We start from the raw sequence: 57,671 nt of genomic DNA, 5'->3' as shown, positions 1-57,671 counted from the left end.
GGATCGCGGCGGCGGATATGTCGCGTGTGCCGCGATGGGACCGGGCAATGCGGTGCAGGGCTGCCGTTACGGCATTCAGTTGGGCGGCGAAACCATGTTCCAGGATTTCGAGTCGCGCGATGGTTTCCTCGGCGTGAAAATCGGCGGGACGATGGGTCAGATCGTGCCATAACCGGGCGAGACAATCCGCGCCGGCGGCATCATGCTGGACGGCACTGACCTCGTTCATGAAGTCGTACCCGCTGGTGCCATCCACACCCCAATCGGTTGGCAACGCTTCCCCGCTGCCCAGAATTTTCTCGATCACCAAATAGGCTCGGCGATCCGGCGCGAGTTCGTCCAAGCGCCGGCGCAAGTGGCGGCAGTAGCCGGGCGGGTCCGACAGGCCGTCCACGTGATCCACGCGAAAACCGTCGATCAGGCCATCGGCATACAGTCGGAACAGGGTGGCATGGGTCGCCTCGAACACCGCCGAGTCCTCGATCCGCAGGGCAGCGAGGCCGTTGATGTCGAAAAAACGGCGCCAATTTATTTCGTCGCCGGCAACACCCCACCAGGCGAGGCGGTAGTGCTGCCGTTCGAGAAGGCCGTGAAGTCCGTCGGGTCCGTCCAGGGTAGCGGGATCGATCGGGAATTCGCTGTCGAAATAGCGGATGACCGGTTCGCCGTCGTGGTTCTTGGTCAGCCGAATGTCACCGGCGTCGAGGGCTTCACCGTACGGGCGACCCAGGAACGGTGCCAGCACTTTGCCGTGCAAATCCGGATCGTCCGGTTCCCAGTCCACATCGAAGACGTTTGCATAGCGGCTGGACCGTCCATAGCGTAACAAATCGGTCCACCAGGGATTGTCGGCGCCACCCACGGCCATGTGATTTGGCACGATATCGACGATCAGTCCCAGACCCGCTGAACGCGCCGTCGCAACAAGGCCGCGGAAGCCGCGTTCACCGCCCAATTCTGGATTCACCGTGGTGGGATCGACGACATCATAGCCGTGCATCGATCCAGCCCGAGCGGTGAGTATAGGGGAAGAATAGATGTAGCTGATGCCCAGGTCGAGCAGATACGGCACCAGGGCCGCACCATCGGCGAACGTGAATCCCTTATGAAACTGCAACCGCATCGTTGCCCGAGGAGGGGTCACTGGCGCGGTCTTTCCGCGGCGACGAAATCGATTCGGCGGGCGACGGCTTCGTCCTCCAGCACGGCACCGGCCGCAACCGGCAGACGGCGGCGCCAGTTGGGATGTTCGGTCGTGGTTCCAGGCAGGTTCGGCTGTTCGACCTGGCCAAGCAGGTCTTCCAACGGGATCAGCGACAACGGCAGATCCGTCTTGGCGATGAAACGAACGGCGGCGTCCACCACACGGCCGGTTTCTTCCGTATCCGGCACGGGACCTTCCGCGATGTGTTCCCGCACAAAGGCCTCCCACAGTTTCGGCCGATCTTGCTCGCGTTCCGCACGTTCGGCGTCTTCCCCGCGGCGCAGATCGATGTCCCGGCCTTTCCACCAGCCGGCGACCGTCGGTAAATCATGCGTCGAGGTCATTGCCACGCCGCTGCCATTCCAGCCCCGGGATGGCGAGAAGCCGGTTTGCCGGTCGCGTTCGAACCACAAGACCCGCATGCCGTGGATACCCGTCTGTTCCAGCGTGTTATTGAATCCCTCGGGCAGGGTTCCCAGATCCTCTCCAATCACGACGACGTTGTGACGCACCGATTCCAGTGCCATAAACCGCAACAAATCGGCGACCGGGAAGTTCAGATAGGCGCCGTCCGCCGGCGATGCGCCTTCCGGTATCAGCCAAAGCCGAGCGAGACCCATTACGTGATCAATACGGATGCCGCCGACGTGGCGCATCGCCGCACGCAATGTCGCGAGGAAGGAGGTGAATCCGTTCGCCTCCATGGTTCGGGGCGAAAATCCGGTCAGGCCCCAGTTCTGGCCATCCGGGTTGAGCAAGTCCGGCGGTGCCCCGATCGTCAGACCCAGTAGAATGTCGTCCTGGCGGCTCCACGCGTGGCTGCCCGCGGGGTCCATGCCTACGGCCAGGTCGCCGATCAGGCCAATCCGCATGCCGGCCTGTCGCGTCACGTCCTGCGCGGCGGCGACGGAGCGATCGGAAAGCCATTGCAGGAATTGATGAAACAGAATCTCATCCGGCTGCGTATCGGCGAAGAAGCGGACCGCGACGCCACGCGGGTCGCGCAGGTCCGTCGGCCAGTCACGCCATGTCCGTTGCGGCATGCGTTCGGCCTGCAATGCCTCGAAGCACGCGTGATCACGCAACAGTTCCCCGCCATTCGCCCGGTATTGCCCGAAATCGGCCCCCAACGGCCCATTCCAGTCATCCCCGTACCGGAATGCATCGAACCTTAATCGCAACGATGCATATTTTGCGGCCGACGCGACCGGCCAATCGATCAGGCCGTTGGACAGTGGCGCCCCTCGGTCGACGGCGGGGCCGAACACCAGTTCGGGTGCAGCGTGCAATGGATTGAGGAACAGCCGGCTGGACGGCGCGTAGGGGCCGAAGCGAGACGGATCCGCGGCGTACAGTGCGTGCATGGGACTCAGGGAGATGGCATCGGCCCCCTTTGCGCCCGCCACCCGAGCCAGATCGGCGACACCGGCCAGATCGCCGATGCCGCCGTCACCGGGGCGGCTCAAGGCATAAAGCTGCGCCGCGAGGCCCCATAATCGCGCATCCGGAACGACATCCTCGATCGAACGGCACCGGCCCGGCGACACCACCAGAACGATCTCCCGCTCTCCGACACGCAGCCGGTGGTAGCCGGTTTCGGCGACGGCCGGGATGCGCAGCCGCCCGCGTGACGGCATCAGCGCGACCGGCCGCGTGTTCCCCGATTCCAGCACCAGTTCCGCCGGCAGCAAATCGTTGCCCCCCAGGTCAAGGCGTGTGGGGCGGCCAGCCACGGCGGTCACCAATGGCGGCAGATCGGCCAGGCTGCTGCGTTTCGTCAGCAATCGGCGGCTCGCGGCCACGTCTCGGCTGGAATCGGCCGGCAACCCCAGAGCAGCCAGCACGCGGCGCAGAACCGGTGGAGCGACGACATGTGGGCGGCCGGCATAGTCCTGCCATTCGACGGCGATGCCGGCCCGACGGGCAAGGTCTGTAAGAATGTCGTCGCTCATGCGGCAATCTCCAGGTACGCGGCGGTCATCGGCGCGGTGTCACCCGTGGTGAACAGCACACGCCCCGCCGGCGTTGCGAACGCCACCGCATCCGCATCAAGATTCACAACAATTGTCAGGCATGCGCCGTCACCCAGGCGCCATCGCGCCAGGACAGCCTTCGGCCCGATCGGTTCCGCACCAAGGGAAGTCGTTCCGGCCAGCCGCGGGACGATTTCTTTCATCCGCAATGCGATCAGCGCGCGATAGAGGGCGAAACGAACGGGGGACGCCGGCCGGGGGACCGATGCGGCGAACGTCTCGGCGGCATTTGGGTCGGGAATGCGCTCGCGCTTGTCCGGATCGGCGAATGCGGCGAAACCGGCAAATTCCTGGCGGCGGCCTTCCCGTACGGCGTCCGCCAGTTCGGCGTGGTGATCGGTAAAGAACAGAAATGGTGTGGCCGATGCGGTTTCCTCACCCATGAACAGCAGGGGAATCTGCGGGCACAGCATTTGCAGTGCGATCGCGGCTTCCAACGCCGCCGGCGCGGTCAGCGTCGTCAGCCGCTCCCCAAAGGCGCGGTTGCCGATCTGGTCATGGTTCTGCAGGAACAGCACGTGGGCGTAAGGCGGCAGGTCCGCGCTGGGTTCCCCGCGGGGCGCCTTCAGATATGCCGATCGCTCACCCTGATAGGCCCAGCCTTCTGCCAGGACACGGGCCAGCCTGGCCGCGGGATCGGCGGCGTAATCGGCGTAGTAGCCGCCGTCTTCATCCGTGAGCAGCACGTGCAGCACGTTGTGGCCGTCATCGTTCCATTGCGCGGCTGCGATTTTGCGTAACAACGACCCGGCGTTGTGATGTTCCAGCACCAGATGGACGTAACGTTCTGGATTGACGGTGGCGCGAACGATCGCCGCCATCTCCACCACCCAATCCTGCTCCTGGATGGCATGCACGGCGTCGAAGCGCAGGCCGTCGAAACGGTATTCGGTCAGCCACATCAGCACGTTGCCGATGAAGTAATCGCGCACCTCCGGCCGGCGGAAGTCGATCGCCGGTCCCCATGGCGTCATCACGTCGTCGCGAAAGAATTGCGGCGCGTAGGCATGCAGATAGTTACCGTCGGGACCGAAATGATTATACACCACGTCCAGGAACATCATCAGTCCCAGGCCATGGGCGGCATCGACCAGTTCCTTCAGTTCGTCCGGCGATCCATAGGTCGAATCCGGTGCATAAGGCAGCACCCCATCGTAACCCCAGTTGCACTTGCCCGGAAAGTCGTTGACCGGCATCAACTCGATCGCGGTGATCCCAAGGTCCTTCAACCGAGGCAGGTCGTTGCGAATTCCGCGAAATCCACCGGCTGAACCGGGATGCACCTCATACAACACCGTTTCGGTCCAGGGCCGGCCATGCCAATCCGGATGCCGCCACGCGAACGGCTGGGTTCGCACGACACTGGCGTCATGCACGTCGTCCGCCTGTTCGACCGAGGCGGGATCGGGTACCATCATGCCGTCCGCCAGCCGGTACCGGTACCGCGTGCCGTCCGGCACACGCGCCGTCGCTTCAAACCAGCCGCCGGCGTCGCGCCGCATCGGCAGCAGGTCGCCGGATTCGATCGCGACGGACACGGTTTCCTGTGCCGGCGCCCACAGCCGAAACCTGACGGCGCCGTCGTCCAGTCGCTTCGCGCCAAAGACGCGGATTGGATCCGAAACGTTTGTCATGGTCAAATTCCTCGCAAAGCCGCGAGACCAACATCGGCCAGCGACCGGCCGGCATCATTGTCAAAGAACAAAATTCGCTACCGAACCCGTTGCTTTCGGGCCACGCCGACACCGAATGCACGCGACCACGCGGGGCGCGTTACGGCTTCCCACAGAGGTGGGGTGTTCAGGGGTCGGGGGAAAGGAAAACCGTCGATAATGGCGGCAATGTGAGAAACAGCGCCTGCGCCTCTCCGTGCATTTGCGTCGGCACAGTGTCGACGCCACCGGCGTTTCCCATGTTCGATCCGCCATACCGGTCCGCATCGGTGTTCAACACCTCCCGCCAATAGCCGGGCCGCGGCACACCGATGCCGTAGCCGACGCGCGGTACCGGGGTCATGTTGCAGACAGCCAAAATCATCCGGCTGTCTTCGTTCCCATGACGAAAGAAAGCGAATACCGAATTCGTTGAATCATCGCCGACCACCCAACGAAAACCACCCGGCAACGAGTCCCTCTGATGTAGCGCGCCTTGCTGACGGTAAAGCGCGTTCAGGTCCCGCACCAGGGTCTGAATGCCGCGATGACGCGGCTGATCCAACAAATCCCAGTCAATCGCCGAATCGTGATTCCATTCCCGCCACTGGGCGATCTCACCGCCCATGAACAGTAGCTTTTTGCCCGGATGCGCCCACATGAAACCGAAATAGGCCCGCAAGTTGGCAAAGCGTTGCCACAAGTCACCGGGCATTTTTTCGATCAGGGAACCTTTGCCGTACACCACTTCGTCGTGGGACAGCGGCAGCACGAAGTTTTCAGAGAACGCGTAGATCAGGCCAAAGGTGAATTCGTTGTGATGGTAATGCCGATAGACTGGGTCGTATTGCATATAGTGCAGCGTGTCGTGCATCCAGCCCATGTTCCACTTGAAGGAAAATCCCAGGCCGCCATCGCGAATCGGGCGGGATACGCCGGGCCAGGCGGTGGACTCCTCGGCTATTGTCATAGCGCCGGGGCAACGTTCGGCCACAACCGCATTGAAGTGGCGCAGGAAACCGATCGCCTCCAGATTTTCGCGCCCGCCATAGATGTTGGGCACCCATTCGCCTTGCTTGCGGCTGTAGTCGCGATACAGCATGGACGCCACGGCATCGACACGCAGGCCATCGACATGGAAATGTTCCAGCCAGTGGACTCCGCTGGCGATCAGGAAGCCCTGCACTTCCCGGCGGCCGAAATTGTAGATGTAGGTGTTCCAGTCCTGGTGGAATCCCTCCTTCGGGTCGGCATGCTCGAACAGCGGCGTACCGTCGAAATGCATCAGCCCGTGGGCATCACCGGGGAAATGCGCCGGCACCCAATCGATGATCACACCGACGCCGGCACGGTGGCAGGCATCGACGAACCGGCAGAAGCCTTCGGGCGGCCCGAAACGACCGGACGGCGCGAACAAACCCAGCGGCTGATAGCCCCACGACCCGCCGAACGGATGTTCCGCGACCGGCATCAACTCCACATGGGAGAACCCGGTCTCTACCACATACGGAACCAGCCGCTCGGTCAGCGCGTCCCAGTCCGGCGTCAAACCCGGACCCGGACGGAACCACGACGCCGCATGCACCTCGTAAACCGAGATCGCCGCATCCGAACCATGCCGGGCCGCTCGGGATTCCATCCAGGCTTCGTCGTGCCAGACGAAAGACTGCGGATCGACAACGATCGATGCCGTCGCCGGCGCCGCTTCGGCGGCCTTGGCCAACGGGTCCGCCTTGTCGGGCAAGCGAATGCCGTCCGGACCCACGATCGCGAACTTGTAGCGGGCGCCCGGACCGACCTTCGGCACGAACAGTTCCCATACCCCGGACGGATAGCGCAGCCGCATTGGGTGCCGGCGATTGTCCCAGGTATCGAAGTCGCCGATCACCGAAACCGCGCGCGCGTTCGGCGCCCAGACGGCAAACCGCGTGCCGCGCACGCCATCCACGGTCATCGGATTGGCGCCAAGCGTGAAGGCGATCTCGAACAACCGGCCTTCGTTGAACAAATGCAGGTCGGTCTCGCTCAGCAACAGGTCGAAACTGTACGGATCGTCGGTCTCCTGCACCGCGTCGGGCCATTGGATACGGAAGCGGTACGGTTCGTCGCCCGGCACCCGCCCCATGAACAATCCGTCGGGCTGGGTTGGCGCCAGCGTTCCCAGCGGCCGGCCGTCGGCGCGAGCAACAACCTCCACACCAAGCGCGCCGGGCAGATAGGCGCGAACGTAGCCGGGCTCAAATGGCCCCAGAACCGCGAATGGATCCTTCAGGCACCCGGCAGACAGTTGCCATGCCCGTTCAGGAGAGATCGATGGCACGACGACGGCATCATTCATGCGACGGCCTCGACGCCAAGCAGTTGACGCGTGCGGTGTGCCAGCCCGTGCAGCGGGACGTCGATCCAGGTCGGTCGGTTGGCTGCTTCATACACAACTTCATAAGCTGCCTTTTCGATCAAGAACAAATCCAGCAACGCCGCAATAGACGCTTGCTGTCCGGTTGATGCAATCGCCTGACGGTAACCGTCCAGGAAGGCTTCGGTTGCCCGTTCGACAAAGCTGTCCAGGAAAACATCAACCTGCTCATCCGGCAAATGCGCGTGACTGGCCTGGCTGCGCCGCCTAACCACCGCGGCCGCATAATCGAACGATCGGATCATCCCCGCGACATCGCGCAACGGATGGTCCTTCGCTCGGCGCATCGCCACCGGCTTGGCCGGTTCGCCCTCGAAATCGATGATGGCGATGTCGCCGCTGCAAACCAGGATCTGGCCCAGATGCAGGTCGCCGTGGATGCGGGTCAGCGTCGCCCCATTCGCCGCATCCGCGAGGGTCGGAATTGCGGCGAACAGCGCCGACCGGGCGCCCTGCATGAAGACGTGGTCCGGTTCCGCGGCAGCATCCCATTGTTGCACCGCATCCAGTGCGCGACAGGCGGCTTCCAGTTGCACGCGGGTCCGTTCGGCAAAGGCCGCCGCCGTCTCGGCCGTCCCTGTCGCAGGGGCGAAGGCCGCATCGGGTGACGGCCGGGCCAGCACCAGATGCATCTCTCCGAGCCGCTGGCCCAGCAATGCGGCGAAGCGGACGTATTCGGCGTGGGCCTCGATCGCTTCTTCGCCGCCGGTGATGTCGGACAGGCCGCGCAGCAGCAGGTCCAGCGTCCAGGTCCAGGCATCGCCCTGGTTGCGGACGAACGCCTGCGCGATGACCAGGGCGTGACGCGTCCCGTCGGCATCGACGCGCACGATCTCACCCAACAGTGCGGGGGTGCTGGCGAAGCCCTGGTCGGTCAGATGCCGGCTCATTTCCGCCTCGGGATGCGGTCCGTCGGTGACGCGGCGGAACATCTTGACGATCGCGACGTCGCCGACGATGACGGAGGAGTTCGACTGTTCGGCGGCGATCCAGTTCATTTCGACATCTGGCGGTACCGTGATGTCGGCGATGCGCGATGTCGGCTCAAACCGGATCACACCCTGGTCGATGACGATGATGTCTTTCTGTGCCAACCCCGACAGCACCGCCAGGGCAAGCGTCGGCAGCGCGAATGCGTCGGTCAGCAGCCCGACTTTCGCCCCACGGCGGACCCGGGCGAGCGCCAGTTGGGTCGGCAGCGGCGGCGCCGAGGTATCGCCCCAGACGATGCCCAGCGGCAACAGCCAGCGGGCGGTGCCGGTATCCGTTTCGGTCTCGATTTCGAGCAGCACCGCATCGTCGGACGGCACCCGGGTCAGCAGTGCGATCCTGATCGAGCGCAGCGTCTGGTCCTTCATGGCGAACCAGCGGCGTTTCGCCAGGTATTGCGGCAGGATGTCGCGTTCGATCACCGGGCGGGCCGCGGCGACGGCATCGGGCAAGGCGTGACGCATGACGATCGTCTGATATTCGGGCATGGGTTCGGGCGCCGGCGTGTGGGATGAAGGCCAGCCCTCGGCTTCCGACAGCAGGAACCAATAGAAGCCGTACGGCGGCAGCGTCAGCAGGTAGGTCAACTGACCGATCGGCGGAAACAGCGAGTGCCCGTCAAGCTCGATTGGCACACGGCCCTGGAATTCCGACAGATCGAGTTCGACCGCCTGCGGCGTGCGGGACAAGTTGGCGACACACAGGATCGTGGTGTCCTCCTGCTCCCGCAGATAGGCCAGGATCTTGCGATTTTTCGGATACAGCAGGCGGTAGCCGCCGCGGCCGAACACGCTGTACTGGCGGCGCACGGCGATGGCGCGCCGCATCCACATCAGCAACGAATGCGGATCGGCGGCCTGCGATTCGACGTTGACGGTCTGGTAGGCATACAGCGGGTCCATCACCATCGGCAGGACCAGCCTCGACGGATCGGCGACGCGAGAGAACCCGCCGTTGCGATCGGGTGACCACTGCATCGGCGTGCGGACGCCGTTGCGGTCGCCCAGGTGGATGTTGTCGCCCATGCCGATTTCGTCACCGTAATATATTACCGGGGTGCCGGGCATCGACAGCAGCAGGTAATTCATCAGTTCGATACGGCGCCGGTCGCGTTCCAGCAGCGGCGCCAACCGGCGGCGGATGCCCAGGTTGAGCCGAGCGCGACGATCGGTGGCGTAGGTTTCCCAGAGGAAATCCCGTTCGGATTCCGTCACCATCTCCAGCGTCAGCTCATCGTGGTTGCGCAGGAAGATGGCCCATTGGCAGTTGGCGGGGATGTCCGGGGTCTGGCGCAGGATATCGGTGATCGGAAACCGGTCCTCGCGCGCGATGGCCATGTACATGCGCGGCATCAGCGGGAAATGGAACGCCATGTGGCATTCGTCGCCGTCGCCGAAATAATCCTTGGTATCCTCCGGCCATTGATTGGCCTCCGCCAGCAGCATTTTGTCTGGATAGCGTTCCGTCAGTTCGGCGCGAATCCGTTTCAGGACCGCGTGGGTTTCCAACAGGTTCTCATTGTTGGTGCCTTCGCGTTCTACCAGATAGGGAACGGCGTCCAACCGCAGGCCGTCGATGCCCAGATCGGCCCAGTAGCGCAGCACGGACAGGACCTCCCGCAGCACCCTCGGGTTGTCGAAATTCAGGTCGGGCTGGTGATGGTAGAACCGGTGCCAGAAATACGCCTTGGCGGTGTCGTCCCAGGTCCAGTTGGATCGTTCCGAATCCACGAAGATGACACGCGTGTCGGCGTATTTCCGGTCATCGTTCGACCAGACGTAGAAATCCCGGTACATCGATCCGGGTTTGGCCAGGCGCGCTCGCTGGAACCAGGGATGCTGGTCGGAGGTGTGATTGATCACCAGTTCGGCGATCACCCTTATGCCGCGTTCATGCGCCGCGGCGATGAAGCGCTTCACATCGGCCAACGAGCCGTAATCTGGATGAACGCCACGATAGTCGGCGATGTCGTAGCCGTCGTCCAGGCGCGGCGACGGATAGAACGGCAGCAGCCAGACTGTATTGACGCCCAGTTCGGCGATGTAATCCAACCGAGACAGCAGGCCCGCGAAATCGCCGACGCCATCGTTGTTGGCATCGAAGAAGGACTTGACGTGGATCTGATAGATGATCGCGTCTTTGTACCACAGCGGATCGGCGGCAGCCGCTTGCGCGATCACCCGAGACCGGGAAACCCCTACATCCATCTTATCGCACCTCAAGCCGCCAGATACGGAACGGCGACTCCGCCGGATCGAGCCGGATGTGCTGGTTCTTGCCGTGCCACATGAAGTTTTCCCCCATCATCAGGTCGGTCACCGAAATCGTGGCGTGGTCCGCCAGGCCAAATTCCCACAGTGGAATTTCGATCGCTGCTTCCTGCACGATGTGGGGATCGAGGCTGACGGCAACCAGCACCATGCTGCCGTCCAACGGATCACGTTTGCCGTATAGAACGATCTGGTCGTTGAATGCGTTGTAGAATGCCAGGCCCCGGTGCGACTGCAACGCCGGATGCTGGCGACGGATGCGGTTCAGGGCGGCGATCTCCGCCACGATATTGCCGGGTGCCGCGTAATCCCGCACCCTGATTTGATATTTTTCCGAGTCCAGGTACTCCTCGCGTCCCGGCAAGGGCGCCGCCTCGCATAGTTCGAATCCGGAGTAAACGCCCCACAGCCCCGACAGCGTCGCCGCCAGCACCATCCTGATCAAAAACCCGGCGCGGCCCGCCGTCTGCAGATAGACGGGGTTGATGTCGGGCGTGTTGACGAAGAAGTTCGGCCGGAAGAAGTCGACCACCGGCGGCGTGGTCAGTTCCGTCAGATACGCGACGATCTCAGCTTTGGTGTTGCGCCAGGTGAAGTAGGTATAGGACTGCGAAAACCCCATTTTTGCCAGCCGGTACATCGGCTTCGGCCGGGTGAACGCCTCCGCCAGGAACAGCACGTCCGGATGCCGGGCCTGAATATCGGCGATCATCCACTGCCAGAACGGTAAAGGTTTCGTGTGGGGATTATCCACCCGGAAGATGCGCACGCCCTGATCGACCCAGAATTGCACCACATCGCGCAGCGCGGTCCACACGGCGGGGAACGACGCTTCACCGTAGAAATCCGGGTTGACGATATCCTCATATTTCTTCGGCGGATTTTCGGCGTAGCGCATGGATCCGTCGGGCCGCCAGCGGAACCAGTCCCTGTGCTGCGTCACCCACGGGTGATCCGGTGCGCATTGGATGGCAAAATCGACGGCGATCTCCAGATCATTCTCCCGCGCCGCATGAACCAGCGCTCGGAAATCATCCAACGTCCCCAACTCGGGATGAACCGCGTCGTGGCCGCCTTCGGTTCCGCCGATCGCATAGGGACTGCCGACCTCGCCCGGAGCCGCGCGCAGGCTATTGTTGCGGCCCTTGCGGTTGATCCGGCCGATCGGATGGATCGGCGGGAAGTACAGCACGTCGAAGCCCATGCCGCGAATGTCCGGCAGGCGCTCGATCACCGACCGGAATGTGCCATGCACCGCCGGATCATGCGTCGCGGAACGCGGAAACAGTTCATACCAACTGGCGAATTCCGCCGCCGGCCGGTCGACACGCACGGTATGGACAGCACTACGCGCGGCGAATGGCCGCTGGTCCGCTCGGTTCATCGCTGCTCTCAGTTCGTCTGACAGCAGTTCGTCCGCGGTCGTTCCCACGGACGCTCGGGGCAAGGCGGCCGTCACCAATTGCCGCCCTTCCTGGATTTCCAGGGTCACATCCTGGCCGGCGGCAACCTTGGCCCGCAGGTCATGGGTGAACGTGCCCCATTGATCCCACCATCCCTCCACCGCGAACCGATACAGTCCCACCCGATCGGGGCGAAACCGAACCTCCCAGCGGTCGTTGTCCAGCTTGCGCATCGGAATGCGTTGCCAATCCCGAGCATCCGCCGGCTGCCAGAGAAGATCGGCCGCCAGGACGTCGTGGCCATCGCCAAACACATCCGCGCTGACCACGAAATCCCGGCCAACCACTGTTTTGGCGGGAAAATCGCCCTCCGGCTCGACCGATTCCACCGCGATCCGGGTGGCCTCGGCCCAGGGACGGGCCAGCGCCAGTTCCCCGCCTGGGATGTCCTGCGCTTGCCGGCATTGCAGGATGCGAATCTCACCTGGCCGCAGCGGCGTGCCGGGATCCCCCGTGGCGGAAAGCCCCGTGCCGGGCAGCGGCGCGAGTGAAAAGCCGACGGATGCCGGCCGGACGATGTCCGGGTTGATCAGGATCAGGGTGTCCGCTCGCAACCATGCCACCACCTTGCCGGCCGGACTGGTGAGCGGCCGCGGCCCGATGGCGGGCGACAACGCAGCGGTCAGGCGAATCGCGGCGGCGACATCGTCGGACAGGTCCGCCGGCTTGTCTCGCTGAACCGCTTCCATATCGGCGGGGCTGGCCCGTGCCGCATCGAACGGACGGCTGGTCGCGTATTCGAAGCCCATCGGCACGAACAGACCCGCACCGGCCGCGGCCGCGACCCCCAACGCCAGGCGATAGGCGTCGGCGATGTCCGCATCCGCCGGTAGATGCCGTGTCAGGCGATCGAGGAATGACGGTTCAGGCGAAACCAAAACCGGCGCCACGTCGCGCAGAGCCGCTTGCTCGTCCAGCAACAATGACATGTGGCCAGCGACCGAACAGGCCAGATCGAATCCTGTTCCGGCGAAATCGCGCGGATTGATGATCTCCGGCGTCCAGGCCAGGAACAGGGCGTCGGGGAAAGGGGCGATTACCCGCCGCCAGAACGCCGGAGGCACCAGATCGAGGGTCAGGCAGCGGAATCCGGCGACACCCGACCGCGTGAGGCGCGTCAGACGTTCGATCCACCAGTCCGAGACCGCATCCGCGACCACGGTCTGGCCAAATCGCGGGACCGCTACGTCGACACGATGTGGCTTGCGCCTGGGGTCGGCGATCTGGCCGCCGCCGGCGGGACCGAACCAGTCGGGGTGGCGCTGCCGCAGGGGCGAATCGACGGCAATCTGACCGGGCGCGATGTCGAGCATCAGCCGCAGGCCGGCGTCGGCGGCCATACCCACCGCTCGTTCTATCCCCTGTTCGGCGGGTCCATCGAACCGCAGGGCAGGGTGAAGGCGGTCGAAGCCGGCATGGATGAAAATGTCGCCACCGGCACCAGGCTCGAATGGCGGCGCCAGGCATACGTGGCTGAACCCCATCGCGCCGATTCGCGCGAATGTGGCTGGCCAAGTCTCCAACGGACCGGCCGCCAACGGGTGCAGATGATATATGTTGATAGGAGCCCGCGCATCATGCGCCGACGATTCAGGGGCTGGGATGCCGGACCGGAGCAGATTCATCACCTGGGACTAACGCCCGAGAAGACACCTGGGTTCCGTTCGACGCGGGATTAGAATGCCGTCAATCCCGCGTTAATGACGCAAAGCTAAATCCGCGCAGCCGTTTTTATTCGGCGGCGACGGCCATCGGAACAAAGTCGGATTCCACGCTCATCAGGCGTTCGCGGTCGATGGCGCGAATTTCGCGATAAATCGAATCGGTAATCTGCCGCGGGGACAGTGCAAACCACGCCTGGTCGTCGTGACGGCCACGCACCCGGGTGTAGGCATCCTGAAAAATCGCGTCGTTCATAATCCCCTCCGTCCCGTTTTTGTCCTTCTGGCGCCGATTTGGTGCTGAATGACATTGACGTTAACCCAATTGCTAATACAACGTGAAAAAAACGTCAAAGCCTCTTTTCGCCAAGGACCGTGACCAATGACCGACCAGAACCGACACCTCTTGGCGCTCTCCGCCCAGATCGTCTCCGCGCACACCGGCCATAATGAGGTCGGGATTGAGGTACTCACAACTGTCATACGTAACGTTTACAATACACTAGCGGACCTTGATGTGCCTCGCTCGCAAGGAGTGGTTGCAGTCCGGCACACGCATGCGGACGAAAGTCCCACAAATCACGACCATGCCGAGCATACGCACAGCCATGCACACAACGTATACGTGCATCCCGTTTATGGGCAGACTGTCTTCGGCGACCATCTGATCTGCATGGAGGACGGCCTGACCATGAAGATGCTCAAGCGCCATCTGTTGACGGTGCATGGCCTGACGCCGGACGAATACCGGGAGAAATGGGGTCTGCCGACGGACTATCCGATGGTCGCCGCCGACTATGCCAAACTGCGCTCCAGCCTCGCGCTGCAAAGCGGCCTTGGGCTGAAACCCGAGGATCGGCCGACGAAAAAGCGCAAGAATCAAAGAGGTTAGGCCGCCTCCAGTCCAGCGATCACGGCCTGGACGACCCTGGCCTAGGCGCCTCTTTCCGGTTGGCGGAACAGGCGGGCCGTCGGATATCAGCGACTGTCGGGCCGCGCCAGCATCCAGCGCCGATCGGGGTTGAACGGCAGCATCAAATGCACCGGCAACCCCAACGCACCCCCCAGGTGAGCGACGGCCGTGTCGATCGTGACGATCACGTTTATTTGAACGGCCAACGCGGCGGTATCGGCGAAATCGTCCAATCGGTGCACGTGCAGGTTGAACGGCGGACGGGCTGGGTTCAGCCAGATCCGGTCGCTTTCGGCGATTTCCTTTTGCAGACAATGGAACTCGAACCCTGGTAGCGCCAGCAGCGGCGCCAGGGTTTCTGCCGGCATCGCCGCCAGCAGCGGCACCAGGTCGGGGTAGGCCTGCACCAGGACCGTCGCCCCCCGCTCCGCCAGCAGCGGCGCATAGCGGATGCATTGCAGCATGTCGCCGCGGCCCTGTTCGGTGAGGAACAGCACGCGCTTGCCAGCGACCCGGCCGGGTCGTCGGCTTGCGATACCGCCAGGGCTTCAGGGTACCGTTTCACCGTCAGCAGTGCGTTCCTGCAGGGTCAGCACCACACCCAGCAGATGCAGAGCGTCGAAGTGGTGCGGGTCGGCACCGATGATAGTGCGGCAGACGGTTTCCGTTGCCCGGTAGTCGCGGGCGGCATACTGCCGCGCCGCTTGTCCGAGCAGGTCGTTCAACCGCGTTTTTTCTTGGAGGGCGGGACGCGGGACGCCGGCGCGGTGGCCCGCCTGGGTTTGGCGGCGGCTTTGGGGGCCGCCCTGCCCGCCCGCAGATCGGTGATCGTGGCTCGTGTCGTGATCTGTTCGGGGTTGGTGCGCAGTTCTATCAGCGCCGGCTTGCCGCTTTCGACCGCGCGCCGGAAGGCGGGGGCGAATTCCTCGGTGCTGGTGACGACTTCGCCGTGGCCGCCGAACGCCTCGATGTATTTACAGAAGTCGGGATTGGTCAGGGCGGTGCCGGAGACGCGCCAGGGATAGGCTTTTTCCTGGTGCATGCGGATCGTGCCGTACATCTGGTTGTTGAACACCAGGATGATCGGTGCGACCCCGTGATGGAAAGCCGTGGCGATCTCCTGGCCCGTCATCATGAAGCCGCCGTCGCCGACCATGCTGACCACCATGCGATCGGGGAACGCGATCTTGGCGCCGACCGCGGCCGGAACGCTGTAGCCCATCGCGCCGTTGGTCGGCCCGATGTAGCGTTGGCCTTCCTTGAAATTCAGGAACCGCGTGGCCCAGCCGGCAAAATTCCCGGCGTCGGTGGTGACGATGGCATCCGGGGTCAGCATCGTTTCCAGTTCCCGCATCACCGTCCCGAGGTTCAGCGACCCCTGGTAGTTCGGCACCGCCCGCTGGGCTTCCCGCAGCGACCGCAGCTCCTGCGTCCATTTGTTCCATGCCGGCTTCACCGGCTCCAGTTCGGCGGCGGCGATGGCGAAGGTGTTGAGGTCGGAGACGATGCCCAGCGCGGTGCGGAACACCCGGCCGATTTCGCCTCCGTCAGGCAGCACCTGAATGATCGGGACGCTGCCGGCCATGTCGAGTAAAGTGTAACCCTGGGTCACCGCATCGCCGAGGCGGCTGCCGATCGCCAGGATCAGGTCGGCTTCCTTCAGCTTGCCGATCAGGCCTGGATCGGAGCCAACGCCCAGATCGCCGGCGAAATTATCCTGCGTGCCGTCGTAATGCGCCTGGCGGCGGAAGCCGACGGTGACGGGGACATTGTTTTGCGTGAGGAACGCATGCAGCGCCGCTCGGCCCTCCGCGGTCCAGCACGATCCACCAACAACGGCGATGGGCTTTTTCGCCTTCGCCAGCAGGGCGCGCATTTTCGCCAGCGCGGCGGGATCGGGGAAAGCCGGACTGACCGTGGTTCGGGGCAGGTCTGGCACTTCGACCCGGTCTTTCTGCATCTCCTCGGATAACGCAACGACCACCGGGCCGGGACGGCCGCTGGTGGCGACGTCGACGGCGTGGGCGACGACCTCGGGGATGCGCTTGGCGTGGTCAATCTGGGTCACCCATTTCGCCAGGGGGGCGAACATCTGGCGGTAATCGACTTCCTGGAAGGCGTCGCGGCCTGTGTCCATGTGGGGGATCTGGCCGACGAACAGCAGCATCGGCGTGCTGTCCTGGAACGCGACATGGACGCCGATCGCGCCGTGGCAGGCACCCGGGCCGCGGGTCACCATCGCCGCGGCCGGCCGGCCCGTGAGCTTGCCGAACGCATCGGCCATGTTCACCGCACCCGCCTCGAATCGGCATGTCACCAGCTTGATCTTGCCGCCGGCGTCGTAAAGCCCATCGAGCGTGTCCAGGAAGCTTTCGCCCGGAACCTCGAACACATGATCGATGCCCTGGGCGACAAGGGCGTCGGCCAGCACCTTTCCCCCGTGACGCGGCGCCCGTTGCGGCGATGTTGGGCGGGCCTTGCGGGCCTGGGCCAGTTCCATGCGGTATGTCTCCCCTCGGGCGGCGGCGGATCCGGATTGGCCGCGGCGGCTGGCGAGATTAGGCGACCGGGTGCGGCCCGTCACGTGGCTGTGTTTGAATTCGATAACGCATCTGTGTCGGGTTGCCACGAATCGGCCATTTATCGCGCCAATTGCTGCCTTCGATTGGCCTGAACCTCGGTATCGTATTCACACGAATGGAGCGTTCGATGCTGCGAAATCTGGCCTGGCAGGCGACCGACGATCTGACCCGCGCGCAACTCGCGCTGTTTCAGGGGCTGGGCGATGCGATCAGCCTGACCGGGGACGACCGGCGGCGGGCGCTGGGGCTGAATGAGCGTGCATGGACGGCGTGGACGGACTTCCTGTCCGATGGTCCGTTGCCGGCGGAGCCGCCACTGCCGGAAATGCTGCGGCGGCTGGGCGAGTCGGCGTTCCAATTGTCGGCGGCGGGTGACACGCGGGCCTGAGCGGTCGTGTGTTCCGAAGTTGCCGGATCGGGTCTGGCGATTCGGTGCAATCTTTCGTTGTGGGTCCGTGGTTCTGGACCTTGGCGACAGTGTTTCCCGCGCGCGGCGGCTATTCGCCGCACCCGGCGGCACGTTACAGTGCCCCGGCAGACGGTGTTCCGGTGAGCACCCGGGCGGGAGGCGGTGATGCGGGCAATCTTCGTGCAGATCAAATGCGAAATGGGACAGGCATATCGCGTGGCTCGGGAGGCAGCGGACAGGATTTCCGAAATGTCGGAGCTGTTCTCGACGTCCGGGCAATATGACCTGCTGGGGAAGTTCTATCTGGATGCGGATCAGGATATCGGGCTTTTCGTGACCGACCGGATCCAGACGCTGCCGGGGGTGAAGGACACCTATACGCTGATCACGTTCAACGCGTTTGGCGGCGGGACAGGGCAGTAGTTATTTCAGCGGCATCGGGATGGCTGAAGCAGATGGTTTCGTTGGCGGTTGGGTCGCCGATGTCGACGATCCATTTTGCCTCTATGCCACAGTTGGAGTCATGTTTCTGATTTGCTCCGGCAACTCTCATTTTTGACCGGAGAGGCGGTGCCTGGGGCCGAATTGTCATTGCGAGAAGCGTTGCAACGAAGCAATCCCGCCGATCCGAGGGCGAACAGATGAGGATTGCCGCGTCGCTTCGCCCCTCGCAATGACACGGGGTTGAAGTCTTCCGAAGCCGCATGCGGCAAAATAGGAATTGGCGATCCGTTCGGAGTTGTCCAGGCGCAGGCTTTGAGGAAGCCACCAGACACCGTGCATCGGGACTTATTCATCTGCTGCTGGCATGGCTGTTGTTTTGATGTGAATGAATTCGCGTGGGCTTCATGTCGTTGGCGCCGGACCAGTCGTATTTCTCTTTCTTTATCGTAATATATACAATAATTGTCCCGTCGCTGCCCGGATGGGGATTAAAATCGGATCGTTCGTGGAATCATGTTCGGCTGCGACAGTGTCGTCAGATGGCGACACGCTGGGGATCTCGGGTGGACCTGTACGGAACTGGCGGCGGTCTGTCCGCCGGGGACCCTGCCAGCCAGAGTGGCCGAACAATGGCAACGTCCGGCACCCAAACGCGCGGCAGGGTTGAATTCAGCGCGATAGTGAAAAATGCTGCACTGCGATATATCTGCTCCGGACGTTGATGCGCCGGCCCCTGGCAGACGCCGACCGTGATCTGATCAGGAGAATCCGGGATATGCAGCCCGACGGTGATGCCCCACCGCGTTTTACGCACCAGCAAATTCTCCAGGTGCTCAGTGGTATCCTGCTTTGCATCTTCCTGGCGGCGATCGACCAGACAGTTGTCATTCCGGCCGTGCCGGCGATCGCGGCTGACCTCAACGGCTTTCAGCATCTCGCCTGGATCGTTTCGGCATACCTGCTGACCTCGACGGCGATGACGCCGATCTATGGCAAGCTGTCCGACATCTATGGCCGGCGAAAACTGCTCCTGGTTGGGCTGGCGGTCTTCGCCGCGGCGTCGGCGCTGTGCGCCCTGGCCGGAACGCTGGGCCAGCTTGTCGTTGCCCGAGCGTTGCAAGGTGTCGGGGGCGCCGGCCTGATGGCCATGGCACAGGCGGCGATCGCCGATGTGGTCAGCCCGCGGGAACGGGGCCGCTACCAGGGCTACATGGCCTCCACCTGGGGCATCGCCTCGATCGCCGGACCGATCATCGGCGGATGGGTCACCGACACGCTGTCGTGGCGTTGGATCTTCTGGGCCAACCTGCCGATCGCCCTGGTCGCCATGCTGCTGTGTGACCGAGCGTTGCGGTTGCTGCCGATACGGGCGCGTAAAACGCGAATCGACTGGGCCGGCGCCGGCCTGCTGACCGGCGCGATCAGCGCATGGCTGCTGGTGCTGAGCTGGGGCGGGGTAGAGATGCCGTGGACTTCACCGGCGATCCTGGCCCTCGCCGCGGCCGGACTGGTGATGATCGCGTTGCTGGCGATGCAGGAACGGCGTTTCGCCGATCCGCTGCTGCCGCCCAGGCTGTTCGCCAACCCCGTCTTTGTGCGCGGCGTGGGTATCGCCTTCTGCGCCGCCCTGGCCTTATTTGGCGGCAGCTTCCTGTTGCCGCTGTTCTTCCAGTTGGTAATGGGCGTGGACGCCGAGACCTCTGGCGCCCTTGTCGTGCCGTTCCTCGCCGCCAACTGTGTCGGCGCCATTTATGCCGGATGGCTGGCACGCCGGCACGGCAAGATGAAGGCGATCATGATCGCCGGCCTGGTGGGCTGCCTGGTTGGCTTCGTGCTGCTGGCTCTCATCGGCCCGACGACGCCGCGCATCTTGCTGCTGGGCTACCAGGCCGTGCTGGGTTTCGGCATCGGGATGGTGATGCCGAGCAGCCTGGTCTGCGTGCAGAATGCCGCGGACCGGCATGATATCGGCGCGGCCACCGGCTGCTTGCTGTTCCTCCGCTCGATGGGGGGCGCTTTCGGCAGCACGCTGGTCGGCGCCCTGCTGGCCTCGGACTTCGCCTTGCGCCTGAATGAGTTCGGCATCACTGCCCACATCAACCTGGGCGAGGTGCATCAGCATCACGGGACGATCGAGGGTGTGACGCCCGCCATGCTGCCGCATGTGCAGATGGCGTTGGCCGGGGCATTCCATATCGGCTTCCTGGCCTGCGCCGTGGCCATGGTTCCCGCCCTGATCGTCGCCCTGGGACTGCGCGATCTGCCGCTGCGGACCACCTCGGCGAATGAGCCGGTGGCGCTGGCGCACTAGCACTTTGTTTGATTGCATGATTCACGCGCTCTGGACGTTCCGCCCAGCGCGATCATGCTTTAAGGTGCCGCCGTTACGGTTTGCGCTCGCTGTCCAGCATCGCCATTTGCGCCGCGGCGTAACGATCCCCGGCAGCGGCGCCTTTCGGAATGGCCTGCTCGATCGCCGTCAGGTCCGCCGGGGTCAGCTCCACATGCAGCGCACCCAGCGCCTCGTCCAGTTGCGAGCGGCGGCGAGACCCGACCAGGGGGATGATGTCGTCGCCCTGCGCCGCGACCCAGGCGATGGCGATCTGCGCAACGCTGACGCTCTTCACGTTGGCAATGACACGCAGCGCCTCCACCAGTTCCAGGTTCCGGTCGACGTTGTCACCCTGAAACCGAGGATTGTGGACGCGGAAATCGCCCGGGACGGCGGTGTCCCTGCGCCAGTTGCCGCTGATCAGGCCGCGTGACAGCACGCCGTAGGCGGTGATGCCGATCCCCAGTTCGCGGCAGGTGGGCAGGATAGCATCCTCGATGCCGCGGGATATCAGCGAATATTCGATTTGCAGGTCGCAGATCGGATGCACCGCGGCGGCTCGGCGGATGGTGTCCGGACCGACTTCGGACAGCCCGATATGGCGGACATAGCCGGCCTTCACCATGTCGGCGATGGCACCGACGGTGTCCTCGACCGGCACGTCGGGATCCAGCCGCGCCGGGCGATAGATGTCGATATGGTCTAGACCGAGCCGCTGCAGGGTGTAGGCGAGGAAGTTCTTTACCGCGGCGGGCCGGGCGTCGAAGCCACCCCAGCCATTGTTGGCATCGCGCAGCGCGCCGAACTTGACGCTGACCTGTACCCGGTCCCGGGCAGAGCTGCCGCGTAGTACCTGACCGATCAGCATCTCATTGTGGCCCATGCCATAGAAGTCGCCTGTGTCGAGCAGCGTCACGCCGGCATCGAGCGCCGCATGGATGGTGGCGATGCTCTCCGTCCGTTCGGCGGGGCCATACGCGCCGGACATCCCCATACAGCCGAGACCCAGGGCGGAAACGCTGGCACCGGTGGTGCCAAGGGGACGGTGCTTCATCCGGATTCCTTCGTTGCGGCCATGGGACGTTCACCAAGATAAGGTGCATCGTCCGGATCGTGAGGAGAGCTTATCATGCTCTCGATTTCCCCGGCGATATACGCCATGCCTGCCGCACCGCCGAGACAAGGATCGTCCCCGTCCCATGAAGACCGTGTTGATCGTGGCCGTCGTGCTGGCCGCCGGCTTGTATTGCCTGGTGGTGGGACTGCTGACGTGGCAGCAGCGGCGGTTCCTCTACGAGCCGGACACGCATCGCCCTGACCTCTTGGTGGCCGGCGTGCCCGACGCCAGTGCGATGACCGTGCACACGAGGGATGGGCTGGACCTGCTCGCCTGGATGATCCCGCCCACGGACGATACCCAGCCGGTGGTGCTGTTCCTGCATGGCAATGGCGGGAATATTGGTTATCGAGCACACGAATTCGCGGCGCTCCACCGCTTCGGCTGGGGTATCCTGATGCTGGACTATCGCGGTTACGGCGGGAACCCTGGCACACCGACGGAAACCGGCTTGTATGAGGATGCAAGCGCTGCCTACGCCACGCTTCGGACCCTTGGGATACCGGCGGAACGGATCCTGGTGTGGGGCGAGTCGCTCGGCACCGGCGTCGCCGTCCACCTGGCGGCGGAAAACACGGTCGGCGCGGTCCTGCTGGAGGCACCCTATACCAGCATCGCGGCGATCGCTCGGAAACGGTTCCCGTTCGTGCCGATCGATCTGCTGCTGCGCGATCGTTTCGATCTGATCGGCCGTATCGCGGCGGTGCATGCCCCGGTGCTGGTGATGACCGGCGGGCGGGACAATGTCATTCCACCGGCGATGGGCCGCGCGGTGTTCGATGCGGCCAACCAGCCAAAACGGTTCTGGCTGGCGCCGGAAGCAGGGCACAACAACCTGCCCGACGCCGGCGCGTTCGACGTCGCTCGGGCCTTCATCGCGGATCACTGGAAGACGCCGGAATAGAGCCCGGTGTCGGCTCGTGGGCAGCTTGAATGTCTGACGAGGGTGGAAATCGGTCATTCTGGTCATCGGACTGACGATCTCATCAAATTCGCCCAGCTATCGTCGCTCGGGTGGTGAGCCGACATCGTGCCGCAGTTTCTCATGCTGAATGAGAATGGAATCGGAAGACGAGGGTGCGCCAGAAGAAACACAGTCAGCCATATCGAACACCAAGAGAGTCACGAGGAAATCAACGACCGCCGCGCCCGGCGAAAAGCTGTGATTTGAGCGCCACTCACTCTCAGGCGATAGGTGAGCATGTCGTAGCTGACGCCATAGATTGTGGCTGCCGTCGCCTCCATTCGCGATTTTACGATGTGATGGGCTGCCTCATTCGTAATGAGGAGGGAGCCGCCGAGAAAGGCCGCCTCCTCTTCTACACGAGCGTCCCTCGCCCGATCACCGTCCGCAGTCCATAGCGGTGTCACCGAATGCCCAAGAAAACAGTGGGCGAGTTCGTGCGTCAGATTGCTGCGCTGACGAACTGAACTGTGCGAGTCGTTATGCACAATCACTCGTCTACAGCCGTCCGGAATCGTTACCGCGGAAAATGCTTCCCGTTCAATCCGAAGGAAGTGGCGTCCCACTTGGGTTCCGTCGCCATCGCGGAGGTCGCTGAGGCAAATCACCGAAATTTCGAAATGATTGCAGGCTACCCACGGGTCCAGTGGATCCGTTGGCCCGAGTTGAAGGGCAGAACGGACCTTTAAGGCGATTCTATTCGCTTCTGCTTTGAAGCCATGTCGAAAAGGCATTTGCTGCTCACAGACTAAGCAGACGCTCGTAGGTAGCGTGGAGCACCCCCTCGAGAGCCAGTTTGCTGGGTTCACTGAGTTTGGGGTCGGCACGTAAAAGCGCAGTCATTTGCGCCAAGGTTTCTGCTCTGTTCCCCTGATGAGGTCCGAGGAAGTCCTCTGCCTTCAACCCTGACCAGGTCAGCAGCGCCGCCAGTCCATCGATATCCGGTCTTTTGCCCTGCATCATCCTGGTCAACGTCGAAGCACTGACTCCGCTGGCCTCCGCAACTTGCTTCCAGGTCATGAGTTTGGAGAGGCGGTGTGCATTCAGGGCGGCGCAAAATGCCTCGTTCTGAAAGGCGATCTTCATGTCGGTCCTCCGTCGGTTCCCGTTCTTTATCGGGCCGTTTGTACCATGCAATTGTGCTATTGCAATCGGTGTTCGGCTATGCAATCAACATGCGTACGGTTGCGATATAGGAATTCGCGGCCCGATTCGCAACCAGGGCTCGGCCTCTTGGGATCGCGCTCGTGTCTGGGAGATTTCTGGATGAACGATTATCGCCGCATTCCGTTGCGCCCGGCGTATGCAGAGCCGCTATCAAACCCACTCGACGCCCTTCTCGCGGACATCGCCATTAACGTTCAGCTCCCACCGGGATTGCACGCGAAGGCTCTGGCTCGCTTCTCTGCCGTCAGGGAGTACCTGGGGCGATCGGGTAGCCCACTCGAAGGCCAAATCGTCCGATTTTATGCGCAGGGCTCCATGGCGATCGATGCCACGATATCGACCCGAGGCACGGATGACGAATTCGATGCTGATGCGGTCGTAGAGTTGAACGTAGCTCAGGGAGTGACACCTTCGCAGGTTCTGGATGCTCTTTATGAAGCCCTGAAGGACTACCCGGTTCGCAAGGTCTTACGACAAACCCGGTGTGTAACCCTCTTCTACTCCGATGGCATGCACATCGATGTCACACCTTCGAGGCGAACAGGTTTCATGGAGATCGAAAGCAACATCTTCCATGCCAAGCCGGGTGAGACGCAGCGGCAGCACGCCGAGATCCCGATGAACGCTTTCGGTTTTGCCAACTGGTACAATCTTCGTACCCCAGCGGAAGAAACATTTGCCAAAGCGTATGAGGCTCGCATGCACGAGGCTTACGAATCGTTAGCCAAGACAGATCCGATTGTACACCCCATGCCGGACCAGACGCCGTTGCCGATCAAGAGTGTCACAACGGTTGCCCTTCAAATTATTAAGCGATTCAGGAACGTCTGGAGCATTGACCGGCCCGGCCGGTATCCGCCCTCTGTCATGCTGTCGTGCCATGCAGGCCATGCTGCGGCCCCCGGCATGGCGCTTTCGGACATGGTGATCCGACAAGCACGTTGGACCGCAAGGGCTATTGATATTGCGGAGGCTGGCGGGCGCCTGCTCGACGTCCGAAATCCTGAGATGTCCACCGATTGCTTCACTGATCGTTGGCCCGAAAACCGCTCTCAACAGCGGGAGTTTGCGTTAGCCCTACACGATCTAGCGAACGGACTTGAGCAAATCCGGCAGGGAGGTCTCGAACTTGAGGATTTGAAGGATTGGTTGCGCGACCGCTTCGGTCCAAGGGTGGTGTCTCGTTCGATAAACGCGTTGAACGACCGCAATGGGGTGGCACTGCGATCGTGCACCCACCGGTACACTAGCACCGGTGGACTTCTTGTGCCCGCGGCACCTGCCATCATCGGAGCGACCCGGTCGATGGCCGCTAACGTGGCGCCTCGCCCCCACACGAATATGGGCGATCGTTGGCCGTGATGGGCCTCCCTGGGATCGACGAACAAATCGCCCAGATGAGCGCGATTTGGCCGAGATTCAGATTGGTAGCACGAAAAGGCCTCGCTGCCCGTTGGGTGGGCAAGTTACGGCCCCTCCTACAAACATTCGTGGTCAGCATGGAATATCGTGCACCATTGGTGATCGATTACCTCACCGCAAAGCAGATGCAGCCACGGGTTCGCGTTATTGATCCTCCTTTGCGACCCCGCCGGAATGATCCCGAGGGACGGTTGCCTCACGTCTACTATGTGGAAGGCGACCCGCTTGATCCGATACTCTGCATGTTTGACCCCGATGCCAGCGAATGGTCGCCGTCCATGAGTTTGGCGGAGACGACAGTTCCGTGGACCGTGGATTGGCTGGCTTCCTATGAAGGCTGGCGAGCAACTGGAAAGTGGACCGGAACAGGTCGGCATCTTGAGCGATCCGATCTCAGTGAGGCAACGCCATGAATTATGTTCCACCCAAACGGTCCGACGGGACCATTCAGCGTCGGCGTAAACCGCTGCCGTGGCCTCCGGATCGCCCATTCAAAATCCTGGCCATCGACGGAGGCGGCATTCGCGGCATACTGCCAGCATCCGTGCTCGCCGAATTGGAGAATAGGTTTTTGAACGGGCGAACGGTCGCCGACCACTTCGACATGATCGCAGGCACCTCCACTGGTGGCATCATCGCCCTCGCCCTCGCCCATGGATTGACCGCGCGCGAAATTCAAAAATTCTACGTCGAAAGGGGTGGGTTGGTCTTCCCACCGTCAAATGTACTTGGGCGCATGTGGAGGTGGCTCCGTCGCTTACACCGTTACGCGTACGACAGCGGTGTACTTGAGCAAGAACTTCTGGGTATTTTCGGAGACACACCTCTTGGCGACGCGAGAACTCGCCTGTGCATTCCGAGCTTTGAGGGGGTCCATGGCGAGCCCTGGATCTACAAAACGCCGCACCATCCTGACTATCGGAAGGACCGCGTCGAGCGAATGGTGAAAGTGAGGCTCGCTACGTCGGCTGCCCCAACTTATTACAAGGCGATGCCCAACAACGGGTACATCATGGTCGACGGCGGACTTTGGGCAAACAACCCGATCATGAACGCTGTCACTGACGCTCTTGCCTGTTACGACGTGGATAGATCGCAGGTACGGGTCCTGAGTCTGGGCTGTGGTGAGACCTCATTCCGCGTGGATCCTGTCAAGGCTGTAGGCGGGATGTTCCAGTGGAAAGGCGCCATCCTCGCCGCCATGCGGGCTCAGTCCTTGAATGCCCTCGGCCAAACCTTCATGCTCATCGGCAAAGAGAATGTCGTCCGACTTGACGCGCCGGAAACGCCCACGCCGATTCAGTTGGATGGCCACCAGAGAGCCAAGGTCGAGTTGCCCGCGATGGCGCGCGCTTTGGTCGAAGGATCGGGCCATTTGGTCGAGAGTTTGTTCCTTACTGAGACGGTGGCGCCATACGTACCATCCGTCACGACAAGGAACTAGTGGTGAATGCTGCCATGGTCTTGTCGTATTCCTGTATCTGCCCGGGTCATTTCGAATGTCCGCTTCGGATCGGTACCCGACTCTCAAACCACCCATCATCCCTCTCCCCCGATCTTGCCAACCATCCGCCCGCGCCCCACTGTCCGTCGCCATGTGGTTCGCCCCTCCGAAAGAAATCCCCACCCGGGTCCTGACCCGCATGCCCGACCGGTTCCGCAGCCTGGAGCAGACCGAATGGGCTGACGCCAACCGATCCGGCGAACCGGTCGACTGCTTCCTGGAAGGCCCATGTTACGACGCCCAAGGCCGGCTGTATGTCGTCGACATCCCCTACGGCCGCATCTTCCGCATTGAAGACGACGACTGGACCTTGGTCGCCGAATACCCCGGCTGGCCCAACGGCCTGAAGGTCCAGCCGGACGGCATGTTGCTCGCTGCCGACTACCGTCACGGCCTGGTCCGCATCCATCCCGGCACCGGCGCCACCGCCGCCGTGCTGCAGACCGTCATGAGCGAGGGCTTCAAGGGCCTGAACGATCTGACCCTGCATGACGACGAATCGATTCTCTTCACCGACCAGGGGCAGACTGGGTTACAGGACCCCACCGGCCGGGTCTGGCGCCTGCACAAGGACGGGCGCCTCGACAAGCTGATCAGCACCGGCCCCAGCCCCAACGGTCTCGTCCTGAATACCGCGCAAACCCACCTGTATGTGGCGATGACCCGCTCCTGCGAGGTGTGGCGCTTCCTGCTCCGCCCCGACGCCGTCGTCGCCAAGGCACAGTGCTTCGCCCGCGTGCCCGCTGGCCTGGTCGGGCCGGATGGGCTGGCGATGGACTCGGCGGACCGGTTGTATATTTCCAATCCCGGCCATGGCTGCGTCTGGGTTATCGACCCTCACGGCGTACCGCTCTACAGAGTCCAGTCAACCACCGGCCGCATGACCACCAACTGTGCCCTGACCCCGGACGAGCGCAGCCTGGTCATCACCGAGTCCGAAACCGGCACAATTCTGATCGCGGAGATACCACCACCATGAGTTTCGTTTCCATCTGTGAGGTCGGTCCGCGCGACGGCCTGCAAATCGCCAAGACCCGCATGACCACCGACGACAAGGTGGCATGGATCGTCTCGCTCGCCGCCGCCGGCATTCAGGAGATCGAGGTCGGCAGCTTCGTTCCGCCACGCGTGATCCCGCAACTGTCCGACACGGCGGAGGTCGTGGCGAAAGTGCTGGCCGCCCTGCCGAACCTGACCGTGCAGGCACTGGCGCCAAATTTGCGTGGTGTGCAAAACGCTTACCACGCCGGCGTACACAAGATCGCCATCCCGATCTCGGTCAGCGACGGGCACAGTCAGGCAAACCTCAATCGCACACCCGAACAATCGATCGAGATGATGCGGGAAATCATGGCATGGCTGAAAGCGCAGCCGCGGAAAGTGCCGGTGGTGGCAGGCGCGTCGACGGCGTTCGGCTGCTCGATCGATGGCATCGTGCCGACAGCGAAGACCGTCGCGCTGTGTAAGGGCCTGGCCAATGCCGGCGTGGATCAGATCATGCTGGCCGACACCGTGGGCTATGCCTACCCGGCGCAGATCAAGGAGGTCGTGCTGGCGACACGTGATGCTATCGGGCCGGTGCTGTACGGCCTGCATCTGCATGACACCTGCGGCCTGGGAATCGCCAATGCCGTGGCGGGGCTGGAGGTCGGAATCCGAGCGTTCGACTCATGCCTGGCGGGTTTGGGCGGTTGCCCGTATGCGCCGGGGGCATCCGGCAATGTGGTGACCGAGGACCTGGTGTTCATGCTGGAAAGCATGGGCTTCACCACTGGCATCGACATTCCCGCTCTGCTGGAATCCCGCAAGGTTCTGCATGCCGGCCTGCCGGCGGAGCCATTGCAGGGGCAGGTGCCGAAAGCCGGCCTGCCGCCGACATTCCGCAAGGCCGCCTGATATCAACCGGCTTTGTCGTTGACCCACCGGCACCGTCGTACGACCGTCACGGCGGGCGCGGGCCGGGCGTCACGGACGAGGCCAGCAGAAGAGGCGGCATCAACGTCGGCCGGTATTTCCCGCGCCACAACGTTGCTGGAGACATGGGCGGAGAACGAAACAAAATCCGTCGCGGGGCGCAGCCGCCGGCGGCTCCGTTACGCTGTGGAGGGACCTACCGGGCGAAGAACATCTCGGTCAGCACGTAGTCGAACGCCAGGATCAGGATCGACGCCGTTACCACCGCGAGCGTCGTCGCCGACCCCACGCCCTGGGCACCGCCTTTGCTGTTGTAACCCTGGTAGCAGCCCATCAGCGAGATCAGGAAACCGAACACCGCGGCCTTCGCCAGTCCGGAACCCACGTCGTTCATCTGCACGAAGTTGACGGTGTTCGTCACGTAGGTATCGGCGTTGAAGCCCAGCTTCAGCGTCGAGACGATGTAGCCGCCCATCACCCCCAGCATGTCCGCCACCACCACCAGCAGCGGCAGTGCGACGATCCCAGCCAACAGACGCGGTGCCACCAGGTATTTCATCGGGTTGGTGGACAGCGTGGACAGCGCGTCGATCTGGTCCGTGACTCGCATCGTGCCCAGTTCCGCCGCCGTGGCCGCGCCAATGCGTCCGGCAACCATCAGGCCGGCCAACACCGGCCCCAGTTCCCGGGTCACGGACAGCACCACCAGGCTGGCCACCGCGCCCTGCGCCGAAAACCTGGCAAAACCGGTGTAGGATTGCAGGGCCAGCACCATGCCGGTGAACACCGCCGTCAAGGCCACCACCGGCAGGCTGAAAAAGCCGATCTCCAACAAAGCCCGGCCGAACAGACGCCCGTAGAACGGCGGACGGACCAGATGCGACAGTCCCTCCAGCGCGAAGATCGTCAGCGATCCGGCGCCTCGGCACACAGCGATCACCGCTCGGCCAATCGCGGTCAGGAAATCCAGCAACAGGGTCACGCTGTCCGATACACCCGATGAAAGCGGCGGCCCAGGGAGGTCAGGACCTCATACCCGTTGGTGCCGGCCGCGGCGGCGACGTCATCAGGGGACAGATGCGGGCCAAGCACCTCCAGCCAACAACCGGGTTGCACAGCGGGGTGATCGGTCACGTCGAATGTGGTCAGGTCCATGGAGACGCGGCCTACCAGCGGAACCGGGGTGCCGTCAAAACAGGCCGATCCGCGACTGGACAAACTGCGGTGAAATCCGTCCGCGTAGCCCAGCGCCGCGGTGGCGATCCGGCTGGGGCGGGCCGCGGTCCAGATGCCGTTGTAGCCGACCGACGTGCCAACCGGGATGTCGCGCACCGCCAGCACCCGCACCGACAGCCGCACCACGTTGCGCATCGGATTGGGCTGTCCGGGCGTCGGGTTGACGCCGTAAAGCGCCGCACCAGGCCGGGCGAGGTCGGAGCCGAAGTCCGGTCCGAGGAAGATGCCGGAGGAATTGGCCAGGCTGGAGGGTGCCGGCGGCAGCATCGCGCGCACCGCCGCGAAGCGTTCCCGTTGCAGCCGGTTGATCGGGTCGTCCGGCACCTCCGATGAAACCAGGTGCGACATCACGTAGCGGACCGTCAGGCGGTTCAGGCGCCCAGGATCGCCGGCCAGGATCGCCAGTTCCCGCGCGTCCAGTCCAAGCCGTGACATGCCGGTATCGACGTGCAGGATCGCCTGCCGTCCGCGCCAGCGGTCAATTTCGTCCAGGGAGCCCAGCACCGGGGTCAGGCCGTGGGTGACGTAAGCGTCCTCGGTTCCGGGGATCAGGCCGCTTAGCACCGCCAGCATGGCATCGGGAACAACGTCGCGGATCGCCAGCGCTTCATTCAGGTAGGCGACGAAGAAATGCCGGCAGCCGGCTTCATGCAGGGCGGCGGCGACCCGGGCGGCACCCAGGCCATAGCCATCGGCCTTGACCACGCCCGCGACGGGGCCGGACGGATGACGGTCCCGCAAAATCCGCCAGTTGGCGGCGATGGCGCCCAGATCGATCTCCAGGGTCGCCTGGGTGGCTTCAGCCGGCATAGTCGGAATGCACGAGATCGATGTCGCCGAAGCGGGTGAACTCGCCCTCGAACAGCAGCGGGATGGTTCCGGTGGGTCCGTGACGCTGCTTGGCGATGATCAGGTCGGCACGATTATGCGCCTTGTCCATGCGCTGCTGCCATTCGTCCATGGCGGCGTTGAATTTGTCCGAGCTGCCATCGAACGCGATCTCCTTGGGCATCTTCTGTTCGAGGTAGTATTCGTCGCGATAGACGAACATCACCGCGTCGGCATCCTGCTCGATCGAGCCGGACTCACGCAGATCGGACAGTTGCGGCCGCTTGTCGTCGCGGTTTTCCACCTGGCGGGACAACTGGGACAGCGCAATGACCGGGATCGCCAGTTCCTTCGCCAAGGCTTTCAGGCCCTGGGTGATCATGCTGATTTCCAGCACGCGGTTGTCCGGTTTGGTGCCGGCGGCGGGGCGCATCAATTGCAGATAGTCGACGATCACCAGCGCCAGCCCCTTGGTCCGCTTCAACCGCCGGCACCGAGTGCGCAGCGCCGACATGGTGATCGCCGGGGTGTCGTCGATCTGGATCGGCAACCCGGAGATTTCGCGCGACACCTGGACGAACTTGTCGAAGTCCTTCTGGCCGATATCGCCGCGGCGGATGCGATCGCCGGAGATACGAGCTTCCTCGCTGAGCAGACGGGTCGCCAACTGTTCGGAGCTCATTTCCAGCGAAAACACCGCGACGGTCGCCTTGGGGACGCCGTTGGGGTCGGTGGCCCGCGCCTCGGAGAGCAGCGCCTTGGCGGCGCCGAAGGCGATCTTGGTGGCCAGCGCTGTTTTACCCATCCCGGGACGGCCGGCGAGGATCAGCAGATCCGACGGATGCATGCCGCCCATCTTGCTGTCGAGGTCGCGCAGCCCGGTGGTCAGGCCGGAGACGGTGCCGGCCCGTCGGAACGCCCGTTCGGCGCCGAGAATCGCGTCGGTCAACGCGCGTTCGAAGGTGATGAAGCCGCCGGTGGTGCCGCCGTCGGCGGCGAGGTTGAACAGCGACTGTTCGGCAAACTCGATCTGCTGCGGGCCATCGAGTTCGGCGTCGGCACCGAAGGCGTTGTTGACGACGGTCTCGCCGATATCGATCAACTGGCGGCGCAGCCAGGTGTCGAGGACGGTGCGGCCGTAGTCGCCGGCGTTGATGATGCCGACCATGGCGGTCAGCAACTGAGTCAGATAGGCGGTGCCGCCGACTTCCTCCAGGATGCCGGCGTGCTCGAATTCCGCCTTCAGGGTGACGGCGTCGGCGAGTTGTCCGGCTTCGACGCGGCGGGAAATCGCCTGATAGATGCGGCCGTGGATCGGGTCGGCGAAGTGTTCGGCGGCGAGGAATTCCGAGACCCGCTCATAGGCCTTGTTGTTGGCCAGGAGGGCGCCGAGCAGGGCTTGCTCCGCCTGGACGTTGGAGGGCGGAAGGCGTTGGGAGAGGCCGAAGAGTGGCGAGTCGATGGTGTTCACGCAGGCATCCTAGCGCATGTGGCACCGTGCCGCATGAGGCTATCGGCGTGTTGGGCTGTGGATAGCGGGTGCAAGTCGAGACGCCGCGCGACGCCACGCCGTCAGGCCGCCGACGGCCGGCCATGACATGGGGGGCGTCGGTCGGTCATGCTTGCCGGCGAGGGGTCTGGCAGCCGGTACCGCAAGGCGCCGGCAATCTCGACCTCCAGCAGGCACGGGCCCGGTGCCCCCAAAGCCGCGCCTGGCATCGGCACCGCGGCGTCGCCGTTGGTCCAGCGGCGCAATGCCGTCGGGCCATGCCACTCCGGCTGCCACCAGCCCTCGCGCAAATCCGGATGGTCGAGCGGGATCGGCACCACCATCGCGCCGGTCCGCATGCGCAATCCGCGCAGCAGGATACCCAGGCTTCGGTCGTCCGCGATCCAGGGGCAGGTCTCGGATGGTACCGCCGTGCGCGACGCCAGCCGCACCGCCGCGCCGATGCGCGGCACGATGAACACATGACGCCCGGTGGACACGCTGACCGGTGCAACTTGCCGGCCGTCGACGAGAAGGCGCAAATCCGGATCTTCCGTGGTCTCGGGTTCGGACGGCCGATGCCATCCGAGTTGCACCGTTCGGGCCGCCAGCGCGCGCCAGATCGGCTCCGTCCGCGCCGGATCGTCGGCGAACGGCGCGCAGGACCATGCCCGACGCCGCGCCTGGTCGCCGGTGAGATCCGGATGCAGCACCAGCGCACCACCGGCGTTCTCGAACAGGCCGCGATTGCCGGTGTCGAGGTAGCTCTCGGCCGGCAGGTTCTCCGCCAGCAGGATGTCGTGCGCATCCAACTCGACATGGTAGTAGGTGACGGCACGATGATGCGTGTCGCGCACGATGCTGGCGCCATTGAGCAGCAGCCGCGCCGGCACCAGCATGCCATCGCCCGGCCTGCCCTCGCACAGCACGGCGTGGTCCGGTGACAGCAACAGGTCGCGGCGCGGCACGGTGTCGGCGAAGGCATTGGCCCGGATGCGGATCGGCCGGATGCGGTCGGGCGTGGGGTGGCGCGTCAGGTCCAGATGCCGGCGGCCGATCCAGCGTACCGGACGCGACGCGCCCGACAGCGTCATCACACGGTCGCCGACCTGGAGATCCTCCACTGCGATCTCGCCGCCGATCGTCAGGATGCGCGTGCCGCGGCAGTAACATGCCGGGTCGACCGTTATCAGCGTGCCGGTGCCCCCATCCGGTGTCGGGTTGAACGCGAAGTGGGAAAAATCCTGGAGCGGATCCAGTGTCAGATCGTAGCTCGCGCTGTTTTCGACCACCTGCAACGTGTTGCTGTTGATGATCGTTGCGCTGCCGCCGCTCGCGAAGCTGACGCCCTCCAGGTCGATCGCGTCACCGGCGCTGAGGCCGGAGACGGTGCCCGTCGGCATGATGGTGCCATCGAGGCGCAGCGTGGGATCGCCGGCGAAGTCGATCGGGCCGCTGCCGGCTGCATTGCCGGCGGACAGCTCCAGGGTGCCGCCGGCAATGATGAGCCCGCCGGTGAAATCGTTGATGCCATCCAGCACCAGCGTTCCGGGGCCGCTCTGCTCGACCTTGCCGGACCCCGAGATTGCCGCCGCCACGTCCTGGCTGCTGCCAGCCGTCTGGCTGAACAGCAATGTTCCGGCATCGATCAGTGAGATGCCGGAACCGAGTGCATCGGTCGTGTCGAAAGTCCAGGACGCGCCGGCATCGATGGTGATCGCGCCGAAGCCGGTGAAGCTGGTGCTGAATCCGCTCAGCGTGCCGATGGCGCTGTTGCCTTGTGCCAGCTCCAGCGTGTTGCTGCCGGAACCTCCCGCCACCTTTCCCTGAAACACGGCACCGGGGTCGATGATCACCCGATCCGAAAAAGCACCAGCGAACCGCACCGCATCGGCGCCGCCGCCGATGGTGCCGGCATTTGTCACCGTACCGGCGCCACCGGTGACGTAGACACCGTAGCTGATTGTGCTGTTGATCGACCCGGTGTTGCTCACCGTGCCGCCAGCAAACAAGCCGACGCCGTCGCCGCTGATAATGGTGCCGCTGTTGGTCACCGTGCCGAGGCCGCCGTTGACGTAGACGCCGTAATAGTTGCCGCTGACGATCGTGCCGGCATTGGTCACCGTGCCACCGGCATACAGCCCCACGCCGCCGCCGTCGGACGGCGAGGTACCCAGGATAAGGCCATTGTTGATCACCGTTGCGGCGCCGCCGACAGCACGGATGCCGTAGCGGGTGCCCTCGATCAGCGCCCCCGCGCCGGTGTTGCTGACCACGCCGCCTGCCAACAGCGTGACACCGAACTGCGCGCTGCCGGCGTTGACCGTGCCGGTGTTGCACAGGCTGCCGCCGCCGGCCACGGTGACCGTCGTATCGATCAGGCCCGCATTGCCCAGCGTGCCCGCGTCGGTCAGCACGACTGCGCCACCGATCGTGTCGGTGCTGTCGAACTGCCACGTGGCGCTGCTATCGACGTTGATCGTGCCGAAGCCGGTGAAGTTGGTAGGGAAGGCGCTCAGCGTGCCGGTGGCGGTGCCGGCTGCCAGCTCCAGCACGTTGCTGCCGCTGCCACCAATGATTTTGCCAATAAACACCGCGCCGGGATCGACGATCAGCCGATCGGCGAAAGCGCCGACGAACTGCACCGCGGCGGGGGTGCCATCGATCGTTCCGGCGTTGGTCACCGTGCCGGCGCCACCGCTGATGTAGACACCGACGTTGGTTGTCCCGGCGATCACGCCGCCGGCCGCGTTGCTAACCGAGCCGCCGGCAAACAGCACCACTCCGTCTGTTTGGCTGGTGATCGAACCGGCATTGGTCACGGTGCCGGCCGCGCCCCGGACGCGTATGGCGTAGTGGTTGCCGCTGATCAGGCCGGTATTGCCGATCGTTCCGCCGGCCCGCAGGTCGATGCCCAGGCTACCGGCGGCGGAGCCACCTGAAACGGTGCCGGCGTTGGTGATTGTCCAAGCCTGCGTCGATCCGCCGTAGATCGCCGTGCCGCCGTTCGTCTCGACCCCGCCGACAGTGGTGATGTACAGCGGATTGCTGCTGCTGCTCAGGGCGTATGTCGAAAGCAGAACAGTGCTGATCGTTTTCGACATAGTATAACCTCCCCCCTGTTAGATGCCGCAGCGTATCTAGCATAAGCCGCCAATGCCTTGTTCAGGCAATCCCGGCCAGCAGCGGCAAGGCGACGTCATGGAGGTCCCGCCCTTCCAGACGGATCGTCCGAACGCCGGCCGGCGTGGCATCGGCGGGCCGGTTCCCGATGAGCAAGCTCCGGGCAGGATCGGTTTCCCATCTGGCCATCAGGTCCAGCAGCCCATCGGGCGACGGACCCGGCGCAAGCCGATGGAATCGCGCATCGTCCAACGTGCCGCCGGCGGCACGGATTTCGTCGCCCATCCATTGGCGTTGGTCGTCGTCATGGATTCCGCTGGCAATGCCCGATTGGCCGACAACGAAAACATGGATGCCCGCATCCGTTGCCGCTCGGATCGTTGCGATCGCACCCGGTTTCCATCCGAATGGCCGGCTCCCGCTGTCGCCGGTCAGGACATCACGGTCCAGGAACAAGGCGCCACGGTGCAACCGACCAGGCAGTTCGGTCTGGGCGCGTTCAAGATCGGCCTGGATGCCGATATCGATGAAATAGCCCTCTCCGACAGTACCGCGCAGGGCGCCTCGAGTCGCCAGGACGGGCAGCACGTCACGCTCCAGCGAGCAGACCGGGCCGATGTCGTCCAGCACCGACCGGTTCAGCAAATAGATGCCCGCGTTGATCATGCCGGGACTGCCCGGCTGGGGACGCTCCTGGAAAGCGGCGACGCGGTCGCCCTGAAGTTCGACCACGCCATAGCGGGAGGCGTCGTCCAACCGGCGAAGCATCATCCGGCCAACGACCGCGTCAGGGTCCATCGCGGCATCCGCGAGCAAACGGGCAAGGTTGCAATCCAGCATCGAGTCACCGTTGCAGAGCCAGAACCGCTCCGCCAGTTGGTCACGCGCATGGTAGAGCGCGCCGCCGGTGCCGGCTCGGACCGGTTCGGTGCTGCAGGTGACGCGGACGTGCCTTGGCAGACCAGCGGTGATCGCGGGAAGCGCGGCCTGGACCACTTCCGGCAAGTAGCCGGTGAGCAGCAGGAAATCATCGACGCCGTAGCGCAGGAACTCCCGCAATAGCCAAGCGAGGAAGGGCCGATCGCCGCAGGTCAGCAGGGGTTTGGGGGTCGCGGCTGTCAACTGGCCGAGCCGCGTGCCCAGGCCGCCGATCAGTACCGCACATTGGCGAACGGTGGCCGAGGGCACGGGTCAGGCCGCGTCGCGGGGAAACATCGCCCGTTCCACCAGGGCGCAAACAATATGTGCGGCGACGATATGGATCTGCTGGATGATCGCGGTCTTGCCGGACGGTGCCTCCAGCAAATGCCGGCACCGATCGCGCATCGGACCACCAACCGCGCCGCAGAATCCGATCGAGATCAGTCCTCGGTCTCGTGACGCATCGAATGCCCGGATGATGTTGGGCGACTTGCCGGAGGTCGAAATGCCGAGGAAGACGTCGCCCGTCTGGCCAAGGCCGAGTATCTGCCGTTCAAAGATGTGCTCGTAGCCATAATCGTTGCCGGTGGCGGTGATCACCGAGGTATCGACCGTCAATGCGATCGCGGCCAGCGGGGCTCGGTCGTACATCAGCCGGGAAATGAATTCGCCGGCGATATGCTGCGAGTCGCCGGCACTGCCGCCGTTGCCGGCGATCAGCAGTTTCCTGCCCGCGCGCAGGGCGGTCACAATGCTGTCCGCCATCGCGGTCATGGTTTGCCGGTAGGCCGGTTCCGACTGGAACGCGGTCAGCGCCTCGACGGACTCGGTCAGATAGGCCCGGATGAAATCGGCATCGCCCGTTGGCATGCAATCGCTCCTGGTAACTGAATGGGGGCAGGTGGCTTAGAAGATCTTCCAGCCCTCGGTGCCGTGCCTGGTGAAGTGACAAGTCATGACGTGACCTTCTTCGCGGCCCAGGGCGCGGATCACGTCAACGCGGCGGGACGGATCGACCAGGAAGGTCATGAAGCCGCCACCGCCGGCGCCGGACACCTTGCCGGCCCGCGCCCCGGCGGCCATTGCCGCCGCATGCACCTGGTCGATGTGGTCGTTGCTGATGCTCTTGGCCAGCCGCTTCTTGGCATCCCAGGATTTGCGCATGAATCCCGCCAGTTTGTCGAAATCGCCACGCAACAGGCCTTCCTTCATGCCGTAGGCGTCGGCCTTGATGTCATGCATCGCCTCCAGCGTCGTGCCGATATTGGCGGTCAGATTGTCGGTCTGTTCTTGGATGATGGCGGCGGACGAACGCGACACGCCGCTGTTGAACAGCACCAGGGAGGTTTCCATCTCCGACAGGATCCAGTTCTTGATCCTCAGTGGATTAACGATCACGCGGTCGTCGGCGAGGAATTCCATGAAGTTCACACCGCCAAACGTCGCGGCGTACTGGTCCTGCCGGCCGCCGCCGAGACCCGCGTCGATGCGTTCGATCTCGTAGGCCAGATGGGCGATTTCGTATTCGCCCAAAGGTAGATTCAGCCACTCGACAAACGCTTTGACCAGCGAAACGACCATGGTGGACGAGGTGCCCAGGCCCGAACCGGGCGGCGCGTCGCAGAAGGTCGTGATGCGGCAGGACAGCGGCTTGCTGTCATGGAACTGGCGGATGATGCGCCGGTAGACCGCACGATGCAGGATCAACGGATAACCGATCTCAAGCGCGTCGCTCGCCGGGGCCTCGAACGTGCCGTCGATGTCGGATGCGGTGAAGGTGACCTTGCCGTCATCGGTGGGTTCGATGATCGTGTAGGCATACATGTCTATGGTGACATTCAGCACCGCACCGCCATACCGGTCGCAATAGGGCGACACGTCCGTGCCTCCTCCGGCGAGGCCAAGCCGAAGCGGCGCCCTGGACCTGACGATCATGAATCGACTCCGGCGTGAATGAACTGAGGGCTTGTCGGGGCGGTGATGCCGAGCAGCAGATCGAAATCGCGGAGGCGTTCGGCCCAGACGTAATCGGCCAGGACGCGGCGGCGGGCGGCGGCGCCGATGGCGGCGCCTTGCGGACCGGCGGCCAGTTCGCAACCGGCAGCGAAAGCGGTGGCATCCGCCGCCACGATGACTTCGGCGTTTGGTTGCGCCGCGATCCCCTCCAGCGCGTCCGGGGTGACCACGACAGGCCTCGCCATCGACATCGCCTCCAGCACCTTGTTCTGGATGCCGCGGGCAATGCGCATAGGCGCGACGCCGGCGGTGGCGTGGGCGATGTAGGGACGTACGTCCGGCACCCGGCCAGTCACGAACACACCGTTGGTTCGCGCCAGACTTTCCACCTCCGGCGCTGGACTGGAGCCGACGATGTGGAACTGGGTGCGTGGTTCGGTGCGGCGCAGAAGGGGCAGGATGTCCTCGGCGAACCAGGTCACGGCGCCGACGTTCGGCGGATAGTCCATCGTTCCGGTGAAGACGTAGTTGGGGCACGTGATGTCGTAGGGTGGATCGGCGTCGGCACCGGACCATTCCGGGTCAAAATACGTGTGGTCGACGCCACTGCTGACGGCGCGGATTTTGTCGGCGTAACCGGGCACCAGTTTGGCAAAGAACTGGGCTTCCTGCGGCGAAACGAAGGTACTCCAGTCAGCCTCACGCGCGATGCGCTTTTCCAGCGCGGCGGTCAGGCGCCATTCGCGGCTGTGTACCCACCGCATGGGGAACGTTCCGGCTTCGGCGTAGGCACGCCATTTCTCGGAATCCACGTCGGCGAGGTCCACCAGGAAGACAGGTGCGCGCAGCCCCGTATCCAGCACATACGGTGCCATGTTGGAGGAGCAGACGAACACGGCCCGCGGCTTGATCTCCGCCAGAACGCGGCGGGTCCAGTTGGCCAGGGCTTTGTCGCGATAGAAGGTGACGCTAAGTGGCTGTCCGGTGAGCAAACCACTGAGGCACGAAAACTTCGCGCGCTTGCGGTCCAGGGTGGCGAAGTGGGAACTGCTGCACAGCGCGCGGACGGTATCGACGTGTTCAAGGTCCCGCGGATCATCCACCAGGCAGCCGAGATGAACGTTATAGAACTGGCGTAAATATTTCAGGATCTGTAACGGGCGAATCTTCTCACCCTTGATCGGCGGGTAGGGAATACGCTGAGTGAGAAAAAGCAGGTCTTCCATCATTGTATCCATCAGGGCGCGGGGCAGCACATAAACAATCGCCGACGCAAAAGCGATCCAAACCGCCGGAACACCAGATCGGCCCCGTCGCCAATGTGCGTCATATGTCGGCGTAGCAATGCGTCTCGGCAGCGGTCCCGGGATGGGTCGTGGCGCCCAGATGCGCCGGCCCGACCAGTTGCGCGTATTTCCAGATCGCCCCGGCATTGTAATCGGTTTTCCGCGGTGTCCACGCGGCCTTGCGCGCCGCCAGTTCGGCCTCCGGCACGATCAGGTCGATCGTCCCCTTGGCGGCGTCGATGACGATCTTGTCGCCGTTGTTCACCAGCGCGAGCGGGCCGCCCACCGCTGCCTCCGGCCCGACATGGCCGATGCAGAAGCCTCGAGTCGCGCCGGAGAAGCGGCCGTCGGTGATCAGGGCCACTTTCTCGCCCATGCCCTGGCCGTAGATGGCCCCGGTGGTGGACAGCATCTCCCGCATGCCGGGGCCGCCTTTGGGACCCTCATAGCGGATGATGATGACGTCCCCGGCCTTGTAGGCTCGGGCGTCGATCGCGGCGAAGGCTGCTTCCTCGGAATCGAAGCACAGGGCGGTGCCCTCGAAGTGCAGGTCGTGCAGCCCGGTGACCTTCACGATGGCTCCGTCGGGCGCCAGGCTGCCTTTCAGGCCGACCACGCCGCCGGTGGGGGAGATGGGGGTGGAGACCGGGTAGATCACGTCCTGATTGGGGGGGAAGACGACATCCTTGTGGTTCTCGGCCAGGGTCTTGCCGGTGACGGTCAGGCAGTCGCCGTGCAGCAGCCCGCCATCCAGCAGTGCCTTGATGATTACCGGGATGCCGCCGACGTTGTGAACGTCGAAAGCGACGTATTTGCCGCTGGGCTTCAGGTCGGCGATGTACGGCGTGCGGCGCATGATCGCCACCACGTCGTCCATGGTGAAGCGGATGCCGGCTTCATGCGCCATCGCCGGCAAATGCAGCCCGGCATTGGTCGATCCGCCCGTCGCGCCCACAAGCACCGCGGCGTTCTCCAGTGACTTTAGAGTCACGATGTCGCGCGGGCGAATGTTCTGCTCGATCAGGTTCATGACCGCGCGGCCGGATTCGACGGCGAACCGGTCCCGGTCCTCATACGGCGCGGGTGCGCCGGCGGAGCCGGGAAGCGCCAGGCCGATGCCCTCCGACACCATCGCCATGGTGTTGGCGGTAAACTGGCCGCCGCAGGCACCAGCCGAGGGGCAGGCTGCGCATTCCAGTTCGTGCAGGTCTTCGTCGGACATGGCGCCCGCCGCGTGCATGCCGACCGCTTCAAACACATCGACGACCGTGACGTCGCGGCCCTTGAATTTCCCGGGCAGGATCGAGCCGCCGTACATGAACACGCTGGGTACGTTCAGCCGCAGCATCGCCATCATCATGCCGGGCAGGGATTTGTCGCAGCCGGCCAGGCCGACAAGGGCATCGTAGCAGTGGCCCCGCACCGTCAGTTCCACGCTGTCGGCGATCAGGTCGCGTGAGACGAGGGACGACTTCATCCCCTGGTGCCCCATCGCGATCCCGTCGGTGACGGTGATGGTGGTGAATTCCCGCGGCGTGCCGCCATTTTCGGCAACACCTTTCTTCACCGACTGAGCCTGGCGGCTGAGCGCGATGTTGCAGGGCGCGGCTTCATTCCAGCAGGTGGCAACGCCGACGAAGGGCTGGTCGATCTCGTCCTCGGTCAGGCCCATCGCATAATAATAGCTGCGATGCGGTGCTCGGCTTGGCCCCACCGTCACGTGACGGGACGGCATCCTGGATTTGTCCCAGCGCCTGGTCAGCATGGACGTTTCCTTTCCGGTGGCATCGATCCGGCGGTTATAGAGCATGATCGCCCGCGGCGGCACGGACAAAGCACGCCGTTAAGGCGACGTTAGGGTTTCCCGGTGTAACGGTGCCCCCCGGAAAGACCGAGGTGGCCATGCGACGCGTAGCATCGACGATAGCAATCGCGGCGTTTCTGGCCGCCGGCCCGCTCTACGCGTTCGAAGCGGCAGGCACCGACATCATCGGCCTGCATCTTGGCATGTCGGAATCCGACGTCGTCGCCGAGTTGGCGCATCAGGGCTATGCCATGGTCCGCGCGCCGGGGTGGATTACCAGCGACACGAAAGATGGGCGATTGCGGGTCGTGCTGTCCGCCGAATACGGCGTGACGGGGATCACCTACGTCTTCTCCGGACGGGGCGTCGGCGGACCGGCCGGAGTCCGGGAAGCCATCCTGACCCGGTTCGGCAACCCGGATCAGGCGACTCCGCCGACGTGGTGCCGGGCGGTGGGACGCGACGGGCTGTGTCCGGCGGATCAGGCCACACTGACGTTCTGGCCGGAGTCCCTGACGATGCGGCTGGCGGCTGGACGGCTTCGGGCGCCATGAGTTTGCCGGCTGGCCGTCCAGAACCGGCGGCTTTCGCGTGGAGATGACCGGGCGTCCGTCAACCTTTTGTTCATCTTTGACTGGTACAGCCAGCCCATGAACGGGCGCGTGATCCTTATCCTGCTGGTCTTGCTGGCGCCTTGCCGGGTCATGGCGGATCCCAATCCGGCGTTGCCGCTGACCACCAACCAGATGTGCCGCCAGGCGATCGCGGCGGCGGAGCGGGCGCATGGCATACCGCCGCATTTGCTGGCAGCGATCGCACGGGTGGAGAGCGGACGGCGGGACGAAGGTTCCGGCACGTTCAACCCGTGGCCCTGGACCATCAACATGGATGGGCAGGGCACATTCTACGACAACAAGGCGCAGGCCGTGGCGGCGGCAACGATCATGCGTCCACGGGTCACCAAATCGATCGATGTCGGATGCATGCAGATCAGCCTGACACAGCATCCGAACGCGTTCGCGGACCTGAACCAGGCATTCGATCCGGCGGCGAACGCCGATTATGGCGCCAGATTCCTGGTGCAGTTGTACGGCAAGACCAATTCGTGGCCGAAGGCGGTGGAACTGTATCACTCCGCCACGCCGGGGATCGGCGAGGATTATGGGCGGCTGGTATCGGCGGCGTGGCCGGAGGAGCAGAAGCTGGCCGAGCAGACGCAGCCCATTGCGTTGACGGGCGGCTGGGCGGCGGGGGTCAATCGGTCATTGCTATCCTCGCCGCTGCGATCGAACGTTCCGCACATCATTCCACTGGTGCCGGGGCTTGGCGGTGCGGCGCCGCCCGGCCGGTCCCTGGCGTCGTATCGCGCGATGCCGGTGCGGTTGGCATCCCGGCTACCGTAGGGGAATTGGAGGGATTTCGGGATGTCGCCAGCCGAACGCGGGCGGCGACGCCACCTTGGGCTTCTGTCCTACCCGTTGACCCCGATATCCGTCAGCCGCCGGTGTTCATCCATCGCGTACCGATCGGTCATTCCCGCCACATAATCTCCGACAATGATGGCAGAGCGCTGCACCCCCCCCTCGCCGGCTCGAGCGCGCCAATCCTCCGGCAGCAGGGTGGGATCGGCGTGGAGCAGGCGAAACAGGTCCTCGGTCAGGCGTTTGGCCTTGGCGGACATGCGGTTGACCCGCCAGTGGCGATACATGCGGGCGAACAGGAAGTCCTTGATCGCCTGGTTGGCGTCGGCCATCCGGGCACTGAAGCTGATGACGCGCTGCTTGTGCCGGCGGATCGCATCCGGGCTTTCGGGGTCCAGTTTCGCCAGCCGCTGCCCGGACTCGGTGATCAGGTCGGTGACCATGGCGTTGATTACCCGCCGCAGCGTTTCGTGTCGCAGCCGCGGCGGCGGGACGTCGAGGCTGGACATCCGCGCGGCGGCCAGGGACTCGCCGACCACGGGCAGATGTTTCAGGTCGTCGACGGCAAACAGCCGGGCGCGCAACCCGTCGTCCAGATCGTGGGAGTGGTATGCGACGTCATCCGCGATCGCCGCGATCTGAGCCTCGGCGCTGGGTTGCGTGTGCAGGTCGAGCCTATACCGATCATTGTAGTCGGCGATGTAGCCGGCCGGATGGCGCAGCGGGCCGTTGTGCTTGACGAGGCCCTCCAGCGTTTCCCAGGTCAGGTTCAGGCCATCCCAACCGGCGTAGCGACTTTCCAGCAGGGTCACCATTCGCAGGCTCTGGGCGTTGTGGTCGAAGCCGCCGAACGGTTTCATGGCCGTGTTCAGCGCCTCCTCACCGGCATGACCGAACGGGGGATGGCCCAGATCGTGAGCCAGGGCCAGAGCCTCGGTCAGGTCCTCGTCAAGGCCCAGGGCCCGAGCGATGGAGCGGGCGACCTGGGCGACCTCAATGCTGTGGGTCAGCCGGGTGCGGTAGAAATCGCCTTCATGGTTGACGAAAACCTGAGTCTTGTATTGCAGTTTTCGAAATGCCGAACTGTGGATGATGCGGTCGCGGTCGCGCTGCCAGGGGGATCGGGTTTCCGCCTCGGGTTCGTGGTACAGCCGCCCGCGCGCGGTGGCGGCGGACACGGCGTAGCGAGCCGGCGGGGGACGAACGTACATCCTACGCGGATACACCCTGCCCCGCCGAGCTTCAATTGGGTGACTTCAATTCCGGTGCGGAAGCGCCTATGTTACCTGGCATGGAACAGTTCGCCGTTACCGATCGTGCCGCCACCCGGATCGCCGAGATCGTCGCCGAGACGAAACAGGCCGCCGAAACCGCACTCCGTGTCGCCGTGCTGGCGGGTGGATGCAGTGGCTTCCAGTATCGCTTCGAACTGGACCCGCAAACCCAACCCGACGACCTGATCATACGGCGCGGCCCTGCTCGGGTTGTCGTTGACTCCGTCAGCCTGGACCTGCTGAGCGGATCGGAATTGGATTACACCGACGAACTGATGGGCAGTCACTTCGCGGTGCGCAATCCGAACGCGAAGTCGGCATGCGGGTGCGGGACAAGCTTCTCCATCGACTGAAAATGCGGCATCCGACGTAGAATGGTGCGGAATGGGCACAATTCTGCCCGTTGCGTGCTGGGTTTGTGCGACTGAAATGGCGTACCGCTGTCTGTGAGATCGCGGTGCCGAGGCCGATACCGTCGTGGTCTGCACGGTTCGGTTAAGAGTCCGTTAACGAAGCCCCCTTAAACGAGAACAGCGTCCGGAATGTCCCGGCCGCCGTCAGCGAAGGAGGTATCGCGGCCAGCCTACTCCTTCCGGGAGTCCAGGCGGCGCTTCAGGGTTTCGTTGATCAAGGCCGGATTTCCCTTCCCCGCCATGGCTTTCATGGTCTGACCAACGAAGAAACCGAACAGTTTATCCTTGCCCGACCGGTATTCCGCCACCTTGTCCGGATTTGCCGCCAAAATGCGCTCCACCGCGTCGTCGATCGCACCGGTATCGGTGACCTGGCGCAAGCCTTTCTCGTCCACGATCGCGGCGGCGTCCTTGCCGGTTTCCACCATCGCCTCGAACACATCCTTGGCGATGCGGCCATTGATGGTGTTGTCCGCCATCAGATCCAGCAGGCCACCGAGTTGTCCGGCGGTGACAGGCGGATCCTCGATCGAACGGCCAAGGCGATTCATCGCGGCAAAGAAATCACCGGTGATCCAGTTGGCGGCGATTTTGGGATCGCGACCTTTGGCGACAACCTCGTAGAACTGCGCAGTGGCTTTCTCCGCCACCAGAACCGCGGCATCGTACGGCGTCAGTCCATACGATTGTATAAACCGAGCGCGCTTGGCGTCAGGCAGTTCCGGCAGGGCGGCCTTCAAGGATGCGATCCAGTCTTCCTCCAGCACCAGGGGCAACAGATCCGGGTCGGGGAAATAACGATAATCATGGGCATCCTCTTTCGACCGCATCGACCGCGTGATGCCGCGGTTGCTGTCGAACAGGCGGGTTTCCTGGGTGACCGTGCCGCCTGCTTCCCAAACTTCGACCTGACGCGCGGCCTCGGCCTCGACCGCCTGCATGACGAAGCGGATGGAGTTGACGTTCTTCACCTCGCAGCGGGTGCGGTAGGGTTCGCCGTGCTTGCGAACGGAGACGTTGACGTCGGCGCGCATGGAGCCTTCCTCCATGTTTCCGTCGCAGGTGCCCAGGTAGCGGAGGATCGACCGCAATTTCCGTACATAGGCGCCGGCTTCTTCCGGACTGCGAATATCGGGTTCGGAGACGATTTCCATCAGCGCCACACCGGCACGGTTCAGGTCGATCAGCGATTTGGTGGGGTGCTGGTCGTGCAGCGACTTCCCCGCATCCTGCTCCAGATGCAGCCGGGTGATGCCGATCGCCTTGGTGGAGCCGTCAGCCAGCTCAACTTCTATTTCGCCGGTGCCGACGATGGGGTGCTCGAACTGGCTGATTTGATAGCCAGCCGGCAAATCGGCATAGAAATAGTTCTTCCGGTCGAAACGGCTGACGGTGTTGATGCGTGCGTTCAACCCGAGACCGGTGCGGACCGCCTGTGCCACGCATTCGGCATTAATGACCGGCAGCATGCCGGGAAAGGCGGCATCGACGAAGCTGACCTGGCTGTTCGGTTCGGCGCCGAACGCCGTCGCCGCGCCGCTGAACAGCTTGGCGTTGCTGACCACCTGGGCGTGGACCTCCAGGCCGACCACGACCTCCCACGGTCCAGTGCTGCCTTCAATCGCGTAGGCCACGGTTCAGTGTTCCTCTCGGCACCAGGCGAACACGCGCTGCTGTTCGCGCTTCATGAAGGCGACGTCTTCGATATCGACATCCTGTCCGGCGTTCCGCACGCCTTCGAGGAAGCCTTTCAGGTTGTCCTCGGTCATCTCACCTGTCTCGACCTTGTCCTTGTTAACGACAATCGACGTCAGGTTCGGCCACCCTTGTTCGACTGCATAATGACTGAGCGCATCCAGATGCGGGCCGACACCACGGCGCGTTTTTACCCAGTTCAGGCCACTGGCATCGGCGATATCCTTGTAGGACAGAAAACTACGCACGCGCCCCTGCTTGCGAATGGCCGCGATGGTCTTTTCCATGTTGTATTCGCCGGTGCGCCGTGTCTCCAGAATTTTGGTGGCAGCGGCGAAGACCGGATCGGACGTTCGATTCAGGCGCACGCAGTTCGCGACGATCGTTTCAAGATCCTTGGTCGCTTTCGAGTCGAGATCGATGGCCATGTTAACCTCCTGCCCTGAGCGACGGCAATGCTGTGAAGCCAGCCGCCTGCTCTATCACGGCCGCGACCGCGAAGACGGTTTCCTCGTCAAATGGCTTACCGATAACCTGCAGCCCGACAGGCAGACCGTTCGCATCCAATCCCGCCGGGATCGATGCTGCCGGCACCCCGGCCAGGTTTGATGGCACCGTGAACAAGTCGTTCAGATACATCTTGACCGGATCGTCCATGTTTTCGCCCTGCGCGAACGGAGCCGTCGGGGCCGTGGTCGTAAGCAACGCGTCCACCTTCGCAAAAGCGTCGGTGAAATCCTTCAGGATCAACGAACGGATTTTCTGCGCGCGCAGGTAATAGGCATCGTAGTAGCCTGCGGACAGCACGTAGGTGCCGATCAGCACGCGACGGCGGACTTCCGGGCCGAAGCCCTCGGCACGGGTGCGTTCGTACAGGTCGCGCAAATCTTCGCCGTTCCGCCGCGATCCGAAGCGCACGCCGTCATAGCGCGAAAGATTCGACGACGCCTCGGCCGGGGCAACGATGTAATAGGTGGCCAAGCCATATTTGGTGTGCGGCAGTGAGACATCAACGATCTCGGCCCCCGCCTCGCGCAACCAGCCGATACCCTGCTGCCATAGCGCGTCGATTTCCGTCGGCATCCCGTCGGCGTGGTATTCGCGCGGCACGCCGATCCGCAGGCCTTTGACGCCTCGGGCGCAGGCCGCCTCGAAATCCGGCACCGGCACCGGGGCGCTGGTGGAATCCTTCGGGTCGTGGCCGGCCATGGAACCCAGCAGGATGGCACTGTCCTGAACGGTGCGGGCGAACGGACCCGGATGGTCCAACGAGGACGCAAATGCCACCACGCCCCAGCGGGAGCATCGCCCATAGGTCGGCTTGACGCCCACCAACCCGCAGAACGACGCCGGCTGACGGATCGAGCCGCCGGTATCGGTGCCGGTGGCGCCCATCGCCAACCGCGCTGCGACGGCCGCCGCCGATCCGCCGGACGACCCGCCCGGCACCAGCACGGCGGTGTTGTCCTGTTTGCGCTTCCAGGGGTTCTCCACCGGGCCATAGGCGGACGTCATGTTGGATGAGCCCATCGCGAACTCATCCATGTTCGTCTTACCGAGGAACACGGCACCGTCGCGCAGCAGGTTGGCGGTGACCGTGCTCTCATACGGCGGCACGAACGGGCCGAGGATCTTGCTGCCCGCCGTCGTGCGGACGCCTTCGGTGCAGAACAGGTCCTTGATCGCCAGCGGGACACCGGTCAGGGGCCGTGCATCGCCCGCGGCCAGTGCTGCGTCGGCGGCTCGGGCCTGGTCCACGGCCCGTGCGTGGCTGACGGTGATGTAGGCGTTCAGCCGCGGGTTCAGGGCCTCGATCGCGTGCAGATGCGCCATGGTCAGGTCGACGGCGGAGAACGCCTTCGCCCGCAGCCCGTCACGCGCCTGCGCGATGGTCAGGTCGGTCAGCATCACTCCACAACTTTCGGCACGGCATAGAAATCGCCAATCCGTTCGGGGGCGTTGACCAGCACCTTCTCCGGGTAACCGCCGTCAGTCACCACGTCGGCGCGCATCGCCATCGCCATGTTGACCGCCCCGTTCAGCGGCGCGACGCCCGAAACATCGACCTCATTCAACTGCTCGATCCAGCCCAGGATACCGTTCAGTTCATGGCACAGCGGCTCGACCTCGTCCTCCTCCACGCGAATGCGGGCGAGCGAGGCAATGCGGCGGATGGTCGCGGGATCGAGCGACATAAGGGCGAAAAACCTTGGTTGGAGGAGGGGGCGGGATCATAACGACGCCCATGGCACTGTTCAACCTGAGGGATTTGCTGGCGTCGCTGGGGCGCGACCAGCGTGTGATCGGCATCGATCCCGGCACGAAGACGATCGGGCTGGCGCTGTCGGACGTGCGGCGGACGCTGGCGTCCCCGTATGGCAGCCTGAAGCGGGGAAAGCTGACGGCGAACGCCACCGAAATCGCGGCGGTCGCGTTGCGCGAAGGTGCCTACGGGCTGGTGATCGGGCTGCCGCTGTCCATGGACGGCACCGCCGGCGCAGCCGCCCAAGCCGCTCGGGATTGGGCGCACGCGCTGTCGGACGCCACCGGGTTGCCGGCGGCGTTGTGGGATGAACGGCTGTCCAGCGCCGCCGTCAACCGGTTCCTGATCGGTGAAGCGGACCTGACGCGCGCCAAACGGGCCGAGGCGGTGGACCGGGCGGCGGCGGCGTGGATGCTGCAGGCCGCGCTGGACGCATGTTCGCGGCCGGACCCTTCAGTTTAGCTGCACCCCGTCGACCGTCCAGATCGAGGGCCTATCGCCTGGCACGCTGGAGCGGCTTCAGAGCCGCCGCTGCAGGTTGGCGATGTAGCCGCGGTTGTGCGTCGGCGCCAGATGGACCTCATTCATCACCACATGCTTCGGCAGATTGGCGATGTAACGGATCAGGTCGCCGCAGTCCGCCGGTTGCACCATCTTGGCGCGCACCTCGGGGCCGACCGGGTTGGGCCGCTGATCGAGGATCGGCGTGGCGACTTCCCCCGGCAGGAAAACCGTCGAGCGGATGCCGTTGACGCATTCCTCCATGTTCAATCCATGGCTCATGGCCACGATGCCGTGCTTGGCGGTGACATAGATGGGACCGGCGACACCGCCGATGAACCGTCCCGCCATCGATGCTGTGTGAATGATCAGGCCGTCCTGTTGCGCGCGCATGAACGGCAACGCCACCGTGACGCAATACAGCGCGGCGGTCAGGTTGCCTTGCACCATGGTGTCGATGCTCTCCGGCGTCAGCTTGTCCCAGTGCCGGTCCAGGATGTTCACGCCGGCGTTGTTCACCAGGATATCCAGCCGGTCGAACGTCGCCTTGATGTAGGCGCCCACCCGTCGCACCTGTTCCTTGTCCGTCAGGTCGGCAGGCTGCACATGCGCCTGCCCCGAGTTGTGGATGCGCCGCGCTGTGTTTTCCAGCTTGTCGCGTGTGCGGCCAGTCAGGATTACCGTCGCGCCATCCTCGGCCAGCGCCAGGGCGGCAGCTTCCCCTATGCCGCTGCCGGCACCGGTGACCCAGGCGATCTTCCCCGCGAGATTTGCCACCGGCGGTTTCCTCCATATGCGTGTTGGGTTTGCCGGCGGCATTCAACGGGAGCGGCGAGGCGAGAGCAAGCCCCGGACCGCGTCCAGTTCACTTGACCTTCGACAGCGTTGTGGTCTGTTGGCTTCCGCGAGCGCCATAGAGCGCGCCAGGACAGGAGGATTGCCATGGAACTTGGGTATTTCTCGATGCCGTCGCACCCGCCGGAGCGCGGCTTGAAGGCAGGCCACGACTGGGATTTGCAGACGCTGCGCTGGCTGGATGAGTTGGGATATTCAGAAGCGTGGATCGGCGAGCACCACACCGCGCCGTGGGAACCGCATCCGTCACCCGATCTGCTGGTCGCCCAGGCGCTGTTGCAGACGAAACGGCTGCGCATCGGGCCAGGCGGCTTCCTGCTGCCGTACCATCACCCGGCGGAGTTGGCGAACCGTGTGGCCATGCTGGACCATCTGTCCGAGGGCCGGTTGATGTTCGGCGTCGCGGCGTCGGGCCTGCCGAGCGACTGGGCGATGTTCAATGTGGACGGGATGTCGGGGGCGAACCGGGAAATGACCCGGGAAGCGCTGGATATCATCCTGCGTATGTGGAGCGACGAACCATCGTTTCAGTTCCGCGGCAAGTACTGGAACGTCGACAAACCCGAAACCATGTTCGGCTTTCTGAAGCCCCACATCAAGCCGTTGCAGAAGCCGCATCCGCCGATCGGCGTGGCCGGTCTGTCGAAGAACTCCGACACGTTGAAGATGGCGGGGGAGCATGGCTTCCTGCCGCTGAGCCTGAACCTCAACCCGGCGTATGTCGCGACGCATTGGGCGGCGGTCGAGGAAGGCGCGAAACGAACCGGCCGGACGCCGCACCGGCGGGACTGGCGGATGGTGCGGGAGGTATTCGTCGCCGAGACGGATGAAGAGGCGCAGCGATTGTCCGTCGGCGGCATGATGGGGCGGATGATGCGGGAGTACTTCCTGCCATTGCTGGGGAATTTCGGGTTCCTGGAATACCTCAAACACGATCCGTCAGTGCCGGATTCGGATGTTACGCCGGAGTATTGCGCCCGGCACAACTGGCTGGTCGGCTCGCCGGCGACTGTGGCCGAGAAGCTGGAGCGGGTTTATCGGGATGTCGGCGGATTTGGCAGTCTGCTGGTGTTCGGGTTCGACTACGCGGACAATCCGGAGGCCTGGCACAATTCGCTGCGACTGCTCGCGCAAGAGGTGGCGCCGCGGATAAAGCATTTGACGCCGGCCTGAGGGCCGAGGCGGAACGATCGCCGCCGGTATCGCCGGCCCAGCGTTTCCGGTCCGCGGGCGCTGGCGATGAGGACAGGAATGTCCTTGGCGGCGACGCGGCGTGCGAGCGCCGCACCTGTCATCCGCCGAGTACGTCCCCCTGGCGTAGCGTGGAACGTAACCGTCGCTATCGCGGTGCCTCCGACGGCTGGGTTTCCGTCCCGGACCGGAAACCCCGCACGACGAAATTTGCCGCGATGGGTGCCGTGCCGGTCTTTTCGATCTGCGCTGTTGCATGCAGTTCTAGATCGTCGACCAGCAGTCGAAGTGGACTTTCCTCCACCGCCCGCAAGATCGCGACCAGTTCCGGCCAGTCGCCATTGACCGCTACGCGCAGCCCGATGCGACGGAAGCCGCCCTGCTGCTCACCGGGCAGTGCCTCGGAACTCACCAGCGTCGCTCCCGCCGCGGTGACCATGTCCTGAACGGCGCCTTGCAATCCGGCACCGGCAATCGCGTCGGTGGTACCACTCAGCAGCGCCGTCGCGGGCGGCGCGCCGGATACCTCTTTCCGGGCTTCCTGCCGCAACGTCGGCAGTGCGCCGGCGATCTGGGTCATATGCGCCAGCACCTGCCGCCGCTCCGCCAATCGATCCGCCCGTTCCGCGTACCAATCGAGCAGCGGGGACGCCACGGCGACCCACAACACACCCAACGTGACCAACAGCACAGCCAGCGCGACAAGCTGCCCACGCCGGCCTTCTGGCAGACGGGCGGACATCTCGTTCATGGTTGCAGAAATGGGTTGGAGCGCCGTTCGTGCAGCACCACGACGGTTGCCGGCACCTCGACTCGCGGTGCGACCGGGCCATTGGCGTAGGTCAGACCCAGCGTCGACGTGCGCCCGTCGCGTTCCAGGGTGACTGCTCCATCGGAGATGGCAATGACCGTCCACCCCGCGACGATCCCGTCACGGCCGACGACAATCGGCTTGGGTATGGCGTCGGGCATACCGCCGTCTTTTGGGGCGGCGGTGCCGGTCGCCGAAACTGGAGCGAAAATAGCCACCAAACTGTCCTCCGAACGCACCGTGCCGGCCAGCCGAGGCAGTGTGTCGCGTGGTTCGGACGCTTTCGCCGAAGCCGCCGCCCGTGGTTGTGCCCGGCGATCGCGGGCAAACAGCGGCCTTGCTTCCACCACCTCGACCCATTTGGCAATCGGGGGCGCGTCCGGCGGGACCGCATTGGCCACCGGCGCCTGAAGCGGCGGCATGGCAACCGGACGATCGGATGCCGGCAGGCTCTCCCAGGCCAACAGACCCAACAACACGGCACCCAGGGCAACCAGCCCCTTCATGACCCAACCGGTACGATCGGGCGTTGCGCGACCCGGACGGGCGACAGGCCTCTGGCCCGCCGTCCCGCGTCCGTCTCATCGAACAGCAGCAGCCGCCCGGAATTCGCCATCCCCGCCAATGTGCTGAGATTGTGCACCACCGCCGCCACGATCGCACCCTCCGGCCCCAGCAGGCCGCACGCCGCCAGCACCACCAGCGCGACCGTCCAGCCCAACCCCAACGCGACGTTCACATGGATCGTCCGCCGGCACCGCCGGCTCAGCCGGATGCAGGTGGCCAGCCGCCGCAGGTCACTGGTAATCAGCACCAGATCGGCCGAGGCCAGCGCCACATCCGTCCCCTGCGCCCCCATCGCGACGCCAACCGCCCCGGCCTTCAGCGCCAGGCTGTCGTTGATCCCGTCCCCCACCACCATGGGCCGGAAGCCCAGCCGAACCTCTTCCAGGACCCGCTGCATCTTCTCCTCGGGAAGCGCCTCGGCACAGATATCATCAATCCCCAGCGTTCCACCGACCGCCCGAGCCACCGTTTCCCGGTCGCCGGTCAGCAGCACCTGCCGGCGCAACCCCAGATCGCGCAACGCCTCCAACGCCGACCGCGCCTCCGCCCGAGGCTGGTCCGCCAACCGCAGCCACCCCAGGAACCGGTCCTCCTCGCACACCCCCACCATCGGCCCATCATGCACCGGTGCCTGCGTAGGCTCAGCCCCCAGTGAGGCCAGCAGTGCCGGCCGGCCCATCGCCACGCGCATCCCGCCACACTGTGCCCGCATCCCCAGGCCGCGCTCTTCCCGCACGTCGCTCAACACAGGGCGACCCGCGTCCGGTGCCAAGCCGGCGACCGCTCGACTGACCGGATGGGTGCTGGCCGACCCCAACGATGCCGCCAGACCCAGCAGAGTCGACTCCGGCACGCCCGGCGCCGGATCGATGCCAACCAGGGTCAGCACACCGGTCGTCACCGTGCCCGTCTTGTCGAGCACCAGGGACGTCACCTCGGAAACCTGCTCCAGGAACGCCGACCCCTTGATCAGAATGCCATGCCGAGCGGCAACGACGATGGCGGCGATCGCCGTGGCCGGCGCGGCCAGCACCAGCGCGCAAGGACAGGATGCCACAATCACGGCCAGCATCGCCGCGCTATCACCCGTCGCGAACCACACCCCGGCCGCTACCAGCAGGATCAGCACCATATAGTGTCCCGCATACGCCTCCAGCAGCCGCGTGACCGGCGGCTTGGCCGCCTCCGCCTGGTGCATCAGCGCGACGATTTTTCCCAACGTCGTCTCGCCGCCGATGCGAGTGACCTCCACCACCAGCACGCCATCCAGGTTGATCGACCCAGCCAGCACGGCGTCGCCTTCCGCCATGTCCACCGGCACCGACTCCCCGGTCAGTGAGGCGGTGTCGATACTCGCCGCGCCCTGCCGGATGACGCCGTCCACCGGAACCCGGTCGCCGGCCTGCAAGGCGATGCAATCACCCACCCGCAGAGCCTGGGTCGGCACCTCTTCCCGCGCGCCGCCATCCGAAACGCGCACAGAAACGCTCTGCACCAGCCGCCCCAACGCATCGATCGCCTCGCGCGACCCCAGCAGGCTGCGCTCCTCCAGCACATGGCCGACGATCATCACGATGGGCAGCACCGCCGCCGTCATCAGGTCGCCCGTCGCCCAGCACGCGACAAGCGCGAGCGCAACAAGCTGGTCGCTGATCCCATGCAGGCTGGGGTGCCTTAGACTGGCCCAGGCGGCCGACAGGACAGGCACCGCGACCAGCAACGCCGCCGCGCCGGCCACCAGATCCGCAACCCCCTGCTCATCCGGAACAGCCGCGCGCCACAGCAAGGCAATCACCAGCAGCCCAGCCGCGATCATCGATAGCGTGAGGCGAAGGGCCAGCGACCACCGTTCCCCCAAACTCAGCAGCGGCGTTCCGTTCATGGCATCGGCCCCGGCAACACCAATTGCTGCCCACCCCGCGTATCCACGGCCGTCACCGCCCCGGCATGCCGCAGGATCGCCGCGATCTGAGTCTGATACGCATGCGTCAGCAGCGCATCGCGATTGGCTGGCGTCTCCTGTTCAGCCAGCGCATCGATACGCGCGGTATCGGCCGATGCCGTACGCAAACGCTCCTCCGCCGCCGCGCTCGCCTCGGTCAACAACCGATCGTGCTCACGATCCGCTTCCTGAGTGATACGCGCGGCATCGGTGCGCGCAGCCGCCACACCCTGATCGGCGATCTGCGCGGCGGTCAGCACCGCATCGAACGCAGCCTTCGCGATCGGCGGCAGCAAAGCCACCACATCCACCCGGCCCACCGAAATACCCAGATCCATCCCCGACCGCCGCAACGCCTCGATCCGGCGGTTGATCGCGGCCACCAGATCGCCACGCAAGGCCTGCCGCCGCTGGGCGAGTGTCGCCGCCGCCTCCGGACTGGTTTCCCCGGGCACCCGCTTGTCCTGATCGGGCCGGGCGACCAAAAAGTCATCCAGGCTGCGTGACGCCGCCAGCGCCACCGCACTCGCCAGATACAGCCGGTTCAGCGCCGGCCGCACATGATCTTCCGCCAGCAGATAGGCGGTGGGATCGGTGATGGTAAAAAACAACGTCGCATCCAGCCTTACGACATTGCCGTCACCGGTCAGCAGATAGGTGGCATTGTTCAAATCCCGATCGCCCTGCAGGTGGATCACGTCGTCATTCGGCGCCAACTGCATGTCGGTTTCGTCCGATTGGAAGCCGGTCTGCTGCCCCACCACCTTGTATTCGATCTGCCGGTCCGGAGCAGGCAGCAGCCGCACCTGCTCGATTGGCGGCGGCCAGGCCAGCAGCAGCCCGGATTCCCGCACCCGGTTCACCCGCCCGAACCGCAACACCACCGCCCTGCTATCCGGCGGGACCTGCCGCAGATTCCCCGACGCCCAACCCGCCCCAAGCAGTAGCACCGCCACATATAACATCAGGAAACCCAGCCGGACCGAGGACGCCAACGGCCCCCGCATCGCCGGATCGGCGGCACTCATCGATCGACCCCCGGCCCGCCCGGTCCCAACAGCCCGACGACCGGCGGCTGAGTGGCGCCGGATGCCGGCGGGGCCGGCGCAGGCAAGACCTTGGCAGCGGTACCCGGCGGCCCCTGCACCAGGACATCGAACGGCGCCGCATCAGTCCGCAGGATCAGCCTCGTGTGCGGCCCCACAACCTCCCCAACCGTATCGAGCGACCGCAGCAGCAAATACAACTGCGGATCACGCTCGTAGCTACCTGCGTAAATACGCGCCGCCTCCTGCCGAGAACGAGCCTCGATCGACGCCGCATCGGCCTTCGCTTTGGCAATGGTCACACGCGCATCGCGCGCGGCGTCGGAACGAATAGCCGCCGCGGCACGCAACCCTTCGGCGGTTCGTTCCGCCGCCACCGTCTCCCGCTCCGCCCGCATCCGCGCCACCGTGGCGGCCAAAGTTTCCGACGGCAGGCTGATCCGCTCCACACCCACCTGCTGGACATCCACGCCATAGATATCGAGCACCTGCCGCGCGACCGCCTGGCGCAACTGCTGCTCGAACGCCGCCAGACGCACCTTCGACGGATCGGTATTCACCAGGTCGGCGAGATCGAAATTGCTCGCCGTCGTCTGCAACGCCGACCCGACGAAGCTGCGCAACTGCCGCGCCGCCTCATCCGGATCGTTGCCGGCGGCGCGAATGAACTGACGAATATGTTCGGCGTCGGGCGGCACGCGCCATGCCAGGAACGCCTGCACCAGCACCCGCAAACCGTCCCGAGTGCCCACATCCTGCAATCCGCTCGACGTCGTGCGCAGCCGAAGATCGACCGGCAGCGTATTTTCGATCGGCGCCGGCAGCTTCCAGGCCAGACCGGGTTGCGTCAGCACACGCAGCGGGTTGCCGAAGCGCGTGATCACGATAGCCTGCCCCGCCGCCACCATCACCTGCGCCGAGGCCGCCGCCGCACCGACCAGAATCGCCGCGGCCACGACAAACCGCGCCATCCGCCTGGTCCGGCTTTGCCCGGTCCCGGCGCGCGGTTCGTCGACGGCGATATCGTGCCCGCTCATATGCCCATTCCCTCGTTCATCGATCGCTGTTCCCCTGCCCGGCGTCCGGCATCGCGTTGGATTCGGCCGCGGTGGCGGGCGGACGCAGGTCGATCATTGGTGCCTCCGAACGATCGAGGCGGTTGTCAATGATCTCCAGCCCGGCATCATGGCCCAGGGCGCCGCGAAGATTCGCAAAATAGCGTTCCAGCAGGAAAGCATGCCCGCCGTCGCGATAGGCCAGCGTGTCGGCATCCGCCTGCCACCGGTCCGACCGAGCCGAACCGACCAGTTCGGCGGCCAGCGCCTGTGCGTCGTCGTTCAGGTTGTGCGCATCCCGCGCCGCGACACTCAGGCTGCCGAACGCCCGCCCGGTTTCCTCCGCGCTGCGCGTCGACGCGATGATCTGTGCGGCCTGCACGCCGCGATACGCCATGGCCGCGCCGCTGGGCGGATGGATCGACTCCACAATGACAGCCACCACGTCCACGCCGCTGAGCCGCGCATCAAGTTCCGCCTGCAACGACGCACGTAGATCGTCCGCCACCTGCTCCCGCCGCGCACCGAGCACCTGATCGAGCGTGCGATCGACAAAGAACCGCGCCAGCAACCGATCCGCCAACGACCGCACCAGCGTTTCCGGTGCAACCAGCCCATACAGCGCCCGCCGCGCCGACTCATCATCGAGACCGATTCGATAAAGCACACGGATATTGGCACTGACAGTTTCAAAACTCTGCTGTCCACCACCCCGGCTGGCAATGAGATAGGCACTGTCGGTGCCCGACTGTTCATCCCACAGCCGGTTGGCGCTGAGTGGCGGCGGCCCGTCGGCCGTCGAGATGTCCACAGCCAGCTTCGTCCCACCCGCTTCGGAACCAATCGCCACCGCATGCACCACGCCGAATTCGACCCGCCGAACCCGGCCGAACGGCCACGGCAACAGCACATGCAAACCCGGCGGCACCACGGCAACGGGCGCACCGAAGCGCTCATACACGCCGCGTTCCGCAACCCCGATGCGAGTCACCCCGGTCAGCCCCCAAGCCAGCACCAGCAGCCCCAGCAGTACCGGCGGCAGCGCCGTTCGGACATAGCCCACCGCCCAGCTTTGGGTGACATCGATACCAAGTTGTGCCCGCATTCGTTGCGCAAGCGCCGCCGGACGCAGCGCCCCCGGCTGCAACAACCCCGCCACCGCACTACCAACCGCCGCTCGGGCTACCTCCGGCGCTGGTAACGGAAGAAACCATACCGCCACGGCACGCATGGCCAATTCCGCAGCCACAGCCAGCAACAACAAACGCACCACGACCACGGGCCAGACGCCGAGGCCCCACCCAAAACTCGCAGCAGCCGCGAGCGCCGCAAGTAGCACCAACGTAAACGCCGGGATCCGCAACAGCGCGGCAAGCCGAACGGTCTCCGGCAGACGATCGACCGGTTCCGCAACGACCAACCGTTCGCAGACCAGGATCAGAAACGCCGGTAGCAGCATCAACACGGCCAGACCAGGTGTCGCCGCGGTGGACTCAGAAGGCGGGAACTCCCGCAACATCAGAACGGCCGCGCCCAT

General features: G+C 64.4%; 48 protein-coding genes (1 of these 48 only partly in view). 14 read left to right on the top strand and 34 right to left on the bottom strand.

The window, feature by feature from the left end; translation table 11 throughout:
- The 7 genes from treY to GSQ89_RS17165 all read right to left on the bottom strand — a co-directional run.
- On the bottom strand, nt 1-1,144 hold the 5' portion of the coding sequence (gene treY, locus GSQ89_RS17195) for a malto-oligosyltrehalose synthase (RefSeq protein WP_216856216.1). It extends 1,343 nt beyond the left edge of the window; only the first 1,144 of its 2,487 coding nucleotides appear in the window; its start codon is at nt 1,142-1,144; its stop codon lies beyond the left edge, outside the window.
- The gene (gene malQ, locus GSQ89_RS17190) at nt 1,141-3,156 is read right to left on the bottom strand and encodes a 4-alpha-glucanotransferase (RefSeq protein WP_158927388.1); all 2,016 of its coding nucleotides are present in this window, start codon (nt 3,154-3,156) and stop codon (nt 1,141-1,143) included. Before malQ ends, treY begins: the two co-directional genes overlap by 4 nt.
- Nucleotides 3,153-4,871, bottom strand: a complete 1,719-nt coding sequence (gene treZ, locus GSQ89_RS17185; RefSeq protein ID WP_158927386.1) for a malto-oligosyltrehalose trehalohydrolase — start codon at nt 4,869-4,871, stop codon at nt 3,153-3,155. The genes malQ and treZ overlap by 4 nt, the downstream gene beginning before the upstream one ends.
- 166 nt (nt 4,872-5,037) lie before the next feature.
- Nucleotides 5,038-7,227, bottom strand: a complete 2,190-nt coding sequence (gene glgB / locus GSQ89_RS17180) for a 1,4-alpha-glucan branching protein GlgB (protein WP_158927384.1) — start codon at nt 7,225-7,227, stop codon at nt 5,038-5,040.
- The gene (treS, locus tag GSQ89_RS17175) at nt 7,224-10,502 is read right to left on the bottom strand and encodes a maltose alpha-D-glucosyltransferase (RefSeq protein ID WP_158927382.1); all 3,279 of its coding nucleotides are present in this window, start codon (nt 10,500-10,502) and stop codon (nt 7,224-7,226) included. The genes glgB and treS overlap by 4 nt, the downstream gene beginning before the upstream one ends.
- Before the next feature lies 1 nt (nt 10,503).
- Nucleotides 10,504-13,512, bottom strand: coding sequence for a maltotransferase domain-containing protein (locus GSQ89_RS17170; RefSeq protein WP_216856215.1), 3,009 nt, complete (start codon nt 13,510-13,512; stop codon nt 10,504-10,506).
- Nucleotides 13,513-13,759: 247 nt separating this feature from the next.
- Nucleotides 13,760-13,945, bottom strand: coding sequence for a hypothetical protein (locus GSQ89_RS17165; protein WP_158927380.1), 186 nt, complete (start codon nt 13,943-13,945; stop codon nt 13,760-13,762).
- A 126-nt stretch (nt 13,946-14,071) separates the two neighbouring features.
- On the opposite strand from GSQ89_RS17165, the gene GSQ89_RS17160 reads away from it, so the two are divergent.
- The gene (locus GSQ89_RS17160; RefSeq protein WP_158927378.1) at nt 14,072-14,581 is read left to right on the top strand and encodes a MucR family transcriptional regulator; all 510 of its coding nucleotides are present in this window, start codon (nt 14,072-14,074) and stop codon (nt 14,579-14,581) included.
- 86 nt (nt 14,582-14,667) lie between these two features.
- Here the strand turns inward: GSQ89_RS17160 and GSQ89_RS17155 are convergent, their stop codons facing one another.
- From GSQ89_RS17155 to GSQ89_RS17145, 3 genes are read right to left on the bottom strand one after another with little or no spacing between them, the layout of a single operon-like run.
- Nucleotides 14,668-15,099, bottom strand: coding sequence for a hypothetical protein (locus GSQ89_RS17155; RefSeq protein WP_158927376.1), 432 nt, complete (start codon nt 15,097-15,099; stop codon nt 14,668-14,670).
- A gap of 51 nt (nt 15,100-15,150) precedes the next feature.
- Nucleotides 15,151-15,327 (bottom strand): hypothetical protein, encoded by a 177-nt coding sequence (locus GSQ89_RS17150; protein ID WP_158927374.1) that lies wholly within the window; start codon nt 15,325-15,327, stop codon nt 15,151-15,153.
- A complete protein-coding gene (locus GSQ89_RS17145; RefSeq protein WP_158927372.1) occupies nt 15,324-17,102 on the bottom strand; it encodes a thiamine pyrophosphate-dependent enzyme in 1,779 nt (592 codons plus the stop codon). The genes GSQ89_RS17150 and GSQ89_RS17145 overlap by 4 nt, the downstream gene beginning before the upstream one ends.
- Nucleotides 17,103-17,311: 209 nt before the next feature.
- On the opposite strand from GSQ89_RS17145, the gene GSQ89_RS17140 reads away from it, so the two are divergent.
- The 3 genes from GSQ89_RS17140 to GSQ89_RS17130 all read left to right on the top strand — a co-directional run bounded on the left by GSQ89_RS17140 (nt 17,312) and on the right by GSQ89_RS17130 (nt 20,348).
- Entirely contained in the window at nt 17,312-17,572 is a 261-nt protein-coding gene (locus GSQ89_RS17140; RefSeq protein ID WP_158927370.1) for a hypothetical protein, read from the top strand.
- Between the two features lie 186 nt (nt 17,573-17,758).
- On the top strand, nt 17,759-18,016 hold the full coding sequence (locus tag GSQ89_RS17135; protein WP_158927368.1) for an Lrp/AsnC ligand binding domain-containing protein: 258 nt from the start codon (nt 17,759-17,761) through the stop codon (nt 18,014-18,016).
- A 796-nt stretch (nt 18,017-18,812) separates the two neighbouring features.
- Complete coding sequence (locus GSQ89_RS17130) at nt 18,813-20,348, top strand: MDR family MFS transporter (protein WP_158927366.1); 1,536 nt, start codon at nt 18,813-18,815, stop codon at nt 20,346-20,348.
- 73 nt (nt 20,349-20,421) lie between these two features.
- Here GSQ89_RS17130 and GSQ89_RS17125 read toward each other — a convergent pair whose 3' ends face one another.
- Nucleotides 20,422-21,423: an aldo/keto reductase gene (locus GSQ89_RS17125; RefSeq protein WP_158927364.1), complete on the bottom strand. Its 1,002-nt coding sequence runs from the start codon at nt 21,421-21,423 to the stop codon at nt 20,422-20,424.
- 145 nt (nt 21,424-21,568) lie between these two features.
- Between GSQ89_RS17125 and GSQ89_RS17120 the strand changes: the two genes are divergently transcribed.
- On the top strand, nt 21,569-22,390 hold the full coding sequence (locus tag GSQ89_RS17120; protein ID WP_158927362.1) for an alpha/beta hydrolase: 822 nt from the start codon (nt 21,569-21,571) through the stop codon (nt 22,388-22,390).
- Between the two features lie 218 nt (nt 22,391-22,608).
- Here the strand turns inward: GSQ89_RS17120 and GSQ89_RS17115 are convergent, their stop codons facing one another.
- Together GSQ89_RS17115 and GSQ89_RS17110 are read right to left on the bottom strand one after the other, a co-directional pair.
- On the bottom strand, nt 22,609-23,184 hold the full coding sequence (locus GSQ89_RS17115) for an ImmA/IrrE family metallo-endopeptidase (protein WP_158927360.1): 576 nt from the start codon (nt 23,182-23,184) through the stop codon (nt 22,609-22,611).
- A 7-nt stretch (nt 23,185-23,191) separates the two neighbouring features.
- On the bottom strand, nt 23,192-23,536 hold the full coding sequence (locus tag GSQ89_RS17110; protein ID WP_158927358.1) for a helix-turn-helix domain-containing protein: 345 nt from the start codon (nt 23,534-23,536) through the stop codon (nt 23,192-23,194).
- A gap of 180 nt (nt 23,537-23,716) precedes the next feature.
- Here GSQ89_RS17110 and GSQ89_RS17105 point away from each other — a divergent pair, with 180 nt between their 5' ends.
- From GSQ89_RS17105 to GSQ89_RS17090, 4 genes are all read left to right on the top strand, one after another.
- Entirely contained in the window at nt 23,717-24,979 is a 1,263-nt protein-coding gene (locus GSQ89_RS17105; protein ID WP_158927356.1) for a nucleotidyltransferase, read from the top strand.
- 469 nt (nt 24,980-25,448) lie between these two features.
- Nucleotides 25,449-26,483, top strand: a complete 1,035-nt coding sequence (locus GSQ89_RS17100; RefSeq protein ID WP_158927354.1) for a CBASS cGAMP-activated phospholipase — start codon at nt 25,449-25,451, stop codon at nt 26,481-26,483.
- Nucleotides 26,484-26,634: 151 nt separating this feature from the next.
- Nucleotides 26,635-27,522: an SMP-30/gluconolactonase/LRE family protein gene (locus tag GSQ89_RS17095; protein WP_158927352.1), complete on the top strand. Its 888-nt coding sequence runs from the start codon at nt 26,635-26,637 to the stop codon at nt 27,520-27,522.
- Nucleotides 27,519-28,439 carry a hydroxymethylglutaryl-CoA lyase gene (locus GSQ89_RS17090; protein ID WP_158927350.1) on the top strand — a complete coding sequence of 307 codons (921 nt, stop codon included), beginning with the start codon at nt 27,519-27,521 and terminating at the stop codon, nt 28,437-28,439. The genes GSQ89_RS17095 and GSQ89_RS17090 overlap by 4 nt, the downstream gene beginning before the upstream one ends.
- Before the next feature lie 214 nt (nt 28,440-28,653).
- On the opposite strand, the gene GSQ89_RS17085 is transcribed toward GSQ89_RS17090, so the two are convergent.
- From GSQ89_RS17085 to ilvD, 9 genes are all read right to left on the bottom strand, one after another.
- Nucleotides 28,654-29,439 (bottom strand): ABC transporter permease, encoded by a 786-nt coding sequence (locus GSQ89_RS17085; protein ID WP_158927348.1) that lies wholly within the window; start codon nt 29,437-29,439, stop codon nt 28,654-28,656.
- Complete coding sequence (gene alr, locus GSQ89_RS17080; RefSeq protein ID WP_158927346.1) at nt 29,436-30,503, bottom strand: alanine racemase; 1,068 nt, start codon at nt 30,501-30,503, stop codon at nt 29,436-29,438. The genes GSQ89_RS17085 and alr overlap by 4 nt, the downstream gene beginning before the upstream one ends.
- Complete coding sequence (locus GSQ89_RS17075; protein WP_158927344.1) at nt 30,493-31,992, bottom strand: replicative DNA helicase; 1,500 nt, start codon at nt 31,990-31,992, stop codon at nt 30,493-30,495. Before GSQ89_RS17075 ends, alr begins: the two co-directional genes overlap by 11 nt.
- 101 nt (nt 31,993-32,093) lie before the next feature.
- Nucleotides 32,094-35,114: a Hint domain-containing protein gene (locus GSQ89_RS17070; protein WP_158927342.1), complete on the bottom strand. Its 3,021-nt coding sequence runs from the start codon at nt 35,112-35,114 to the stop codon at nt 32,094-32,096.
- A 61-nt stretch (nt 35,115-35,175) separates the two neighbouring features.
- Nucleotides 35,176-36,321 (bottom strand): sugar phosphate nucleotidyltransferase, encoded by a 1,146-nt coding sequence (locus GSQ89_RS17065; protein ID WP_158927340.1) that lies wholly within the window; start codon nt 36,319-36,321, stop codon nt 35,176-35,178.
- Between the two features lie 3 nt (nt 36,322-36,324).
- On the bottom strand, nt 36,325-36,924 hold the full coding sequence (locus GSQ89_RS17060; RefSeq protein ID WP_158927339.1) for a D-sedoheptulose 7-phosphate isomerase: 600 nt from the start codon (nt 36,922-36,924) through the stop codon (nt 36,325-36,327).
- Nucleotides 36,925-36,960: 36 nt separating this feature from the next.
- Nucleotides 36,961-37,989, bottom strand: coding sequence for a dehydrogenase (locus tag GSQ89_RS17055; RefSeq protein WP_158927337.1), 1,029 nt, complete (start codon nt 37,987-37,989; stop codon nt 36,961-36,963).
- On the bottom strand, nt 37,986-39,236 hold the full coding sequence (locus tag GSQ89_RS17050; protein WP_158927335.1) for a TIGR03087 family PEP-CTERM/XrtA system glycosyltransferase: 1,251 nt from the start codon (nt 39,234-39,236) through the stop codon (nt 37,986-37,988). Before GSQ89_RS17050 ends, GSQ89_RS17055 begins: the two co-directional genes overlap by 4 nt.
- A 100-nt stretch (nt 39,237-39,336) precedes the next feature.
- Nucleotides 39,337-41,061 carry a dihydroxy-acid dehydratase gene (gene ilvD, locus GSQ89_RS17045; RefSeq protein WP_158927333.1) on the bottom strand — a complete coding sequence of 575 codons (1,725 nt, stop codon included), beginning with the start codon at nt 41,059-41,061 and terminating at the stop codon, nt 39,337-39,339.
- Nucleotides 41,062-41,198: 137 nt separating this feature from the next.
- Here ilvD and GSQ89_RS17040 point away from each other — a divergent pair, with 137 nt between their 5' ends.
- Both GSQ89_RS17040 and GSQ89_RS17035 read left to right on the top strand, forming a co-directional pair.
- Nucleotides 41,199-41,654 carry a hypothetical protein gene (locus GSQ89_RS17040; protein ID WP_158927331.1) on the top strand — a complete coding sequence of 152 codons (456 nt, stop codon included), beginning with the start codon at nt 41,199-41,201 and terminating at the stop codon, nt 41,652-41,654.
- A gap of 108 nt (nt 41,655-41,762) precedes the next feature.
- Nucleotides 41,763-42,503 carry a transglycosylase SLT domain-containing protein gene (locus tag GSQ89_RS17035; RefSeq protein WP_158927329.1) on the top strand — a complete coding sequence of 247 codons (741 nt, stop codon included), beginning with the start codon at nt 41,763-41,765 and terminating at the stop codon, nt 42,501-42,503.
- 68 nt (nt 42,504-42,571) lie between these two features.
- Here the strand turns inward: GSQ89_RS17035 and GSQ89_RS17030 are convergent, their stop codons facing one another.
- The gene (locus GSQ89_RS17030) at nt 42,572-43,732 is read right to left on the bottom strand and encodes a deoxyguanosinetriphosphate triphosphohydrolase (protein WP_158927327.1); all 1,161 of its coding nucleotides are present in this window, start codon (nt 43,730-43,732) and stop codon (nt 42,572-42,574) included.
- Nucleotides 43,733-43,812: 80 nt separating this feature from the next.
- Here GSQ89_RS17030 and erpA point away from each other — a divergent pair, with 80 nt between their 5' ends.
- Complete coding sequence (gene erpA, locus GSQ89_RS17025; RefSeq protein WP_158927326.1) at nt 43,813-44,148, top strand: iron-sulfur cluster insertion protein ErpA; 336 nt, start codon at nt 43,813-43,815, stop codon at nt 44,146-44,148.
- 230 nt (nt 44,149-44,378) lie between these two features.
- On the opposite strand, the gene gatB is transcribed toward erpA, so the two are convergent.
- From gatB to gatC, 4 genes are read right to left on the bottom strand one after another with little or no spacing between them, the layout of a single operon-like run.
- Nucleotides 44,379-45,842, bottom strand: a complete 1,464-nt coding sequence (gene gatB, locus GSQ89_RS17020; RefSeq protein WP_158927324.1) for an Asp-tRNA(Asn)/Glu-tRNA(Gln) amidotransferase subunit GatB — start codon at nt 45,840-45,842, stop codon at nt 44,379-44,381.
- A gap of 3 nt (nt 45,843-45,845) precedes the next feature.
- Complete coding sequence (locus GSQ89_RS17015) at nt 45,846-46,331, bottom strand: hypothetical protein (RefSeq protein WP_158927322.1); 486 nt, start codon at nt 46,329-46,331, stop codon at nt 45,846-45,848.
- Between the two features lies 1 nt (nt 46,332).
- Entirely contained in the window at nt 46,333-47,811 is a 1,479-nt protein-coding gene (gene gatA / locus GSQ89_RS17010; RefSeq protein WP_158927320.1) for an Asp-tRNA(Asn)/Glu-tRNA(Gln) amidotransferase subunit GatA, read from the bottom strand.
- The gene (gatC, locus tag GSQ89_RS17005) at nt 47,811-48,098 is read right to left on the bottom strand and encodes an Asp-tRNA(Asn)/Glu-tRNA(Gln) amidotransferase subunit GatC (RefSeq protein ID WP_158927318.1); all 288 of its coding nucleotides are present in this window, start codon (nt 48,096-48,098) and stop codon (nt 47,811-47,813) included. The genes gatA and gatC overlap by 1 nt, the downstream gene beginning before the upstream one ends.
- 50 nt (nt 48,099-48,148) lie before the next feature.
- On the opposite strand from gatC, the gene ruvX reads away from it, so the two are divergent.
- Entirely contained in the window at nt 48,149-48,628 is a 480-nt protein-coding gene (ruvX, locus tag GSQ89_RS17000; RefSeq protein ID WP_158927316.1) for a Holliday junction resolvase RuvX, read from the top strand.
- A 57-nt stretch (nt 48,629-48,685) separates the two neighbouring features.
- On the opposite strand, the gene GSQ89_RS16995 is transcribed toward ruvX, so the two are convergent.
- Nucleotides 48,686-49,444 carry an SDR family oxidoreductase gene (locus tag GSQ89_RS16995; protein ID WP_158927314.1) on the bottom strand — a complete coding sequence of 253 codons (759 nt, stop codon included), beginning with the start codon at nt 49,442-49,444 and terminating at the stop codon, nt 48,686-48,688.
- A 165-nt stretch (nt 49,445-49,609) separates the two neighbouring features.
- Between GSQ89_RS16995 and GSQ89_RS16990 the strand changes: the two genes are divergently transcribed.
- Entirely contained in the window at nt 49,610-50,695 is a 1,086-nt protein-coding gene (locus tag GSQ89_RS16990) for an LLM class flavin-dependent oxidoreductase (RefSeq protein ID WP_158927312.1), read from the top strand.
- A 166-nt stretch (nt 50,696-50,861) separates the two neighbouring features.
- Here the strand turns inward: GSQ89_RS16990 and gspM are convergent, their stop codons facing one another.
- The 6 genes from gspM to GSQ89_RS16960 form a co-directional block, all read right to left on the bottom strand.
- On the bottom strand, nt 50,862-51,455 hold the full coding sequence (gene gspM / locus GSQ89_RS16985; protein WP_158927310.1) for a type II secretion system protein GspM: 594 nt from the start codon (nt 51,453-51,455) through the stop codon (nt 50,862-50,864).
- Between the two features lie 5 nt (nt 51,456-51,460).
- A complete protein-coding gene (locus GSQ89_RS16980) occupies nt 51,461-52,030 on the bottom strand; it encodes a hypothetical protein (RefSeq protein WP_158927308.1) in 570 nt (189 codons plus the stop codon).
- Entirely contained in the window at nt 52,027-53,973 is a 1,947-nt protein-coding gene (locus tag GSQ89_RS16975) for a heavy metal translocating P-type ATPase (protein ID WP_158927306.1), read from the bottom strand. The genes GSQ89_RS16980 and GSQ89_RS16975 overlap by 4 nt, the downstream gene beginning before the upstream one ends.
- Nucleotides 53,970-55,061 carry an SPFH domain-containing protein gene (locus GSQ89_RS16970; RefSeq protein WP_158927304.1) on the bottom strand — a complete coding sequence of 364 codons (1,092 nt, stop codon included), beginning with the start codon at nt 55,059-55,061 and terminating at the stop codon, nt 53,970-53,972. The genes GSQ89_RS16975 and GSQ89_RS16970 overlap by 4 nt, the downstream gene beginning before the upstream one ends.
- Nucleotides 55,058-56,116: an SPFH domain-containing protein gene (locus GSQ89_RS16965; protein ID WP_158927302.1), complete on the bottom strand. Its 1,059-nt coding sequence runs from the start codon at nt 56,114-56,116 to the stop codon at nt 55,058-55,060. Before GSQ89_RS16965 ends, GSQ89_RS16970 begins: the two co-directional genes overlap by 4 nt.
- A gap of 16 nt (nt 56,117-56,132) precedes the next feature.
- A partial coding sequence (locus GSQ89_RS16960) for an SPFH domain-containing protein (protein WP_158927300.1) occupies nt 56,133-57,671 on the bottom strand: 1,539 nt, incomplete at its 5' end.

Source organism: Acidisphaera sp. S103, assembly GCF_009765975.1.
Lineage (GTDB): Bacteria > Pseudomonadota > Alphaproteobacteria > Acetobacterales > Acetobacteraceae > Rhodopila.
Note: the sequence above shows the minus strand (reverse complement) of the source record. Positions and strands in the feature narration are given on the sequence as shown.

Bases quoted from the DNA above. Each gene is read 5' to 3' on its own strand.
- GSQ89_RS17015 (WP_158927322.1), bottom strand. From the start codon at position 46,331: ATGGCCATCGATCTCGACTCGAAAGCGACCAAGGATCTTGAAACGATC.
- GSQ89_RS17135 (WP_158927368.1), top strand. From the start codon at position 17,759: ATGCGGGCAATCTTCGTGCAGATCAAATGCGAAATGGGACAGGCATAT.
- GSQ89_RS17145 (WP_158927372.1), bottom strand. From the start codon at position 17,102: ATGGAACTGGCCCAGGCCCGCAAGGCCCGCCCAACATCGCCGCAACGG.
- GSQ89_RS17100 (WP_158927354.1), top strand. From the start codon at position 25,449: ATGAATTATGTTCCACCCAAACGGTCCGACGGGACCATTCAGCGTCGG.
- GSQ89_RS17125 (WP_158927364.1), bottom strand. From the start codon at position 21,423: ATGAAGCACCGTCCCCTTGGCACCACCGGTGCCAGCGTTTCCGCCCTG.
- treZ (WP_158927386.1), bottom strand. From the start codon at position 4,871: ATGACAAACGTTTCGGATCCAATCCGCGTCTTTGGCGCGAAGCGACTG.
- malQ (WP_158927388.1), bottom strand. From the start codon at position 3,156: ATGAGCGACGACATTCTTACAGACCTTGCCCGTCGGGCCGGCATCGCC.
- GSQ89_RS16970 (WP_158927304.1), bottom strand. From the start codon at position 55,061: ATGAGTGCCGCCGATCCGGCGATGCGGGGGCCGTTGGCGTCCTCGGTC.
- GSQ89_RS16965 (WP_158927302.1), bottom strand. From the start codon at position 56,116: ATGAGCGGGCACGATATCGCCGTCGACGAACCGCGCGCCGGGACCGGG.
- GSQ89_RS17040 (WP_158927331.1), top strand. From the start codon at position 41,199: ATGCGACGCGTAGCATCGACGATAGCAATCGCGGCGTTTCTGGCCGCC.
- GSQ89_RS17055 (WP_158927337.1), bottom strand. From the start codon at position 37,989: ATGATCGTCAGGTCCAGGGCGCCGCTTCGGCTTGGCCTCGCCGGAGGA.
- GSQ89_RS17130 (WP_158927366.1), top strand. From the start codon at position 18,813: ATGCAGCCCGACGGTGATGCCCCACCGCGTTTTACGCACCAGCAAATT.
- GSQ89_RS17120 (WP_158927362.1), top strand. From the start codon at position 21,569: ATGAAGACCGTGTTGATCGTGGCCGTCGTGCTGGCCGCCGGCTTGTAT.
- GSQ89_RS17165 (WP_158927380.1), bottom strand. From the start codon at position 13,945: ATGAACGACGCGATTTTTCAGGATGCCTACACCCGGGTGCGTGGCCGT.
- GSQ89_RS17050 (WP_158927335.1), bottom strand. From the start codon at position 39,236: ATGGAAGACCTGCTTTTTCTCACTCAGCGTATTCCCTACCCGCCGATC.
- GSQ89_RS17170 (WP_216856215.1), bottom strand. From the start codon at position 13,512: ATGGGGTTCAGCCACGTATGCCTGGCGCCGCCATTCGAGCCTGGTGCC.
- alr (WP_158927346.1), bottom strand. From the start codon at position 30,503: ATGCCGGCTGAAGCCACCCAGGCGACCCTGGAGATCGATCTGGGCGCC.
- GSQ89_RS17115 (WP_158927360.1), bottom strand. From the start codon at position 23,184: ATGCCTTTTCGACATGGCTTCAAAGCAGAAGCGAATAGAATCGCCTTA.
- GSQ89_RS17030 (WP_158927327.1), bottom strand. From the start codon at position 43,732: ATGTACGTTCGTCCCCCGCCGGCTCGCTACGCCGTGTCCGCCGCCACC.
- glgB (WP_158927384.1), bottom strand. From the start codon at position 7,227: ATGAATGATGCCGTCGTCGTGCCATCGATCTCTCCTGAACGGGCATGG.
- GSQ89_RS16975 (WP_158927306.1), bottom strand. From the start codon at position 53,973: ATGAACGGAACGCCGCTGCTGAGTTTGGGGGAACGGTGGTCGCTGGCC.
- GSQ89_RS16990 (WP_158927312.1), top strand. From the start codon at position 49,610: ATGGAACTTGGGTATTTCTCGATGCCGTCGCACCCGCCGGAGCGCGGC.
- gatC (WP_158927318.1), bottom strand. From the start codon at position 48,098: ATGTCGCTCGATCCCGCGACCATCCGCCGCATTGCCTCGCTCGCCCGC.
- GSQ89_RS17110 (WP_158927358.1), bottom strand. From the start codon at position 23,536: ATGAAGATCGCCTTTCAGAACGAGGCATTTTGCGCCGCCCTGAATGCA.
- gatA (WP_158927320.1), bottom strand. From the start codon at position 47,811: ATGCTGACCGACCTGACCATCGCGCAGGCGCGTGACGGGCTGCGGGCG.
- GSQ89_RS16980 (WP_158927308.1), bottom strand. From the start codon at position 52,030: ATGAAGGGGCTGGTTGCCCTGGGTGCCGTGTTGTTGGGTCTGTTGGCC.
- ruvX (WP_158927316.1), top strand. From the start codon at position 48,149: ATGGCACTGTTCAACCTGAGGGATTTGCTGGCGTCGCTGGGGCGCGAC.
- ilvD (WP_158927333.1), bottom strand. From the start codon at position 41,061: ATGCTGACCAGGCGCTGGGACAAATCCAGGATGCCGTCCCGTCACGTG.
- GSQ89_RS17160 (WP_158927378.1), top strand. From the start codon at position 14,072: ATGACCGACCAGAACCGACACCTCTTGGCGCTCTCCGCCCAGATCGTC.
- gspM (WP_158927310.1), bottom strand. From the start codon at position 51,455: ATGTCCGCCCGTCTGCCAGAAGGCCGGCGTGGGCAGCTTGTCGCGCTG.
- GSQ89_RS17105 (WP_158927356.1), top strand. From the start codon at position 23,717: ATGAACGATTATCGCCGCATTCCGTTGCGCCCGGCGTATGCAGAGCCG.
- GSQ89_RS17095 (WP_158927352.1), top strand. From the start codon at position 26,635: ATGTGGTTCGCCCCTCCGAAAGAAATCCCCACCCGGGTCCTGACCCGC.
- GSQ89_RS17140 (WP_158927370.1), top strand. From the start codon at position 17,312: ATGCTGCGAAATCTGGCCTGGCAGGCGACCGACGATCTGACCCGCGCG.
- GSQ89_RS17060 (WP_158927339.1), bottom strand. From the start codon at position 36,924: ATGCCAACGGGCGATGCCGATTTCATCCGGGCCTATCTGACCGAGTCC.
- GSQ89_RS17090 (WP_158927350.1), top strand. From the start codon at position 27,519: ATGAGTTTCGTTTCCATCTGTGAGGTCGGTCCGCGCGACGGCCTGCAA.
- treS (WP_158927382.1), bottom strand. From the start codon at position 10,502: ATGGATGTAGGGGTTTCCCGGTCTCGGGTGATCGCGCAAGCGGCTGCC.
- GSQ89_RS17070 (WP_158927342.1), bottom strand. From the start codon at position 35,114: ATGTCGAAAACGATCAGCACTGTTCTGCTTTCGACATACGCCCTGAGC.
- erpA (WP_158927326.1), top strand. From the start codon at position 43,813: ATGGAACAGTTCGCCGTTACCGATCGTGCCGCCACCCGGATCGCCGAG.